The sequence below is a fragment of the Pseudanabaena sp. lw0831 genome, from assembly GCF_016584665.1.
GTDB lineage: Bacteria > Cyanobacteriota > Cyanobacteriia > Pseudanabaenales > Pseudanabaenaceae > Pseudanabaena.
In genome coordinates, this window is sequence record NZ_BBJB01000095.1 from 57,672 (window position 1) to 113,187 (window position 55,516).

Annotated in this window: 53 protein-coding genes, 1 tRNA gene, 3 pseudogenes and 1 other annotated feature (1 of these 58 running past the window's edge); of the genes and pseudogenes, 32 read left to right on the top strand and 25 right to left on the bottom strand. The window is 43.1% G+C overall.

Translation table 11 applies throughout. From position 1 onward, the window contains the following. The 12 genes and pseudogenes from APA_RS20160 to APA_RS20215 all read right to left on the bottom strand — a co-directional run. Positions 1-273: the start of a transglycosylase domain-containing protein gene (locus APA_RS20160; RefSeq protein ID WP_201324023.1), read on the bottom strand. Its footprint begins 1,659 nt before the window's first position; the window shows 273 of its 1,932 coding nt (coding positions 1-273); the start codon lies at positions 271-273; the stop codon falls past the left edge of the window. Between the two features lie 100 nt (positions 274-373). Continuing rightward, positions 374-646, bottom strand: a pseudogene (gene hisE, locus APA_RS20165) (phosphoribosyl-ATP diphosphatase); the annotation flags it as partial. Between the two features lie 148 nt (positions 647-794). Further along, positions 795-1,187, bottom strand: coding sequence for a 50S ribosomal protein L7/L12 (gene rplL, locus APA_RS20170; protein ID WP_201324025.1), 393 nt, complete (start codon positions 1,185-1,187; stop codon positions 795-797). Between the two features lie 76 nt (positions 1,188-1,263). After that, positions 1,264-1,791 carry a 50S ribosomal protein L10 gene (gene rplJ, locus APA_RS20175; RefSeq protein ID WP_201324026.1) on the bottom strand — a complete coding sequence of 176 codons (528 nt, stop codon included), beginning with the start codon at positions 1,789-1,791 and terminating at the stop codon, positions 1,264-1,266. 74 nt (positions 1,792-1,865) lie between these two features. Further along, positions 1,866-2,001 (bottom strand) — a sequence feature (ribosomal protein L10 leader region). 59 nt (positions 2,002-2,060) lie between these two features. Further along, positions 2,061-2,774 carry a 50S ribosomal protein L1 gene (rplA, locus tag APA_RS20180; protein WP_201324027.1) on the bottom strand — a complete coding sequence of 238 codons (714 nt, stop codon included), beginning with the start codon at positions 2,772-2,774 and terminating at the stop codon, positions 2,061-2,063. Positions 2,775-2,873: 99 nt separating this feature from the next. After that, positions 2,874-3,299, bottom strand: a complete 426-nt coding sequence (gene rplK / locus APA_RS20185; protein ID WP_142655430.1) for a 50S ribosomal protein L11 — start codon at positions 3,297-3,299, stop codon at positions 2,874-2,876. Between the two features lie 57 nt (positions 3,300-3,356). Continuing rightward, the gene (gene nusG / locus APA_RS20190; RefSeq protein ID WP_374101377.1) at positions 3,357-4,004 is read right to left on the bottom strand and encodes a transcription termination/antitermination protein NusG; all 648 of its coding nucleotides are present in this window, start codon (positions 4,002-4,004) and stop codon (positions 3,357-3,359) included. After that, entirely contained in the window at positions 4,001-4,252 is a 252-nt protein-coding gene (gene secE / locus APA_RS20195; protein WP_201324028.1) for a preprotein translocase subunit SecE, read from the bottom strand. Before secE ends, nusG begins: the two co-directional genes overlap by 4 nt. Before the next feature lie 77 nt (positions 4,253-4,329). Beyond that, a tRNA-Trp gene (locus APA_RS20200) sits at positions 4,330-4,402 on the bottom strand. Between the two features lie 100 nt (positions 4,403-4,502). Beyond that, positions 4,503-4,865 (bottom strand): 50S ribosomal protein L19, encoded by a 363-nt coding sequence (gene rplS / locus APA_RS20205; protein ID WP_094529846.1) that lies wholly within the window; start codon positions 4,863-4,865, stop codon positions 4,503-4,505. Positions 4,866-5,010: 145 nt separating this feature from the next. Next, complete coding sequence (locus tag APA_RS20210; RefSeq protein ID WP_201324029.1) at positions 5,011-5,865, bottom strand: tRNA (5-methylaminomethyl-2-thiouridine)(34)-methyltransferase MnmD; 855 nt, start codon at positions 5,863-5,865, stop codon at positions 5,011-5,013. Beyond that, a complete protein-coding gene (locus APA_RS20215) occupies positions 5,865-6,647 on the bottom strand; it encodes a rhodanese-related sulfurtransferase (protein ID WP_201324030.1) in 783 nt (260 codons plus the stop codon). The genes APA_RS20210 and APA_RS20215 overlap by 1 nt, the downstream gene beginning before the upstream one ends. A gap of 167 nt (positions 6,648-6,814) precedes the next feature. Here APA_RS20215 and APA_RS20220 point away from each other — a divergent pair, with 167 nt between their 5' ends. From APA_RS20220 to APA_RS20250, 7 genes and pseudogenes are all read left to right on the top strand, one after another. After that, positions 6,815-7,285 carry a hypothetical protein gene (locus APA_RS20220; RefSeq protein ID WP_201324031.1) on the top strand — a complete coding sequence of 157 codons (471 nt, stop codon included), beginning with the start codon at positions 6,815-6,817 and terminating at the stop codon, positions 7,283-7,285. 31 nt (positions 7,286-7,316) lie between these two features. Then, the gene (locus APA_RS20225) at positions 7,317-7,526 is read left to right on the top strand and encodes a type II toxin-antitoxin system HicB family antitoxin (RefSeq protein WP_201324032.1); all 210 of its coding nucleotides are present in this window, start codon (positions 7,317-7,319) and stop codon (positions 7,524-7,526) included. Positions 7,527-7,566: 40 nt separating this feature from the next. Continuing rightward, positions 7,567-7,800, top strand: a complete 234-nt coding sequence (locus tag APA_RS20230; RefSeq protein ID WP_201324033.1) for a type II toxin-antitoxin system HicA family toxin — start codon at positions 7,567-7,569, stop codon at positions 7,798-7,800. Beyond that, positions 7,797-10,160, top strand: coding sequence for a tetratricopeptide repeat protein (locus APA_RS20235; RefSeq protein ID WP_201324034.1), 2,364 nt, complete (start codon positions 7,797-7,799; stop codon positions 10,158-10,160). Before APA_RS20230 ends, APA_RS20235 begins: the two co-directional genes overlap by 4 nt. Before the next feature lie 85 nt (positions 10,161-10,245). Next, a pseudogene (locus APA_RS25880) lies at positions 10,246-10,416 on the top strand (tetratricopeptide repeat protein); the annotation flags it as partial. 84 nt (positions 10,417-10,500) lie between these two features. Then, positions 10,501-10,755, top strand: a complete 255-nt coding sequence (locus APA_RS20245; RefSeq protein ID WP_201324036.1) for a hypothetical protein — start codon at positions 10,501-10,503, stop codon at positions 10,753-10,755. 2 nt (positions 10,756-10,757) lie between these two features. Continuing rightward, positions 10,758-10,994: a hypothetical protein gene (locus APA_RS20250; protein WP_201324037.1), complete on the top strand. Its 237-nt coding sequence runs from the start codon at positions 10,758-10,760 to the stop codon at positions 10,992-10,994. A gap of 77 nt (positions 10,995-11,071) precedes the next feature. On the opposite strand, the gene APA_RS20255 is transcribed toward APA_RS20250, so the two are convergent. Further along, on the bottom strand, positions 11,072-12,415 hold the full coding sequence (locus APA_RS20255; RefSeq protein WP_201324038.1) for an SCP2 sterol-binding domain-containing protein: 1,344 nt from the start codon (positions 12,413-12,415) through the stop codon (positions 11,072-11,074). Positions 12,416-12,437: 22 nt separating this feature from the next. Continuing rightward, positions 12,438-13,268: an SDR family oxidoreductase gene (locus APA_RS20260; RefSeq protein WP_201324039.1), complete on the bottom strand. Its 831-nt coding sequence runs from the start codon at positions 13,266-13,268 to the stop codon at positions 12,438-12,440. Between the two features lie 108 nt (positions 13,269-13,376). Between APA_RS20260 and APA_RS20265 the strand changes: the two genes are divergently transcribed. Then, positions 13,377-13,922 carry a PadR family transcriptional regulator gene (locus tag APA_RS20265; protein WP_201324040.1) on the top strand — a complete coding sequence of 182 codons (546 nt, stop codon included), beginning with the start codon at positions 13,377-13,379 and terminating at the stop codon, positions 13,920-13,922. Positions 13,923-13,952: 30 nt separating this feature from the next. Here the strand turns inward: APA_RS20265 and APA_RS20270 are convergent, their stop codons facing one another. Beyond that, positions 13,953-14,504: a TetR/AcrR family transcriptional regulator gene (locus APA_RS20270; RefSeq protein ID WP_201324041.1), complete on the bottom strand. Its 552-nt coding sequence runs from the start codon at positions 14,502-14,504 to the stop codon at positions 13,953-13,955. A gap of 161 nt (positions 14,505-14,665) precedes the next feature. On the opposite strand from APA_RS20270, the gene APA_RS20275 reads away from it, so the two are divergent. Genes APA_RS20275 through APA_RS20295 form a run of 5 tightly spaced genes read left to right on the top strand, consistent with a single transcriptional unit; the run spans position 14,666 to position 17,533 of the window. Beyond that, complete coding sequence (locus tag APA_RS20275) at positions 14,666-15,268, top strand: glutathione S-transferase family protein (protein ID WP_201324042.1); 603 nt, start codon at positions 14,666-14,668, stop codon at positions 15,266-15,268. Positions 15,269-15,272: 4 nt separating this feature from the next. Then, positions 15,273-15,872 carry a pyridoxamine 5'-phosphate oxidase family protein gene (locus APA_RS20280; protein ID WP_201324043.1) on the top strand — a complete coding sequence of 200 codons (600 nt, stop codon included), beginning with the start codon at positions 15,273-15,275 and terminating at the stop codon, positions 15,870-15,872. Then, positions 15,869-16,522: a cupin domain-containing protein gene (locus tag APA_RS20285; protein ID WP_201324044.1), complete on the top strand. Its 654-nt coding sequence runs from the start codon at positions 15,869-15,871 to the stop codon at positions 16,520-16,522. The genes APA_RS20280 and APA_RS20285 overlap by 4 nt, the downstream gene beginning before the upstream one ends. A gap of 34 nt (positions 16,523-16,556) precedes the next feature. Beyond that, positions 16,557-17,087 carry a protein tyrosine phosphatase family protein gene (locus APA_RS20290; protein ID WP_201324045.1) on the top strand — a complete coding sequence of 177 codons (531 nt, stop codon included), beginning with the start codon at positions 16,557-16,559 and terminating at the stop codon, positions 17,085-17,087. 23 nt (positions 17,088-17,110) lie between these two features. Further along, positions 17,111-17,533 (top strand): nuclear transport factor 2 family protein, encoded by a 423-nt coding sequence (locus APA_RS20295; RefSeq protein WP_201324046.1) that lies wholly within the window; start codon positions 17,111-17,113, stop codon positions 17,531-17,533. 99 nt (positions 17,534-17,632) lie between these two features. Here the strand turns inward: APA_RS20295 and APA_RS20300 are convergent, their stop codons facing one another. Next, complete coding sequence (locus APA_RS20300; RefSeq protein WP_201324047.1) at positions 17,633-19,909, bottom strand: DUF1796 family putative cysteine peptidase; 2,277 nt, start codon at positions 19,907-19,909, stop codon at positions 17,633-17,635. A 401-nt stretch (positions 19,910-20,310) separates the two neighbouring features. On the opposite strand from APA_RS20300, the gene APA_RS20305 reads away from it, so the two are divergent. Then, positions 20,311-21,513: a phosphoglycerate kinase gene (locus APA_RS20305; RefSeq protein ID WP_201324048.1), complete on the top strand. Its 1,203-nt coding sequence runs from the start codon at positions 20,311-20,313 to the stop codon at positions 21,511-21,513. A gap of 42 nt (positions 21,514-21,555) precedes the next feature. On the opposite strand, the gene APA_RS20310 is transcribed toward APA_RS20305, so the two are convergent. Next, positions 21,556-22,362: a COP23 domain-containing protein gene (locus APA_RS20310; protein ID WP_201324049.1), complete on the bottom strand. Its 807-nt coding sequence runs from the start codon at positions 22,360-22,362 to the stop codon at positions 21,556-21,558. Positions 22,363-22,758: 396 nt separating this feature from the next. After that, positions 22,759-23,580, bottom strand: a complete 822-nt coding sequence (locus tag APA_RS20315) for a fumarylacetoacetate hydrolase family protein (protein ID WP_201324050.1) — start codon at positions 23,578-23,580, stop codon at positions 22,759-22,761. A 289-nt stretch (positions 23,581-23,869) separates the two neighbouring features. Here APA_RS20315 and APA_RS20320 point away from each other — a divergent pair, with 289 nt between their 5' ends. From APA_RS20320 to purD, 4 genes are all read left to right on the top strand, one after another. Then, on the top strand, positions 23,870-25,102 hold the full coding sequence (locus tag APA_RS20320) for a dicarboxylate/amino acid:cation symporter (RefSeq protein WP_201324051.1): 1,233 nt from the start codon (positions 23,870-23,872) through the stop codon (positions 25,100-25,102). Positions 25,103-25,226: 124 nt separating this feature from the next. Next, the gene (locus APA_RS20325) at positions 25,227-28,985 is read left to right on the top strand and encodes a PAS domain S-box protein (RefSeq protein WP_201324052.1); all 3,759 of its coding nucleotides are present in this window, start codon (positions 25,227-25,229) and stop codon (positions 28,983-28,985) included. 114 nt (positions 28,986-29,099) lie between these two features. Next, positions 29,100-29,717, top strand: coding sequence for a chromophore lyase CpcT/CpeT (locus APA_RS20330; protein ID WP_201324053.1), 618 nt, complete (start codon positions 29,100-29,102; stop codon positions 29,715-29,717). Positions 29,718-29,971: 254 nt separating this feature from the next. Then, positions 29,972-31,246, top strand: coding sequence for a phosphoribosylamine--glycine ligase (purD, locus tag APA_RS20335; RefSeq protein ID WP_201324054.1), 1,275 nt, complete (start codon positions 29,972-29,974; stop codon positions 31,244-31,246). A gap of 32 nt (positions 31,247-31,278) precedes the next feature. Here the strand turns inward: purD and APA_RS20340 are convergent, their stop codons facing one another. Next, entirely contained in the window at positions 31,279-31,812 is a 534-nt protein-coding gene (locus APA_RS20340; protein WP_201324055.1) for a hypothetical protein, read from the bottom strand. Between the two features lie 909 nt (positions 31,813-32,721). Between APA_RS20340 and APA_RS20345 the strand changes: the two genes are divergently transcribed. After that, entirely contained in the window at positions 32,722-33,087 is a 366-nt protein-coding gene (locus APA_RS20345; protein ID WP_201324056.1) for a Rieske 2Fe-2S domain-containing protein, read from the top strand. A gap of 53 nt (positions 33,088-33,140) precedes the next feature. Here APA_RS20345 and fabF read toward each other — a convergent pair whose 3' ends face one another. The 4 genes and pseudogenes from fabF to APA_RS20365 form a co-directional block, all read right to left on the bottom strand. Next, positions 33,141-34,394: a beta-ketoacyl-ACP synthase II gene (gene fabF, locus APA_RS20350; protein ID WP_201324057.1), complete on the bottom strand. Its 1,254-nt coding sequence runs from the start codon at positions 34,392-34,394 to the stop codon at positions 33,141-33,143. 84 nt (positions 34,395-34,478) lie between these two features. Beyond that, positions 34,479-34,715 (bottom strand): acyl carrier protein, encoded by a 237-nt coding sequence (gene acpP, locus APA_RS20355; protein WP_103668621.1) that lies wholly within the window; start codon positions 34,713-34,715, stop codon positions 34,479-34,481. A gap of 193 nt (positions 34,716-34,908) precedes the next feature. Further along, positions 34,909-35,769 (bottom strand): glutaminase, encoded by an 861-nt coding sequence (locus APA_RS20360; RefSeq protein ID WP_201324058.1) that lies wholly within the window; start codon positions 35,767-35,769, stop codon positions 34,909-34,911. A gap of 19 nt (positions 35,770-35,788) precedes the next feature. Continuing rightward, positions 35,789-36,370 (bottom strand): annotated as a pseudogene (locus APA_RS20365) (phycobiliprotein lyase). Between the two features lie 250 nt (positions 36,371-36,620). Between APA_RS20365 and APA_RS20370 the strand changes: the two are divergent. From APA_RS20370 to APA_RS20410, 9 genes are all read left to right on the top strand, one after another. Next, positions 36,621-37,409 (top strand): pentapeptide repeat-containing protein, encoded by a 789-nt coding sequence (locus tag APA_RS20370; RefSeq protein ID WP_201324059.1) that lies wholly within the window; start codon positions 36,621-36,623, stop codon positions 37,407-37,409. 133 nt (positions 37,410-37,542) lie between these two features. Beyond that, on the top strand, positions 37,543-39,156 hold the full coding sequence (locus APA_RS20375) for an iron uptake porin (protein WP_201324060.1): 1,614 nt from the start codon (positions 37,543-37,545) through the stop codon (positions 39,154-39,156). A gap of 168 nt (positions 39,157-39,324) precedes the next feature. Next, entirely contained in the window at positions 39,325-39,774 is a 450-nt protein-coding gene (locus tag APA_RS20380; protein WP_201324061.1) for a cupin domain-containing protein, read from the top strand. Positions 39,775-39,840: 66 nt separating this feature from the next. Beyond that, the gene (locus APA_RS20385; RefSeq protein ID WP_201324062.1) at positions 39,841-40,602 is read left to right on the top strand and encodes an SDR family NAD(P)-dependent oxidoreductase; all 762 of its coding nucleotides are present in this window, start codon (positions 39,841-39,843) and stop codon (positions 40,600-40,602) included. Between the two features lie 81 nt (positions 40,603-40,683). After that, positions 40,684-41,706 carry an AEC family transporter gene (locus APA_RS20390; protein ID WP_201324063.1) on the top strand — a complete coding sequence of 341 codons (1,023 nt, stop codon included), beginning with the start codon at positions 40,684-40,686 and terminating at the stop codon, positions 41,704-41,706. Positions 41,707-41,843: 137 nt separating this feature from the next. Continuing rightward, positions 41,844-42,782 carry a phosphoglycerate dehydrogenase gene (locus APA_RS20395; RefSeq protein ID WP_201324064.1) on the top strand — a complete coding sequence of 313 codons (939 nt, stop codon included), beginning with the start codon at positions 41,844-41,846 and terminating at the stop codon, positions 42,780-42,782. Positions 42,783-42,793: 11 nt separating this feature from the next. After that, positions 42,794-43,456 (top strand): HAD family hydrolase, encoded by a 663-nt coding sequence (locus APA_RS20400; RefSeq protein WP_201324065.1) that lies wholly within the window; start codon positions 42,794-42,796, stop codon positions 43,454-43,456. Between the two features lie 84 nt (positions 43,457-43,540). After that, complete coding sequence (locus APA_RS20405) at positions 43,541-44,950, top strand: ABC transporter substrate-binding protein (RefSeq protein WP_201324066.1); 1,410 nt, start codon at positions 43,541-43,543, stop codon at positions 44,948-44,950. Positions 44,951-45,023: 73 nt separating this feature from the next. After that, positions 45,024-48,005: an ATP-binding protein gene (locus tag APA_RS20410; protein WP_201324067.1), complete on the top strand. Its 2,982-nt coding sequence runs from the start codon at positions 45,024-45,026 to the stop codon at positions 48,003-48,005. Positions 48,006-48,110: 105 nt separating this feature from the next. Here the strand turns inward: APA_RS20410 and purH are convergent, their stop codons facing one another. Then, a complete protein-coding gene (purH, locus tag APA_RS20415) occupies positions 48,111-49,670 on the bottom strand; it encodes a bifunctional phosphoribosylaminoimidazolecarboxamide formyltransferase/IMP cyclohydrolase (RefSeq protein WP_201324068.1) in 1,560 nt (519 codons plus the stop codon). A gap of 129 nt (positions 49,671-49,799) precedes the next feature. Beyond that, positions 49,800-50,477 carry a glutathione S-transferase gene (locus tag APA_RS20420; RefSeq protein WP_201324069.1) on the bottom strand — a complete coding sequence of 226 codons (678 nt, stop codon included), beginning with the start codon at positions 50,475-50,477 and terminating at the stop codon, positions 49,800-49,802. Between the two features lie 183 nt (positions 50,478-50,660). On the opposite strand from APA_RS20420, the gene APA_RS20425 reads away from it, so the two are divergent. From APA_RS20425 to APA_RS20440, 4 genes are all read left to right on the top strand, one after another. Next, positions 50,661-51,923 carry a BMP family protein gene (locus APA_RS20425; protein ID WP_236579920.1) on the top strand — a complete coding sequence of 421 codons (1,263 nt, stop codon included), beginning with the start codon at positions 50,661-50,663 and terminating at the stop codon, positions 51,921-51,923. Positions 51,924-51,970: 47 nt separating this feature from the next. Next, entirely contained in the window at positions 51,971-53,473 is a 1,503-nt protein-coding gene (locus APA_RS20430) for an ABC transporter ATP-binding protein (RefSeq protein WP_201324070.1), read from the top strand. Continuing rightward, complete coding sequence (locus APA_RS20435) at positions 53,466-54,536, top strand: ABC transporter permease (RefSeq protein ID WP_236579923.1); 1,071 nt, start codon at positions 53,466-53,468, stop codon at positions 54,534-54,536. The genes APA_RS20430 and APA_RS20435 overlap by 8 nt, the downstream gene beginning before the upstream one ends. A gap of 314 nt (positions 54,537-54,850) precedes the next feature. Beyond that, on the top strand, positions 54,851-55,516 hold a 666-nt coding region (locus tag APA_RS20440; RefSeq protein WP_201324071.1), incomplete at its 3' end, for an ABC transporter permease.

Genomic DNA, 55,516 nt, shown 5'->3' on the forward strand with positions numbered 1-55,516 from the left:
GGTTACAACTTCGCGGTTGACATCACCATGCAAACGAGCAATTAAGCCACCGTTAATGTCATAGATATAGGTGGTTTCAACTGGTACATAGCCTTTGAGGACTCTCACGTCGGGCAGATCGCGAAAACTGAGTGCTAGACCGACCAGCCCACCAGCCACTGCTGCGCCGCCAATCATGATAATGCCCAGTAACGTGCCACCAACAGCTTTGAGAGTGCCTTTTAAAATACTGCCTGTCAGAGACCGAGAACGCTCTACACTATTCGATGCCACAGCAATCTACCCTTTGATCAATTCATAGGTAATCTTACTGCATTAATAAGTATTTCGTACCAAAAACTTGAAGGTCGCGCTTTGCACGACCTTCAAGTTTCTAGCGGCGCTGAGCCAGTTTGTCATAGACCAATTGCAGATCGACATGGTGATGCGCGATCGCAACTAATGTGTGATAGAACAAATCCGCCACTTCTGAGGCGATCGCGTCGGGATCATCATCTTTACAAGCCATCACAACTTCAGCAGACTCTTCGCCAATTTTTTTTAAAATATTATTGTCGCCACCAGCAAATAATTTGCAAGTATAAGAATTTTCTTGTGGGTGCTCTCGGCGATCGACAATCACCGCAAATAATTCTGAAAGGGGATCGTTCATAAAATAAAAATACTTATACAAAATAATTGTGAGACGCAAAGCGCCTCACAATCTTAATAATAAAGGCACGCCATGCGTGCCTTTATTGTTTTTGAATGTTCTGCCAAGCAGAACATTCAAGCAAGCTAAATGTTGCCAACAATTACTTGATGGAAACCTTACCACCAGCTTCTTCGATTTGCTTCTTAGCAGCTTCAGCATCAGCCTTAGCCATAGCTTCTTTGATTGTCTTAGGTGCAGACTCAACCATATCCTTAGCGTCTTTCAAGCCCAATCCTGTGATTTCGCGAACGATCTTCAGAATGGCAATCTTCTTGTCAGCAGGAACTTCATCAAGTACCAAGTCAAAAGCAGTCTTTTCTTCTTCTACTTCAGCAGCAGCACCACCACCACCAGGAGCAGCCATCATCATGCCACCAACAGGAGCCGCAGCCGAAACGCCGAAGGTTTCTTCGATCGCTTTCACCAATTCAGAAGCTTCAAGAAGGCTCAAAGACTTTAGTTCTTCAATAATGCTATCGATTTTTGCAGACATAATTTTTCTCTTTAGTTAATTAGATTAGGTTAGTAATTGGTGAACGGTAATTCGTAATTCGTAATTACCAATCCTTCTAAGCAGCTTCTTTCTCAGAAACAGCTTTGATAGCGCGTCCCAGAGATTGCGGAACCTCTTTGATGCCGATCGCGATCTTGGCGGTAACAGAATTGATAGCACCAGCAATTTGCGCGATCAGTACTTCCTTAGAAGGTAGATCCGCGATCGACTGCAAGTCTTTTGCAGTCAAAGCGCGACCTTCTAAGACACCGCCACGAAGTTCGGTTTTCTTAGATTCCTTTTGGAAAGCTTGATAAGCCTTAACAGCGCCACCGATGTCATCTTTGACAAACAGACAAGCCGAAGGACCAACCAGAAAGCCTTCGAGAGGCTTCCATTCTGGTACGCCAGAAATTGCTTGCTTGAGCAAAGTGTTTTTGGTAGTTCTGCACACCGTACCCGTAGGACGGAGTGAGCGACGGAGCTTGGTAATCTCGGCAACTGACAAAGTTGAGTAATCGATTACCATGACCATCTGAGTTCCTTCAAACTCTTTGGTCATTTCTCCGACTAAAAATTTCTTTTGGTCTAGGGTCTTACCCATATGGTTCTCACCTCCTTGTATTTGGAGCTAATCAAATGGCGTGATGCGCCATTTGATTAGCTATGTAGATCTTTAAAGCCATTAAAAAAGCCTCGTCTTTTCGCAGACCGAGGCTAAAAAAGTATTCTTTCAAGAATCTTTTTTTTAACACCTCGGCAGGGAATTAAGCTGTGAGCAACCTGCTGTCTATGGAGATATTCAGTTGTTGAAATTTCTTTCTAGGCTTATTAAAACAGTTAGACTCAAATAATGACTTTGAAAGGCTTTATTTACGCGTCTCCGAACTTGAGATCACGCAAAGCGGTGACATCAACTTCGATCGCAGGCCCCATAGTTGCAGATACATACAGCGATCTCCAGTATCTACCCTTTGCGCCAGAAGGACGATTGCGATCAATCGTTTCTTGCAAAGCTTTGAGGTTGATTAGCAAGTCTTCAGCAGGGAAGGCAGCCTTGCCAAATTGGATATGGACGATCCCTGTGCGATCAGCACGAAATTCTAGCTTACCAGCTTTGAATTCGTTGATTGCGCCACCTAAATCAGTAGTTACCGTACCACCTTTAGGTGAAGGCATCAATCCTCTTGGACCAAGCAATTTACCAAGCTTAGCCACTTGAGGCATCATGTCTGGTGTGGAAATCAGCAAATCAAAATCCATTCTTCCCTTGCTGATTTCATCGATTAGTTCCTCAGAACCAGCGATGTCTGCACCTGCGGCGGTTGCTTCCGCAACTTTTTCACCACGGGCAATAACTGCTACACGAATTGTTTGTCCCGTTCCTTTTGGTAAAGTTACCGTTGTCCGCAATTGTTGATCGGCGTACTTAGGATCGATACCCAGTCTTACATGTGCTTCTACCGACTCAGGAAACTTAGCAGTTGCGGTGACCTTAACTAGTTCTAATGCATCGATTGGTGCGTAAGGGCGCTCTTCAACTTTGCTGAGAGCTTCCTTAAGACGCTTTGAGATTTTCTTTGCCATGATTGCTCCTAAGGGGTGCGATCGGAAAAATTAATTCCCTTCCCCAACTAAAATTTTTATTTGAATTTTATAGATATTGAAAACCGACAAAATTAGAAACTAAGCGCTTATAGTAACGCCCATATTCTTTGCCGTGCCTTCAATAATCTTCATCGCTGCATCGATATCATTTGCATTGATATCAGGCATTTTTGTTTCAGCGATTTGACGAAGTTGATCTCTGGAGATAGAACCTACTTTTTTACGGTTAGGTTCTGCTGAGCCAGAGGTGATACCAGCCGCTTTTTGGATTAAAACTGATGCTGGTGGTGTTTTGAGAACGAAGGTAAAGCTTCGATCTTCATATACAGATATTTCTACAGGAATGACCATGCCTGCTTGATCGGCAGTACGGGCGTTATATTCCTTACAAAACATCATGATGTTGACACCATGCTGACCTAGTGCAGGACCAACTGGTGGAGTTGGGCTAGCCTTACCAGCATTAAGTGCCAACTTGATAATTGCTGTAACTTTCTTAGCCATTAATTTTAGCCGTTGATTTTAGCCGTTTAAAAAACTACAAACTTGCGTTTGAGTGAGTTAGTTTTGCTTTTGTACCTGAGTGAACTCTAGTTCAACAGGAGTGTCTCTACCAAAGATTGAAAGCAGGGCTTTAAGTTTGCTACGTTCTGGGCTAACTTCCACCACTTCACCTTCAAAGTCTTTGAAAGGTCCATTAAGCACTTTGATTTTGTCGCCTTGAGCCATGTTAATTTTGAGAACTGGCTCTTGTTCGACGGTGACACGGAAAATTCTTTCAACCTCTTTCTCGGTGAGAGGACGAGGTTTAACATGTCCTCGACCGCGACCGTAGTGACGTTTTTGTTCTGTGCCAACAAAGTTAATTACATGGGGAGTGCTTTTGACAGCAAGCCATGCATCATCATCAACTTCTAGCTGTCCGATTTCATTTCTGACAGTTTTGATCTGAATCAGAACATAACCAGGGAAAATCTTTTCCTCAGAGGTTGCTCGACTGCCATCCTTTCTCAGTTTGACGGTCGGTGTCTGTGGAATTTCAATTTGCTTGATCCTATCTTCCACATCAAGGGTCTTGATGCGTTGCTCTAGGCTCGACTTAACCTTTTTTTCGCAGCCCGAAGCAATTTGAACGGCATACCAGTTAAATAGTATGTCTTCATCTTCTTGGCTACTAGATGAGTGGTCGATATCCTCGGTAAACATTATTGAAACACCTGCAATGCGATCGCCTTAAACAAAGCATCAATTAGATAAACAAAGGTTGCGACTGCAACGATCATCAAAAGAACGGATGCAGACTCACTAATGAGTTGTTGGCGCGTAGGCCAAACGATCTTGCCGAATTCGGCTTTGGATTCTACAAAAAGTTTAGCGATCCCAGTTGGCTCAGATTTTGCATCTGATTCAGCTTTTGATACTTCTTTTGGTTGCTCTTTCAGGTCGTTTTTCGTCATAGCGGCAACTCTTGCGATTCCTTTGCAATCTTTGTAAATGCGATACGTTTAAGTGCAATTCTATAAAAATGGTGAAGCGCGCCCTGGAGGACTCGAACCTCCGACATCAGGTTTTGGAGACCTGCGTTCTACCAACTGAACTAAGGACGCACGTAATGAAAACACGATTTCGATACGCAACCAGTTATCTGTACTGTATCAATTGCTATAAAAAAATAGTATTTGATACATAGTATAACCATAGATGGGTCTATAGTGGGCGATCAAATCGTTGTTTAAGACGAGTTGCTTTACCAACTAGGTCACGTAAGTAGTAGAGCTTAGCACGACGGACTTTACCACGACGAATCACTTTGATGCTTTCAATTTGAGGAGAATGTAGCAAGAAGGCTCGCTCTACTCCAATCCCTTGAAATACACGACGGACGGTAATGACAGAGTTAATGCCAGAACCACGTCTCGCGATGATTACGCCTTCGTATGGCTGAGTACGTTCTTTGCCGCCCTCTTTAATCCTAACTCCAACCTTGACAGTATCTCCTACATAAATTGTCGGGAGATCTGTTTTGATATATTCCGCTTCAATTGAGCGGATGATTTCAGAAGCGTTCATGAGGAATGCCAAAAAAGTCGCGATCATCTATGTTAGAGCATTAATGATCTAATGTCTATAATTTTTGCAAAAAAGTTTAGATATAGCGATTCGCACTATATCTAAACTTTTTTGCGCTAAATAAAGGCGGCGCTTCGCGCCGCCTTTATTTTCTGGGTTTACGAAGGCTGGCGGTTGGGGGAAGTTGGCTGTTGTTTTGTTCGGCTTTGCGGGTGGCGATGATTTCTGAGGCTGTGCCTGTGAGTGTCCGATCGCGATAAGGAATCGCAGCACGAGTTTTTAAAAAAGCGGCTTCGTTCTCGGAAATTGGCGGTAATGATATGGGTGCAAAGGCGGCGATCGTGCTGGGGGACTTGCGTCCAATGGGAGCGATCGCACCGATTTGTAAACCTGCGCTGAGCATGGCGGCGCGGACGGCGGCAGATGAGGAGTAAGTGACGAGATAACCGTCGGGTTTGAGGCAGTTGGCTAAAAGTTGGATAAATTCAACCGTCCAGAGTTGGGGGCAGTGGGGTGGTGAGAAGGGATCAAGAAAGATTGCATCTGCCCATTTGCTTGGGACTTGGCTAATGGTTTGCCTTGCGTCACCTATTAGTAGTTGTAAAGATAAGTTTTCGGTGGTTACGGTTTGATTTGCGGCGGCGGTTTTTAGGATTTGGACGATCGCGGGTTGCCAGATACCTACTAGTCCTGAGGCGATCGCTTGTTGGGGGACTTCGAGGTTGTTTTCGAGAGCGATGATCTGGAGGTTGGCGGTGCGATTTTGTAATTCTGATACACAGGCGATCGCTGCGGCGGTGTTGTAGCCTAAGCCATAGCAAACATCAAGGATGTTGAGTTGAGTTTGGGTGCTGGCTTTTTCGGCAATTTTGGCGGGTATGACAAATTTAGCTTCGGCTTCGTGCTTTGCGCCATGAGAGCTATGGAATGTTTCTTGAAATGTTTCTGACCAAAAGGTGACAGATCCGTCATCGGTGGGACAAAGTGAAAGCTTATCCATTAAATTCGATCGATGCTGACGCGATCGTCAAAGACAAAACATTCACCTTCCCAAATACTTTCTTCTTTGGGAACTTCTTCGATATATTTAAGAATGCCTCCTTTGAGATGATATACCTCACTAAAGCCTTGAGAAAGCATATAGGCACTAGCCTTTTCACAACGAATTCCGCCTGTACAGAACATAGCAACCTTTTGATGCTTCTCTGGATTTAGTTGCTCCAGTACGTATTGAGGGAATTCGCCAAAGGTCTCAAGATTTGGATTAATAGCTCCTTTAAATGTGCCAAATTCTACTTCGTATATGTTGCGCGTATCTATCACAATTACATCAGGATCAGCAATCAATTCATTCCAATCTTTAGGCTCTACATAAGTCCCAACTCGATACCGAGGATCGATATCGGGAACTCCCAAAGTGACAATCTCTTTTTTTAGCTTTACCTTCATTTTTTGAAATGGAACTCCTTGGCAATAAGATTCCTTATGCTCTAAGTTCTGAAGACGCGGATCTTTTCGTAAATATCCTAATACAGCATCGATCGCATCACGACTACCTGCGATCGTGGAGTTGATTCCTTCCTTGGCAAGTAGGATCGTGCCTTTGAGTTGATGAGTGTCACAAAATTCTTTAAGTGGATTCCGTAATGATTCATAATCTGGCAATTCTGTAAAATGATAAAAAGCGGCGACAACACAAGGCTCCATCGCCTTTTGCTGATTGGCTTGAATTGCTTGATTAATTTGTGCTTGCAGACGGGTTACTTGTTTGATCCTAGTCATTGCCCAGAAATTTGCCAGAAATTTATTTAAAAGGCGATCGCGTTTTCTATAATTCCAATATAGCGCTTTGCGTTCTAGTTGTTCCAGTCGTAATTGGGTGAGATTTCGCTAAAACATTCCAAAATCCTTGCTATGATGGCTGGCATACAAGTTGTCGAAATACGGCTATGGCAGATCCTTTAACGTTGACGGCTGGGGCGATCGCAAATTTAGCTTTTCAGAAGTTTATTGAGTCGGGTGCTGGCGAATTAGCAAAGAAGTTCACCACGGAGGCGATCGCGAAGATGGATGAGTTGCGCCAAGCGATTTGGAATAAGTTGCGTGGTAAGTCGGTTAAGGTGGATGAGGCATTGGCAAAGGCTGAGCAGGGCGATCGCACTGCGATGGAAACCTTGATCAAAAATCTAGATGTGGCGATGGATGAGGATGATATTTTTGCGAAGCTATTGCAAAGATTGGCTCAAGAAGTCAAAGCAGGAGAAGTGGTACAGGTTGGGCTATATGGTGTTACGGCGAATCGGGTCGCGGCGGACATTGTGCAGGACGCTCAGGGCGATGGTAAGAAGACACAAGTTGGTGCTAGAGATATCAATGCGACTGGCGATGCTGTTTTTAAAATCAGGCAAAATATTGATTAGGCGCTTTAATTTTTAACAACTGTAGGTAATTATGAAGATGTTTACTGCTGTGATTGAAAGAGATGTGGACACAAGTCTGTATGTGGGCTATGTGCCTGGATTTGTTGGGGCGCATTCTCAAGGGGAGACGCTGGATGAGTTGCGTGAAAATTTGCGGGAAGTGATTGAAATGCTCTTGGAAGATCAGGTATTGCCCTCAAGGTCAGAGTTTGTTGGTACACAAATGATTGCGATCGCTTAAGCAAAAATCCCCGAAAAAGTCATAGATAAAAATCACAATCATGGGTAATATTCCCGTTTTAAAGCCTCAGGAAGTAGTGAGGTTGTTAGAAAATCTCGGATTTGTGGAAGTGAGACAAAGAGCCTCTCACAAGCAATTTCGTCATGATGATGGTCGCGGTACTACGGTTCCATGCCATAAGGGGCGGGATATTTCGCCGACTTTGTTGCGTCAGATTGCACGGGATATTGGATTGACTGTGGAACAACTTTTACGAGGCGATCGCGAGCAATGAGCGAAGTACAGCCAGAAATTACACAAATTGGAATGCAGAGGGTGACTGCGGAAACTATTACCGCCAATATTGACCAAAGCGTTAATAAAACCGTCATTCATGAAGCGCCAAAAGTAAATCCACCAATTCCAGATAATGTGCCGCCGAGTTCGGTAAACTTTGTCGGGCGCGAGAAAGAGCTTGAGGAAATTCATGCAAAGCTGCAAACAGGACAAGGGGTAAGTGTCTGTGCGGTGGAGGGGATGGGCGGACTGGGCAAAAGCGAACTGGCGTTGCAATATGCTTGGCGCTATCGAGAGAAATATGCGGCGCGGTATTGGTTGTCGTTGCGGGATGTGGGTTTGGCGCAGGTGGTGGTGACTTTGGCTAGTCGCACTTTACCTTTGCCTGAGGCGATGCAGTCAGAAAAACTAGAGGCGCAAGCGGCTTGGTATTGGCAAAACTGGATACCAACAGAGGGGAAGGTGTTGGTGATTTTGGATGATGTGACCGATCTGGCGAGTATTCCTAAGCAGGCTAGACCTTTGACGGATCGCTTTCAGATTTTGGTGACGACTCGCAAGCGTAAGTTGAGTTCGCAATTTGCCGAAATTCCTTTGGGGTTTCTTTCTGAAGCTGAGGCTTTGGAGTTGTTGGCGAAGTTATTAGGCAAATCACGGATTGATCGCGAAATGATCGCGGCGAAAGCAATTTGTGAATATTTGGGTTATTTGCCCTTGGGTGTGGAGTTGGCGGGGCGATATTTGCAACAAGATGAGGATCTGAGTCTGAGCAATTATCAACAACGATTAAAGATCACAGATGAGTCGTTGGATTTGCAAGAAGCAGAAGAGATTAATGCGGCGCGGGGAATGATCGCGGCGTTTGAGTTGAGTTGGCAGGAGTTGAGCGCGAGTACGGGGAAGGTGGCGATGTTGTTGGGGTTGTTTGCTCCTGAGGACATTGCTTGGAGTTTGGTGGAGGAGATTGCGGCGCAATTAAATATCAATGAAGGGGAACTGCGAGAGGGGAGAAAGCAGCTTAATAATTTGTATCTAATTAAGGCAGTTGATGAGGATCGGAGTCGGTTTGCAGTACATTCGTTGACCAGACAATTTTTGCAATGGAAACTCGCTCAAGAACCAGACACAAATCGCCTGTTTCGGGAGACTTTTGTCATGAGTTTGTTGAGCATAGCTAAAGAAATACCCGAATCGCCAACGCGAGATCTGATTGCAAAGGTATCTCCTGCTATTCCCCATTTAGATATGCTGAGCCGCGAAATGCGTGATGATATTCCCAAACCTGAAGAAGATTCTAATTTGTTATGGGTGTTTGCAGGAATTGCAAGATTTTATGTAGGACAAGCTCTCTATGTACTCGCTGAAGATCCTTGGCAAAGATGTTTAAAGATTACACAAGAATTGTTCGGTGATTGTCATCGATCTGTTGCGACTATACTAAATAATCTTGCAATGCTTTACTATTTTCAAGGAAAATATAAAGAAGCAGAACCACTTTTTCTTCAAGCGCTAGCTCTTATACAAGAACTTTTAGGAGAGATCCATCCCGACCTCGCATCCAGTCTAAACAATCTCTCAGAGTTGTACAAATCTCAAGGTAGATATGGAGAAGCAGAAACTTTGAGGTTACGATGCTTAGAAATTCAGATACAAACTCTTGGAGAAAAACATCCACAATTTTTATCGAGTTGGAACAACCTTGCAGCGCTTTACTATTTACAATGGAGATATGATGAAGCGGAGCCAATTTTTGTCAACGTGCTGGAAATAAGACGAGAAATATTAGGTGATCACCATCCTGATGTTGCACAAAGTTTGAACAATCTTGCAGGTTTATATGATTCACAAGAGAGATATAAAGAATCGGAATTACTCTATCAACAAGCACTGGCTTTGATGCGAAAACTTTTTGGGAATCGCCATCCTAATGTTGCAACCAGTCTGTATAATCTCGCTGAGTCGTATCGTTCGCAAGGGAAATATGAAGAAGCAGTTCTACTTCATCAACAATCACTAATTTTGAGTCAAAACCTTTTCGGAGAGTACCATCCTGATGTTGCAAGCAGTTTGAATAATCTCGCAAAGACATACTTTTCGCTAGGGAGATACGATGAAGCAGAGCCTCTTTATCAAAAAGCGTTGATTCTAAGAAAAGAACTATTAAGTGATAATCATCGCGATATTGCAGACAGCCTAACCCAACTTGCTGATTTATATCATTTACAAAGGAGATATAGAGAAGCAGAACCTCTATTAAAACAAGCTTTACAGATGTGGGAAAAAGTCTTAGGACTAGCGCACCCGATTACAATGACTGTTAGGGCAAATTATGTTAAATGCTTACAAGTACTATCATGAATCTAGAGAGCTAAACCGAATCCAGCGATCACACCAAATCTAAGAGGAAACTCTAGGTGGCGATCGCCATCCCGATGTCGCCACCAGTTTATTGAATCTAGCGGCGCTATACTACAACCCCCAGCGTTATCGCGAAGCCCTGCCATTAATTCAACTTGCTATCCAAATCTATCAGCAAAAACTTGGCAATAACCACCCCACAACCCAAGCCGCGCTTAGTTGGTTACAGCTAATCAAGGAAAAAGGAAAAGGGTAAAAGGAAAAAAAGTGGATTTTTTGAGTTTTGTTTGTTGATGCTATCTTTAAAACATAGGATTAGGCTAAAAATAGGAGAAAAAATATGACAATCAAAGAAAAACTAATCAAAGAAATCGAGCAATCCCCTGAAAGCTTTGCCACACAGCTACTTAGCTTCCTAAATCTTCTCCAATCCCAAACACAAATCACATTACCAGTCACCGAAATAAATCAAAATCCATTTAAATTTATTGATGGCTTTATGGTGCTTAAAAGCCAAAACCCTTTACCAGAAATTGATTGGGTATCTTTTGTCCGCGAAGAAAGAATTAACGCTCTCAACAAGTCCACGATCTAATTGTGAATAACCTCGAATCTTTTCATCCTGTCGATTTAGAAAGTAGCGATTATCTAGAAATCATCCGAAACGTAGCAAGATTAAACATTACAGGCGGTGGAATTTATGATGCCATTATTGCTCAATCTGCCCTGAAAGCAAATGTAGATATGCTACTGACCATGAACTCCAAACACTTCACCAGACTGGGAGAAAATATCGCCAGACTGGTTAGAAATCCGTCTGTTGAGAATAGTTAAAGGAGAACCTTCCAAATCTATCAGCAAAAACTTGGCAATGACCACCCCTGTGAAAAGGGTTGTAAAATTTCCTTGTTTTACGAAGGGAAACACTTCCCAAATGCTTGAAGTAATTTAATTGAACCGCTAACTCGAATTTTGCGCCGCAAGATCGCCCAAATAATATTTTGTTCCTTGCATAGAAACCCAATCCAAGTTTTGCTGTCCGCTGTAATCGCTATATCGGCTCTGCCAATATGCCCTGTTTGCACCTGCAATGTCTTATTTTGAATTGTTATTGTTGCATCACAAGACTCAGAACCTGTGAAGGTGAAGTGATAAATTGCATTCAATCCTGCTGACTGATTTCGTTGAAAAAGGAGCGGTAGCCCAAATAGAAAACCTGCGATCGAGACGGGACGAATACCACTGCTAACTGGCTTGACAGTTTTATGGGGAAAGCGTTTAGCTGTATAGGTTTCTGCATCCGAACCAGAGATGACATAAATAGTTTCAGTTTTGTCTTGCAATGGTTTCACTACCTCGCGCACAAACCCTTGGCGATCGCTCAAAAAAGGTGCAATCACATCTTCGCCAGCAGGACAAGCTGCCATACAGTAGGCTGCCTTATAGTTGGCTTTGAATGACAAACTTTGCCACATGGAGGCAGACTCAGCCGCACTATATTTTTCGCGATATTCACGAGCATTTTTACTGTCAGCGATCGTCTCCGCCCATTCCGTAAATCCGCCCATAAATTCACGGTAATTATGGGTGTAGCAGGCTGAGAAATTGAAATGTCCATCCATCCCGATCGCACCGACAGGGCAAGCTGCAACACAGAGTTTGCAATCAATGCAAGGATTGTAATCAATGGGATAATTGTATTCCGTGACCTCCGCTTCGATCAACACCGCTCCCAGCAATATAAAATTGCCAAATTTGGGATGGATGACATTCCGATGCAGACCCATATGTCCCAATCCAGCCGCGATCGCGACGGGTTTATAAGATACAGTCCAAACCTTCCCAGGGTAGCGATCCATTTCTTGCGGAAAGGCAACTGATGGATTTAAGGCGCGGATGCCGATTTTGGTCAATGTTTCCACGATTGACCGACCGACGCGATCGATATCTGCACCACTGGCATGAAATTCTGTATTTGCGATCGATCTTAGCGGCGCACGTACGTTCTCTTTGTGCATGCGACAGACAAAACTAATCAAGGTTTTTGTGCGGGGGAAGGCGGCGAGGATATCGGCATGTTGATCGGCGATCGCGGGTCGGCTAATTTCCACAAATCCCACATCATCAGCCCCAGCTTGCAAACATAGTTCTCTCAATGCATCTGCATTTAAGGGGATACTGGCGACAACGGGTGATTTTGCCACCGCTTGCTCACGCCACCATAGCACCGTAGGATGTTCCTCAAATTTTGTCATCACTGTCTCCAAGATAAGGACTTTATTGCTTAGTCATACTTTTCATCACACCACCCATAATCCTTACTCGCGCCCACCGAGGTAAAGGCACAAGGGAATAGGTTAGGAGTTTCGATAAAAATCCTGGCAGCACCATAGACTTGCGACCCAAGGCTGCCAAAGTTGCTTGAGCTACTTCAACTGGGCTGAGAGCCTGCCCCATTTTCATCCCTGCGCGATCGGCGAAACCGCTGTTGGTTGGTCCCGGAGCTGACGCAATCACATCAACACCCAATGGTGCAAGTTCGATATATAGAGCTTCAGCCAATGCGTGAACATATGCTTTGGTTGCTGCATAATGAGCGGCAAATGGCATCCCCTGAAAGCCGACAATCGAACTCATTAGCACCATTCCTCCCCGCCTTTGCTTGGCAAACCGCTGTCCAAAGTACCAACACAACCCCAAGAGCGATCGACAGTTCACGTTCAGCATCTCCATTTCTTGTTCCAGATTGGAATTGAGAAACGATCCCGATGTGCCAAAACCCGCCGCCGTCACTAGTAATCCGACATCCAGATCGTGAGTTGCGGCTGAGAGGGATTCTACTCCCGTCTCTATCGCCAAGTCCAGTCTCACCACGCGCACTTCAATCTTATGGCGATCGCGCAAATCCTCTGCCATCCGCTCCATCACTGCTTGGCTCCGAGCCACCAAAATGAGATTCAACCCCGCTTCTGCTAACCGTAGTGCGATCTCATAACCAATGCCAGAAGAAGCACCCGTGACTACAGCCCAAGAGCCATATCGAGTCTGTAGCCGCGATCGCAAATTCTTGCCTAGACGCAATCGCCGACTGAAATTGCCATGACCCATATTAAGCTCCAGCTTTTGTATTCAATTTTTTGAGTACAAGAATCAAGGTAAACTAACATCACGAAATCTGTCAAGCTTTTAGTCCTGAAATTTTAAAGACTTACCCCTATGGCGCTCAAGCACACGATCCTTGCTTTTTTATCCCGTCAGCCACTTAGTGGCTACGAGGTGGCTAAAGAATTTGCAGAAGGTTTTGGTGGTTGCTTTTGGAAAGCGAGTCAGCAACAGGTATATGCCGAACTTCCCAAGTTGGAGCAACAAGGAAGCGTCACCTATGAGGCAATTCCCCAGTCTGGACGCTTAGACAAAAAAATCTATTCCATTACAACACAGGGACAACAAGAACTCACTGATTGGTTAACCCAACCAACAGAACCCACTGCTATCCGTGAGGATCTAGGCGTAATGGGATTGGCTGGACATCTTGTGTCCAGTCAGGTGGTGATTAGAGAAATCGAACGTAGGCGCAAACTTCATGCCGAAATGGCGCAACATGTCAAAAAGCTGGATGAATATTTAGCTCAGAATTTGGAAGCACTTGAGTTGAAAGATCTCTATATGCACCTAATCATTCGTCGCGCAATTCGCTATCAAGAAGACTGGGTTGCATGGTGTGATGAATCACTTGAAGCGATCGCGCGGGCTGTGAAATGAGTATGGCGATCGCATTGCCGCAACTCTCTTTTAAATATCTCGACAGAGTTGCTGTGGTAACTGCTTGAGAACTCGCTGAAAAGCCGCAAAATCTTGCAACCCGTGGCACAAAATTAATGCTCCCTGAATCACGATCATCGCATCTTCGCCGCGCTCCTTTGCCAATTTCTCATCCAATCCTGCGGTGACGAGAACCTTTGCGATCGCCTCAATCCAATGCGAAAAAGCTCCGCTAATCTGGGCGTGAAACAAGTCATCACTCGCCTGCTCCATCACCAAAACTGCCCAGAGGCAAGAATTTTGTCCCTCATTAAAAAAATTGCTCACCTCCTCGCACATGGACTGAAATTTAGCGATCGGTGGCTCTGGGCGATTGAGGATTTCCAAAATGCTCGCCTCTAGCCAATTGTTGACATGAGTTAGAGCTGTCTCCGCCATTTCTGCCTTGCCCTTTGGAAAATGATGATAGAGACTAGCTTTCCCCAAGCCAGTCTCTTGCGAAATTTTGGAAAGGGTTACACCCTCATAACCAAACTGGCGAAACAGTTTGAGCAAAGTTGGCACATGGGTTTGTTTGGACATAGATTTCTTATATTTGGAGTGGTGGTGAGAAGCGCTACCACTCATCTTTTGGATTTAGCAATATTTACTATTGACACTATACCGAACGCACAGTACAGTATCAATATACCGAGCGAACGGTACAGTAAATTTAACTTTGATCCTCACAAAAAAACAAATCAATGATTAAGCTCCATGGTCACGAAATCTCTGGCAACAGCTACAAGGCACGTTTGATGCTTTCATTGCTCAATCTTGATTACGAATGGGTGAGAGTCGATTTGATGAAGGGCGAACATAAATCGCCCGAGTATTTGGCAATGAATCCTTTTGGACAAGTACCTTTGCTGGTCGATGGCGAAACTCAACTTGCTGATGCTCAGGCGATTTTGGTTTATTTAGCAAGAAAGTATGGCGGCGAACAATGGCTACCTATGGATGCATTACCAATGGCGCAAGTAGTTCGTTGGTTGTCAACTGCTGCGGGTGAAGTTCGTCAAGGGCCAGAGAATGCAAGACTTTTCTATTTATTTGGTGCAGGAACTAAGATCAATATCGATCGCGCCACTGAAAAGTCTCATTTCATTCTGAAGCAGCTTGATCAGCATTTGAGTGTCAGAAATTGGCTAGAGTGCGATCGCCCTACCATTGCCGATGTCGCCATCTATCCCTATATTTCACTAGCTAAGGATGGCAAGATCGAACTTGATGCTTACTCTCATGTTTTGAATTGGATGGAGCAATTTCAGAAGCTTTCAGGTTATGTTCCAATGTTAGGAGGTTAATTCTATGCCCAGACAATTTGGCACGATCGCCTTCACTCCCGCCGTGAAAGCAATGCAAGAAAAGATGGGCTCCCGTGAGAACTATGAACGCTTTGTCGCGAAAGGTGCTGACAATAATACCGTCACTCCCGACATCGCTCAGTTTATTGCGAGTATGGAAGGATTCTATCTGGGTACGGTTACTTCCAATGGCTATCCTTATATTCAGTTTCGTGGCGGTAAGGCAGGATTTTTAAAGGTTCTGGATGAGAAGACTTTAGGCTTTGCTGATTATCGCGGCAATGTGCAGTATATCTCTGTGGGCAACCTTTCGGAAAACGATAAAGCATTTCTGTTTTTAATGGATTATCGGAATCGCCGCCGTTTGAAAATCCTCGGTCGTGCAAGAATTGTGGAAAACGATCCTGCGATCCTAACTCAAGTCCAAGATCCTGACTATGCAGCCACCGTAGAACGGGCGATCGTTTTTGAAATCGAAGGTTGTGATTGGAACTGTCCGCAACATATTCCTGTGCGCTATTCGCAAGCTGAAGTAGATGCAATGCAAGCTAGAATTAGTGAGTTAGACCAACTTCTAGCCGAGGCTAAAAACTCAAAATTATGAAACTCCATGCAGATTTGAGTCAGCGCGTTGTCGTCGAAAGTGAAGCTCTTGATTGGGTGGATTCCCCCATGATTGGTGTCCAGCGCCGAATGCTCGAACGAGATGGCGAAGAAGTGGCTAGAGCAACATCAGTCGTGCGCTATGCTCCAAACAGTTATTTCTCAGCGCATACCCACGGCGGTGGCGAAGAGTTTTTGGTCTTAGAAGGCATTTTCTCCGATGAGCATGGCGACTATCCTGCGGGAACCTATATTCGTAATCCTGTTGGGTCAACGCATACGCCTTTTAGCGAAGAGGGTTGCACGATTTTAGTCAAGCTCTGGCAAATGCATCCTGATGACCAACAACGAGTAGCGATCGCCACGAAGCAAATGCCTTGGGCTAATGGCTTAGTCAAGGGCTTACAAGTAATGCCCCTGCATAGCTATGGAACTGAGAATGTCGCCTTAGTGAAATGGGATGCTGGTACGCAGTTCCAGCCTCATCGACATTTAGGCGGAGAGGAAATATTTGTCGTTGATGGAGTCTTTGAGGATGAGTTTGGTGCTTATCCCAAGGGTACTTGGTTGCGGAATCCTAGTGGCAGTCACCATAAACCTTTTAGCAAATTAGGCTGTCTGATTTATGTCAAAGTTGGGCATCTGAGCTAGTCTATTTTCTGTTTTTATCGTTGCTTTTAAAAATATGAAGACGCAAAGTATTTTTTCTAACATTGTTCTATATGGTCGCTCGACATGGCAGATAGTCCGATCGCGTCTTAGCCCCAAAAAAGGTATTGAAGATATCCTGAACTATCGATATATCTCGGACAAGCTAGCCACAAGTGGTCAACCAACTGTCGCAGAACTGGAATTAATTAGTCAGGCAGGATATAAGACTATTCTCAATTTAGCTCCGCCAACTGCATCTAATGCTTTGCCAGAGGAACAAGCGATCGCAACTAATTTGGGAATGGATTATATTAACATTCCCGTGGTTTGGGATAATCCCACTATGGCAGACTTTACCCAATTTTGCGATGTGATGGAAAAACACAGAAGTCGTTTGATTTTTGTCCATTGTGCAATGAATATGCGCGTATCTGCCTTTATCTATCTCTATCGTTACTTGAAGTTAGGAGTTCCTGCATCAGAAGCATATTCGGCTATGAAAACAGTCTGGGAACCCAATGCTACTTGGCAACAATTTATCGAAACAGCGATCGCTTCTAATTAACTATTACCTAAATCCTAAAAATCATGGAAACTAAACCACCCCTGCCTCCATTTACCCTAGAAACTGCCAAAGCTAAAATCCAAGCTGCGGAAAATGCATGGAATACTCGCGATCCAGATCGCGTGGCTCTTGCCTATACTGAAGATTCTGAATGGCGCAATCGCCATGAATTTGTGAATGGACGCGATGAGATTAGGGAATTTCTCAAACGCAAATGGGCGAAAGAACTAGACTATCGCTTGAGAAAAGAACTCTGGTGCTTTATGGACAATCGGATTGCCGTGCGATTTGAGTATGAATATCATGACGAAGCAGGTAATTGGTATCGCGCCTATGGTAATGAAAACTGGGAATTCGCTGAAAATGGCTTAATGATGCGGCGCTTTGCTAGCATTAACGATCTAGCTATTCAAGAAAGCGATCGCAAGTTTCGCTGGGAACGTTAAACACAAACAGTTGTCATTACAGAAAAACCGTAGGGAACAATTCATGAATTGTTCCCTACGTTTTTTCTGTAATGCCGCGCTGAGCGCGGCTTTTTTTGTTTAAGGATTAGGTGGACACCAAAATAGATTTTGACTAGATATGCCAAGAGATTCGAGAATCTCCTTCATGGTTTTAGTACATTCCATCCAATAGTCTTGGCTGTCATACATCCAGTCAGGGCTGAAGTGGAGATCGTAATGTAGTAGATTTGGGATATCTGCAAACTCATCAGATGTTTGTTTGGAAATAAGCAGCACTCGGAATGGCTTGCTCTTACATTTAATCGTTAGCTTCTCGATCAGGTCTAGCACGTAGTCGCGATTAGTTACGCCAGTACGCACAAATAATACTTCATCACAATGTTCGAGCGTGTATAAAAACCTCTTTGCTCTCGCTGAATAGCGAACACGCATTCTTTCATGAATTGGCTGCATATTATTTGTAGGATCGTCAGTATCTTCGACTTCATGCCCAAAGGATAGACCCGACCATTTAGAGTGATAGACGCGGTTCTCAGTAGCATTGTAATGGAGGTATTCAGGATTCCATAGATCTTTAAAATCATTGACCACCATATCAGCCACGTCACCGAGATTAGTGGAACGTGCTAGATCAAAGGGGAATGCTGGCCCATCATATTCCATTTTATATAGGAGCATTCTCGCAGCACAGCGATCGCCTAATGGCAAAATCGCAATACGGTTAACCTCTGACAATTTGCATTTATATTTGAGCAGCATTGTCGATTTTACTGGAGCTTTGACACGGCTCTCTAAGCCCTTCTCACCAATCATCATCGTCCGAAATGGAGCATCTGGATGGGCTGGATCGTGATAAACTCCTGCAGGCATGGCTGCTAGCGCCGCCCGAATTTCTTTCCACATCGGATGGATGTTATATTCTTCCTCAGATTCATTGATGATCCGAATCGTGCGATCGCTTTCCTTAAGAATCCCTAGATGACCATCATAGTAAAGGATTTCTGCATTTTGGGGAGCAAAAAACTTGAGGGCTGAGCAATATTGCAGATCGACCCCAATCGGAATTTCAACTGTGTTCTCAATTGATCCATTAAACCCAACTGAAAGCAATGGAACTGTGCCTAACTCATCATTTTTCGCAATATACGAAGTGCCAAATGTTAAGCCAGCTTTACGTTTTAGGGCTTCTTGCAATTCCTTCCAAGTGGGAGTGATATTGTAAGCATATTCGGAAGTGTTAATGATTCGTAAAGTCTGCGCTTCGGGGTTGGCAAATACTTGAAAGCCATATTTGTCGCCATAGATAGAAATTTCGGTACTGCTGCTGTTAGTCGATCTCAATTCTTTCGCTTGCGATCGGCGCTCACGATCAATCTGAAAAATATCGAGGTTGATTGCCTCAAACATCAGTTGATGACCTGCTGTATTTGGATGTGCTACATCCAGAGATATGTCAGATTTCCAGTTCCCATAACCATCATCCAACGCATCTAGCCAGTCGAGAATGTGAACGCCCCAACGTAACATCCGATGGTGGGTATCACGTAAAAGCCAGTTATGTTCTGGGTTGTAGTCTCCATGGGGGTATAGACCACCTATGACAGGAATTGCACCCAAATCTTGGGTCATTTTAATTAGTTGCTGTAGCCCGCTTTCATAACGACGTTGGACTGCACGGCGATCGTGGGGACGACAGTAGGCTAAACCTTCGTTCCCTAAAGATAGCGAAATAATTACCAGATCTGGTTTCTCAGGTACGACAACTGAAGCGAATCGCTCAATTGTGCTACTGACATTTGCACCTAATTGGGATCTGTTTACCAATTGATGACCAAATTTTTCCTTTAGGGTTTTTCCTAGTTGACTTGCCCAGCCTTTCAGCAACCAAGCACTACAACCCATAGCCACAGAACTGCCGATGACTAATACTTTGAGTCCATTTTGCGAATATGTTTCTGGTTTTGACTCTGGCTCTAAGTTGATCGCATTTTCTAAATATCCATAGGAGAATGAGTGGACATAACCAAATGCAATATCATCAACAATGATTGTCGAAGTTTTGGAACCAATATGTTCTAGTTCAATGGGAACCCATCTATTAGTATCTTTTTCACATTCCCATTGAGCTTTACCGTTAACATCAATTCGCACATACTTATATTCGATTTTATCCTCAGCATCAGGCAAAGTTAAAGGATCGATTTCCAGATCTAGCCACCAGATTGGGTAGCGATCGCCTGATGTACGCAAAGGCAAATATTTTTTGATGTCCCACGATCCAAATTGAGAAATCGAGCCGACGATACCAATCATTTCCCCATCTTGAGTGGGTGCTTTAACCTGAAATCGATACATAGATATTTCTTTTGTGGATAGGGACTGATTAGTTCTGCCAACTACAACGATTTTCGATCAAACTCGAACCAATAAATTTTTAAAAGTATTGCGATGCAATACTTTTAAAAATTTATTGTGGTTCGTTTGATCGAAAATCGCTGTAACAATCGTTAGCACTATTGGCGATCGCCTTAAACTTGAACTATTTTTGAAACTAGCATTAATTCGGACTTGAAGTCTGTTTTAGAAACTACAGCTAGTAATCGAAAAATATCGTTATTAACTACTTAGATAACCCTATAAATGATGAGAAGCGTAGTATCGGCTCTTATTTTTTTGGGTTTAAACTGGACGGAATTCGGTAAAATTATTAAGACATTGTAAAAAAGCAACTTTATATACTACGAGTATAAAAATTTATGGCAAAGAAGAGTCTTGCAAGTTTGACTGCTGCGGAATTAGCAGGTAAAAAAGTTTTAGTAAGAGTTGATTTTAACGTTCCTCAAGACGAAACTGGCAAAATCACCGACGATACCCGTATTCGTGCAGCATTACCGACCATTAAGTACCTCACCGAAGCTGGCGCTCGTGTAATCCTCACTAGTCACTTTGGTAGACCCAAGGGTGTCACCGAAAGCCTTCGCCTTAATCCAGTAGCAGTGCGTTTGTCTGAATTACTTGGTAAGCCTGTTGTCAAAACTGATGATTGCATCGGCGATGTCGTTGCTGCTCAAGTTAATGCTCTCAACAACGGTGATGTCGCTTTGTTGGAAAACGTGCGTTTTTATCCTGAAGAAGAAAAGAACGATCCTGAATTTGCCAAAAAATTAGCATCCTTGGCTGACATTTATGTAAATGATGCTTTTGGTACGGCTCACCGCGCCCATGCTTCAACTGAAGGCGTAACCAAGTTTATCAGCACTTCGGTTGCTGGTTTCTTGCTTGATAAAGAATTGCAATACCTAAGCGGTGCGATCGACAATCCTAAGCGTCCTCTGGCTGCGATAGTTGGTGGTTCTAAGGTTTCTAGCAAGATCGGCGTAATCGAAACCTTGCTCGATAAGGTCGATTATTTACTGCTCGGCGGCGGCATGATTTTCACCTTCTACAAGGCTCGTGGCTTGAGTGTTGGGAAGTCTCTCGTTGAAGAAGATAAGCTAGACTTGGCTCGCGCTCTTGAAAAGAAAGCCGCAGAACATGGCGTAAAGTTCTTACTACCAACTGATGTTGTTGTTGCTGATAACTTCAAGCCTGATGCTAATGCTCAAACCGTTAGCATTGATAATATTCCTGATGGTTGGATGGGCTTGGATATTGGTCCTGACTCCATCAAGGTATTCCAAGCTGCACTTGCCGAATGCAAATCTGCAATCTGGAATGGCCCCATGGGTGTTTTTGAGTTTGATAAGTTTGCAGTTGGTACTGAAGCGATCGCGCATACTCTTGCCGATCTCACAGCCACTGGCACAATTACGATCATCGGCGGCGGCGACTCTGTTGCTGCGGTTGAGAAAGTTGGTGTTGCTGACAAGATGAGCCACATCTCAACTGGTGGTGGTGCAAGTTTAGAATTGCTTGAAGGCAAAATCTTACCTGGCATTGCTGCTTTAAACGAAGCTTAATTTCCGTTAAAAAAAGAGGGGGCGCTAAGCGCCCCCTCTTTTTTAACGGAAATTATCAGGGTTTAGCCTTCTGCCGCCAGTAAAGGCACTATTGTTTAAGCTAGCGCCAGTACCACCGTCACTAGGATCGAGGAATGGCTTCAAGTACAAGTTGCCACTACGAACATTGGATACAGGACGGCTTGGAGATAATACCGAACCAAGTACACCGTTAATCCCTTTGAGATCGATACCTAAGCCAAGATCGCCAGTAATGTCATTTAAAGTGCGATCGCGTCCTCTGTAAGTATTAACCGCCGTAGTGGTTTGACCACTATCGGCAGTAGCGAGATTACCAAATACGCGATCGCGAGTGGCGATCGGATCTTGTCCATTGGGGACAGTCAAGACAATCCGACAAGCAGAATTTTTATCGGTAGTAGCACAGATCACGTTATATCCATTTTCAGTGCTGGTTCGCATTTCCACTAAACCATCGGGACGGTATGACTCCAACCGACGGCTAATTTCATTGCAACGTTTTTCAGGTGACCAACCATCGCCCATCGCACTGGGGGCAGCCCAAGGAAAATATTTTTGAGGTTGGCTCTTGGGTTGATAAACGACAATATATTGACCATCACGGGACTGGCAGCTAAAACGAGCCGTTTTGTTGTCAGTAGGATTAGCAGCTTTGTCGTTGGGGTTTTCGGACGGAAGAGTTGCAGGATTTGAGCTAGGGGTTGTCTCTACAGGGATAATCTGAGCGAAACTAGGCATCGCAACTAAGGGCAATGTTAGTGCGATCGCCGATAAGTAGCCAAGCTGCTTTTTTAAAAATTTTGGTAAATTTCGGGTTGAGTAATTCATAGGATTAGTGGGTGTGTGAGGATGAGTAAACAAATCAAAGCGTCCCCCCAGATATATTTTGTGACTCTTGCGTGGTTACGCCTATGACATTGAGCCTAATTTTAAACAAGTAGCTCAGCATAATTAAAAAACCAGAGCCAAAACCTGCACCGCCCGCAGCGAGGGCGGTACAGGTTTTGGGTTTTTATATTTAATTCTGCTGGGATACTTAATAGATCTTCCTACAGATTTATGACCTCAGTTTCACATCATATGTTCCCAATAAAAATTTTAAAGGCAACACTTCTTGCAGCGCCGCAATTTTTGATCAAGCAAACCAATAAACTTTTTGAAAGTGTTGCAAAGCAACACTTTCAAAAAGTTTATTGGTTTGGGTTTGAGCGCAAAGCGCTGTAACTATTCGTTAATTTCGCTTTCTTCAGGTTCGTCCTCAGTCGGTAAAGGCGATCGCAAGATTACAGTGTTATGCAATTTACCAATACCCTCGATTTCGATATAAATGCGATCGCCTTCTTGCATTTGTCCCACACCCTCAGGCGTACCCGTGAGAATAATATCTCCAGGCAGTAAAGTCATGATTTGGCTAATGTAGGAAACGATATAGTCTGGGGAAAACACCATCTCCTCAATTGAGGCTGACTGAAAAGGCTTTTTAGTATCATTTACAAAGGTTTGCAGCATCGCGGTAGGACTAATTTCGCGGACAATCCAAGGTCCCAAAGGACAAAAAGTGTCAAAGCCCTTACCTCTAGTCCATTGACTATCACTTCTTTGTAAATCTCTCGCGGTCACATCGTTAGCGATCGTATAGCCCCAAATAGCAGCGATCGCTTGTTGGGGTGTGGCATTAAAACAATTAGAACCAATCACCAAAGCTAACTCACCTTCATATTCCACACGTTTAGACTGTGGCGGCAAGGCTATTTTTGCTTCAGGAGCAATAATCGTAGTAGTTGGCTTTAAAAATATAATTGGCTCTTTTGGTACTTCTCCACCCATTTCGGCAGCATGTGCAGAATAGTTTTTACCCACAGCCACAATCTTGCTCGGCTCACAGGGAGCTAAAAGTTGATAGGTGTCTGGCGCAAGTACTTCACCATTTGGCTCTCCTCCCAGCCAAGGCGCTGTACTGAGTAGCTTTATAGATTGATTCAACTCTAACAGCCCGTAACAGACTTCCCCTTGGGAAGTTTTCACGCGAACATAGCGATCCGCCATAGCATCTTGTTTGTATCTAAATATTAAGAGAGGCAACCTAGCAGACTTGATTATATAGTAAGTACCTCGGCATAATTAAAAACCCAGAATCAAAATCTGTACCGCCCGCTGCGCGGGCGGTACAGATTTTGGGTTTTTATATTTAATTGGACCTAGCTACTTAATCATCATCATAAACACAGGAAGGAAAGGCGGTTCATTTTGGACTTTCTTTTTTATCTAGCTAAGTTAGTTTGATCTATATGGCTATAAGTTTTTTATGGCGGTTTTTACATTAGCAATTTGGAATATGAATCTATCTACTTTTATTCTCATTTCGCTTGCCCTTGGCGTTGCATTTGGAACTTTATTAAATACAACTTTTCCTGAGAATATTGAACTAATCAATCAAAGTTTTTTAGCTCCAGTTGGTGAATCTTTTTTAAGGCTGATTCAGTTTGTAGTCGTTCCTATTGTTTTTTCTTCGTTAATCATGGGGTTGACCCGAATTCAAGGGGCTGGACAAGTCGGCAGATATACAGTTAAGCTAATGACCAGTTACCTGATTACTAGTTCAATCGCTCTTTGTGTGGGTATGGGTACTGCCTATTTCTTACAACCTGGTAGTGGAGTATCAGGCTTCTCAATCTCAGAAAACATTAGCATTACTGAAGCGCCATCTTTAATATCTTGGCTAGTTAGCCTGATTCCTGTAAACCCATTAGAAGCTCTTAGCACTGGAAATCTATTACAAATCATTTTTTCAGCAGTTTTATTGGGAATAGGAGTACAACTTGCTAAAGAGAAAGCAAAACCCTTTGTGGAATTGATAGAAAGCATCTATCACATTAGCGAAAAAACTTTATCTATAATTTTGTATGTTGCGCCTTTGGGCGTATTTGCCCTAATGAGTTCTACAATCGCCACCCAAGGATTAGAACTAGTAGCAAAATTATTTCTCTATGTTTTGGGTTTAGTAATGGCTTCTTCGATCATGATTTGCTTGGATATGCTAGCTCTATTTATGCTCAAAGCCGATCCTGTGAGATTCTTGCGTAGTCTTTCAGAAGCGATCGCCTTGGCATTTGGTACAGCTAGTTCCAATGCAGCTTTGCCTGTAGTATTACAAAATATTCAAGAAAACTATGGTTTGCGAGAAGAAATTGCCAGTTTCGCAATTCCTCTAGGTACTGCGCTCAAACGTGATGGCGCTGCGATTTTACAAGGATTTAACGCTCTATTTGTCGCTCAAATTTATCAAGTTCCCTTAACTCCTTCTCTACTAACTGCGATCGCCGTTAGTAGTTTGCTGGTTTCATTTAGCACTCCTGGCGTGCCTGGCTCAGCGTTGATCACGATGGCAACTGTGCTATCAGCCTCAGGTTTGCCATTAGAAGCGATCGCCTTAGTCGCAGGCATTGATCGCTTAACCGATGGATTTAAAACTGTCGTTAATATTATTGGTAATAGTGTGAATGCGATTATTCTCAGCCATTGGGAAGCTGAACAAATACCTGAAGTAGAGCAAATACCTGCTGGATGAAGACAAAATTCTGCTACGGAAAATTTTATGTTTTAGAATCCGCACTGCGAATAACAAGACTGCGAATACAAAGTTCGATTGGACAACTATATTTCTGTATAATGATTATTTTAAAACCGTCTCAATGAGCATTTCTCGAAAGCGATCGCCATTCACAAATATTCCACTTAGCTCGGTGCTAATTGTCCCATTTGTGGCACTAATTGTGGGTACGGTAGGACTAGTTGGCTATCTGTCTTACCAGAGTGGTCAGCAATCGATCGAGAATTTGGCTAGCCAACTATTGAGGCAAACTTCTGAACGAGTCAGCGATCGTCTCAATAGTTATTTACAAATTTCACAGCAGGTTGTCGCCACTAATGATTTGGCGGTAAAGCAGGGGACACTCAATGTTGATGACCAAGAAAAATTAAGACAACAACTTTGGCAGCAGATGCTATTAAACCCATCACTGCCCACCAATATTTTTTCAAGCGAGGATGGGAATGGTATTGGCTATGTGCGAATTAGCTCTGAAGAATTGCGGAATCTTGCTGAAAAAGCTACTGGTAAAAATATTCCCCTTGGCTCTATTTTTTTTCACAAAATAATTCCCAATCAGCGCCGATACTATTCGATCGACTCCCAAGGCAAACCTCTTCAACTATTTTTACAATTCGATGATGACTTTCGCACTGTTAGTTGGTACAGGCAAGCTAAAGATATTGGTAAACAAGCATGGACACCAGTATCTTTAGCACGAGTTCTTCCATTATTACAGACGGTCGCAGTTGCACCTGTCTCTGATGTCACTGGAAAACTATATGGCTTTTTCTCTACCAACTATTTTCTGTCTGATATCAGTCTATTTCTCATGCAGTTAAAGTTCACTCCTACTGGACAAGTATTTATCATTGAGAGATCTGGAGATCTGGTAGCGACATCACTGGCAACGGAAGCTTCGGGGCTGAGACAAACCGACAAAAAATTTTCTCGAATCCTCTCTTCAGAAAGTCAAGATAACCTGACGCGGGAAGTATCTAAACAGCTCCGTCTGCAATTTGGTGATTTTAGTAGCCTCAAGAAATCGAGACAATTAAGTTTGACTATTGCGGGATACCGCCAATTTGTGCAGATTACTCCCTATCAAGATGAATACGGCTTAGATTGGCTTATTGTGACGGCGATCTCTGAATCTGACTTTATGTCGGAAATTCAGAAGAATGTTTATCGCACGGTTCTATTATGTGGATTATCTCTAGCAGGTTCCATTGGTATTGGCATTTGGATATCTCGACGCATTTCGCGATCGCTATCTCATCTCACTCAAGCTACCAAATCTTTCTCTGAAAATCGTCTGGAACAAACAATTCCAGATACGCACATTATTGACGTGCAAATTTTGAAAGAAGCTTTGCATCAAATGATGATCGATCTTCATGATGCAGATCAAATGCGCTTAAATCATGAAAGAGATTTAGAAAAACAGGTTGCCGAAAAAACTTCTGCATTAACAGAAGCACAACGCATCTCCCATGTGGGAAGCTGGGAGTTTGATGTGGCAACTGGGAAAAGCACTTGGTCAGCCGAACAGTTTCGTATCTTGGGATTTGATCCAAATGTACCATTACCGAGTTATACAAACTTTTTCGATATCCTGCCACCGAATGACCAAGCAAATTTTCGTAAAGTTGTAGAAGCAGCGATCTCACATGGTACACCTTACACAATAGAACATGGCATTATCCGTCCTGACGGTTCAATTTGCTACATCATTAGCCGAGGCGAGGCGGTCTGCGATGAAGAAGGGAGAGTGATTAAACTGATTGGCACGATTACAGATGTTAGCGATCGCAAACAAGCTGAAATTGCTCTACGACAAAGTGAATCTCGGTTTCAGCGGATCAATAATTCCAGCATGGTTGGTATTATCATGACAACTCCAACAGGCGAGATCAGCGAGGCAAATGATACATTCCTCCAAATGATCGGTTACGACCGTGTGGATCTACAAACTGGTAATCTACGATGGGATACAATCACTCCATCTGGCTACAGCGAGGTCGATGCGGCGGCTGTAGCCCATTTGCTTGCCTACGGATGGGTACAACCCTTTGAGAAAGATTATATTCGCAAAGATGGAAATCGGGTCACAGTCTTGGTTAGTGGCGCTCTGATTGAAGGAAGTACCAATCAAGTGATCTCTATCATTGTAGATATTAGCGATCGCAAACGATTAGAAACAGAGCTAACCCACAGTCGCGATTTAAGAGAATTAATCTTTAATGAGTCTACTGATGCACTGTTCTTAGTCGATAGTGAGACTTCACTCATAGTAGACTGCAATCAGCAAGCTATAAAACTATTTGAAGTTGACGATAAAAATGATCTACTTAACATTGAAGGGCGCACTCTCCACAAGCGACAGTTTTCTAGGCAAGAACTCGCTCAAATTGACCAAGAAGTTAACCAAAATGGCTTTTGTAGCTTAGAGGTAGAATATATCACTCGCAAAGGGCGTGAATTTTGGGGAGATCTTTCTCTAAAGAGAATTACTTTTGGAGAACAACGGTTTAGTCTGGCGCGGGTAGTGGATATCACCGTGCGTAAGCAGACAGAAATCATCCTAGCCAGAGCGAAAACAATAGCAGAAGAAGCCACTAGAGCGAAAAGTGCATTTTTGGCAAATATGAGTCATGAAATTCGCACGCCGATGAATGGTGTGATGGGAATGACGCAACTTCTAGAAACTACAAACCTTAATGAAGAACAAGCCGATTTCGTGAAAACAATTAAGGATAGTAGCGAATCTCTTTTAACAATTATCAACGATATTCTTGACCTCTCTAAAATCGAATCAGGCATATTAGAAATAGAAAAATGGGATTTCAAGTTAGAAGATGTTGTCAGTGGAGTCTCTCAACTACTAAATAGTCAAGCGATCGCAAAACAAATCGATCTCCAATATGCGATCTCGCCTGAGATCCCTATAGTAATTGGAGACTACGCCCGTTTGCGCCAGATCTTACTAAATCTAGTCGGTAATGCTATTAAATTTACCCAAAGTGGTCAAGTTTCCATTTCAGTTAGTGGAAAGCCTCTAGATGAGGAAGTGGAGGAGAAAGACTTTGATGCCAATGTTTTTCTGGAAGAAGAATTAAGGGTGAGAAAGAAATATCAACTAAAATTTGCGATCGCTGATACAGGTTTTGGCATCAAAGGCGATCGCATTGACAGACTGTTCCAACCCTTTACCCAAGCTGATGCCTCCATTAGTCGAAAATATGGTGGCACTGGATTAGGACTGGCGATCAGTAAACGACTAGTCGAGCTAATGAATGGCACAATCTGGGTAGAGAGCTTTGGGCAAGTTGGTGGCAATCCTCCCGCAGACTGGAAGCCCTTGCGCGATACCCAAGGTTCAACATTTTACTTTGAGATCGTGGTCTTAACTAGTCAAACGATCTATCAACCTTTGGGAGCAACCAATAAAAAATCTGCGATCGACAGACAATTTGCCGAAAAATTCCCTTTAAAAATCCTCTTAGTGGAAGACAATAAAGTTAATCAAATGGTTGCTAACTCGATACTCAAAAAACTTGGTTATCAGATCAATGATATTGCTAACGATGGATTAGAAGCCTTGCAGGCTTTGCAAAATAATACCTACGACCTAATCCTGATGGATTTACAAATGCCAAAAATGGATGGCATAACAACCACAAAGATTATTCGCACTGAATTAATGAGCCAAGTACCCATTGTTGCCATGACTGCCGATGTGATGACCGAAGTTCGCCAAGCTTGTTTCGACGTAGGTATGAATGATTACGTCAGTAAACCGATTAATATTGCTGAAATTATGCGTGTAATTTCAGCAACCTGTTCCCTTCCCAGTGAATAATTAGTGGTGCGCGGCTTCGCCGCACACCACTAATTATTCACTTTATAACGCCCATTCTTGCGGTGTGAAGGGAGGAGTAATTAACGATATATGAAAGTAAATATTGACCAACTCATGACTATACTTACAAACCCTAACGATGTTTATACCCTTGCTCAATGGCTAGCAGGCGATCATAGTAATTGGGAACAAGCGATCGATAATCCGCCATTTTTTGCCCATATTCGCGTTGGCATTCGTGCTTTACCCAATCCCATTACCGACGATGGTGTATGGCTATTTTTAGAGCAAGCCTACGACTATGAGCTAAATCATCCCTATCGCACCGCAGTTTTACACCTGATATTTCAAAACGATCGCATTGAAATGATCAACTATCGTCTCAAAAATGCGGAAACTTTCTTTGGTGCTAGCCGCGATCGAGATCGGCTTAAAGTACTGGATATCGATGCGATCGAACAGCTACAAGGTTGTACTCAATGGGTAGATCGCACTGATCCCCTAACATTTAAAGGTGCGGTCGAGTCAGGAAAAAAATGTTGCATCAATCGTAAAGGTGTCGATACCTATCTCGCGATTGAGTTTGAAGTTACGGAAAACACCTATAGCAGCCTTGATCGTGGCTATGACCTCGTAACCGATGAGAGGGTATGGGGTTCGATCGCAGGAGCCTTCCAATTTGTGAAAAAGACAAGCTTTAGCAACGAAATTACCATAGGAGCTACTCCTTAAGAGCTACTCCTCAGGTATAATTGATGCCTGAATGATTAATATTATTCGGACTTATGATCTTGCTTTAGCAGGACATAATTTCTTGAGAATCTGATCATTTGGAGTTTTCTCATTACGCTTTGTAAATGAGTAAAGTCCAAATAATTCTTTAAAAACCTCACTTAGTAAGGATTTCTAAGAATTATTTGGCTTAACTAGAGCGCAAAGCACTGTAGTTGAGAAAGCCAAACTAGTGTGAGTATTAAAGGTGTAATTTGAAAGTCCTCGTAGTTGGCAGTGGCGGTAGAGAACACGCCCTAGCTTGGAAACTTCTGCAATCTCCCAATATCGATCGCGTCTTTTGCATCCCAGGAAACGGCGGCACAGCAACCATGCAAAACTGTCAGAACGTTTCCCTCAGCATTGATGATTTTGAAGGGATTTTACGGTTTGCTCAAGTACAAGGTGTTGGTTTTACAATTGTTGGTCCCGAACTGCCGTTAGCACTTGGCATTGTTGATTATTTTCAAGCTGCTGAAGCGTTAATCTTTGGTCCAACCCAAGAGGGTGCACAGATCGAAGCTAGCAAGTCTTGGGCAAAGGCTCTTATGCAAGAAGCCAATATTCCCACTGCTGCCAGTGCCGCTTTCACAAGTCTCGAAGCCGCACAAGCCTATGTGCAAGAACAGGGTACACCGATCGTGATTAAAGCAGATGGGCTAGCTAGCGGCAAAGGAGTCACTGTAGCCATGACTCTGGAAGAAGCCACCGAAGCAATCGATCGCATTTTTGCAGGACAGTTCGGCTCCGCAGGCGAAACCGTAATAATCGAAGAGTTTATGACTGGACAAGAAGTCTCCGTACTCGCAGTCACCGATGGTAAAACCATCCGCCCCTTAAGCCCTGCTCAAGATCATAAGCGGCTCGGCGATGGTGATACTGGTCCCAATACAGGTGGCATGGGAGCCTATGCCCCCGCCCCGATCGCAACGCCTGAGTTGATGGCAAAAGTGCAGACCCAAGTTTTAGAGCCTGCGATCGCGGCTTTGAAAGCTAGAGGCATTGACTATCGTGGTTGTCTTTATGCGGGGTTAATGATTACGCCCGAAGGTGAACCCAAGGTTGTGGAGTTTAACTGCCGATTGGGCGATCCTGAAACCCAAGCTGTGTTGCCATTGCTCGACACCAATCTGGATGATTTGCTCATGGCTTGCATCGAGGGTAACCTAGCTAATTTTCCACCGCTTAAATGGAAAAAGCATTCGTCAGTATGTGTCGTCATGGCAGCAGGTGGCTATCCAGACAAGGTAGATACTGGGCAGTTTATTACAGGTATCGGTAAAGCCGAAGATTTGGGCGCATTTGTATTTCAGTCAGGAACGAAACTCAAAAACAATGCCTTAGTAACTAATGGTGGGCGAGTGCTTGGGGTTACGGCTTTGGGCGATGACATTCGGAATGCGATCGCTAATGTATACAGCGCCATTGAGTTTGTTGCTTACGATGGCATGTATTACCGCAAGGATATTGCGAGCAAAGCCGTCACTTAAACAAAAGCCCGCGCTATGCGCGGGCTTTTGTTTTAGTCAGCCATGCTGAGATTGACTGTAATCGTTAATTTCAACGAAGAGTCAGTATTTGAGTCGTGAATTTGCTGCCAATGGTGATTAATTGGGCGATCGCCAATAGGTTCAGTCAAAACCCTCGCTAACAACTGCAAAAGTTTAGAAGCCCCATTACTAATTTCTTGGCTAAATGACTCCGTAGCAACAGGCAAATTTACAGGTGATGGAATGGCTGAAATAATCTGAGAATTAATCGTCGATGGATAATTCCCGATATTATTGGAATTAGCATTAACAGATCGGTTGCAATAGCGGCGCAAAACTACTTGCAAATTATTTTTAGTTACGCGATCGCCAAAAGCTTCTGATAGTAATTGCCATAATTTATAGCCAACATCGCGAATATAAGCAGCATCATAGCCAGCTTTTTCAGCAATCTCTGAATAGGTTTTACCCTCCCAAGTCTGACGAAAAATAGCCTCTTGAATTGTACTGAGGCTCTTATTTCCCAAAACAGAATCCACGATATTGAGTGCGTCTTCAATAGTCATCTTTTTCCTCACAGTTCACTAATTATTTGTGTTTAGATAAGCTCTCTAAAAAACTAGCGAGTCAAAATGTTTTTAACAATACATTTATTCTAATTTTTGATTCTAAATCTTGATGTGAAGTGGGAACTTTCTAATTAAATCTCCATCTAATTAGGCAAACAAACCAATAGTTTGTATTCAACACATTCGCCAATACCTTTCCCGACCGATTTCCCAATTCAATGATTAGAATTTCTTGCTCAATTCACAATTGCTCAACACCCGTCCGATAGACTCGCCGAAAAGTTTTAGAGATTAATCCAAAAATCAATACAGATAACAACGTAGAAAATAAAATATTTTGTATGTTGTTGCTGTTGACACAGCTAAGTTAGCACAGTTTATTTAAACTAGTTATCTAAGGTAATTGTATAGATGTAAACCTCAAAAACATTTATTAGCAAGGTTTTCGGGGATTGTTATATTTTTTTTAATCTAATTCTAACTTGTTTTTAACGATAAAAATTATGATATTTGATGACATCAATCAAGGCATTAACAAACAAGTTCTTGGAACAGAAAAAGTCTGATCTTTTTTTCTAGCATTTTCTGACAAAAGTAAAACTTCTATTGTCGGCACTGACTCAATAATTAGTACTGTAGCAATGCTTGAGTTAGTGCCGACAAATCAAACCCCAAAAGAGTAATGGCGGCGCGAAGCGCCGCTATTACTCTTTTGGGGTTTAATCTCTAGCTGACAATAATTTCATGATCTAGCTGAGTAACTGCCAATCCACCAAAAGTAAGTGTTAGCGTTTTGCACCACCACTTACTTTTGGTGGTTGATTTTGTCACAATTCATCATGATTCAAGGACAAACAATGCTTGTGATATAGTTTTTTGTGTCTTAACCATCACTCCACAAAACCAATGACTAAAGTCAAAATTGCTTCCACTACCGATGTCATTTCTAATAAAGTTCTGAAAACCAAAGCCAATGGACAGTCTGTAATCGTTGCTAAAGTTGGTGATAAATATTGCGCGATCGCAAATAAATGTCCTCACTTTGGACTGCCTCTAGCCAAAGGCAAATTTGAAAATGGCACAATTACTTGTCCCTTTCATGGTTCCAAGTTTGAAATTTGTACTGGCAAGAATGTTGAATGGGTAGAATCCTTTGTTGGTATTCCTTTACCAGATGTTGCCAAAAAAATGATTGCCATGGGCAAAACTTCTACTGACGTGAAAAGCTTTGCAGTCACCCAAGAAGGCTCCGATCTATTTATCGACGCATAACAAAAAACTAAAAAGCTGCCGCGCTTCGCGCGGCAGCTTTTTTGGTGATCGGGCTATTGGTATTTTTTGAAGACTAACGTAACGTTATGACCGCCAAACCCAAAGGAGTTAGAGGTCGCCACATTAATTGTCATCGGACGGGACTTGTTAGGCACATAGTCAAGATCACAGTCAGGATCAGGATTTTCTAAGTTCATCGTTGGCGGCGCAATATTATTTTTTACAGCTAAAACTGTCGCCACAGCCTCAATGCCACCCGATCCGCCAAGTAAATGACCTGTCATCGACTTAGTAGAACTAACTGCAACCTTGTACGCATGATCGCCTAAAACTTTTTTGATAGCCTTAGTCTCAGTACTATCATTTGCTGAAGTACTTGTACCATGAGCGTTGATATAATCCACCATCTCAGGGGTAATATCGCCATCCTTAAGGGCAAGAGTCATCGCTCTCACTGCTCCTTCACCATTAGGAGAAGGCGAGGTCATATGGTAAGCATCACAGGTGCAGCCATAGCCTACGATTTCAGCATAGATTTTTGCTCCACGCGCTAGAGCATGTTCAAGATTTTCAATGATCAAGATACCTGCACCCTCACCCATCACAAAGCCGTCACGATCTTTATCAAATGGGCGAGAAGCATGGGCAGGATCATCATTACGACGAGACATGGCTCTTGCTGAGGCAAATCCTGCAAATCCGAGCGGTGTAATCGCCGCCTCAGTCCCACCACAGATCATCGCTTGAGCAAAACCACTTTGGACTAAACGAAATGCATCGCCGATCGCATTAGAGCCAGCCGCACAAGCAGTAACTGTGCAGGAGTTGGGACCCTGTGCGCCCGTATGAATTGCGGTCAAGCCAGCTGCCATATTGCCGATCATCATCGGAATCATAAATGGACTGCAACGACTTGGTCCTTTGGTGCGAATAATTTCATGCTGATCTTCGAGTACTTGCAAGCCACCAATTCCAGTACCTAGCAAAACCCCTATCTGAGGTGCATTAAGCGGCGTTATTTCCAGATTAGCATCGCGTAATGCTTGGATACTGGCGCTCACACCAAATTGAGCGAAGCGATCCATACGGCGCGCTTCTTTGGCTGGGACATAGGCAAGAGGATCAAAATCTTTTACTTCGCCGCCAACTCGACATTCATGGTCGGTTGTATCGAAGCGAGTAATTTCTGTAATTCCGTTTTTGCCATCGACTAGACCTTGCCAGTATTCTTCGACCGTGTTACCGATCGGTGTGATTGCACCTAGTCCAGTGACAACGACGCGAGAGAGGGGCTGAGGGTTTTGCATTTCGTTTGGAATCAGTATGTCAAAAATTTTAAGAACAGAAAAGCTTTGTTGCTGAGCAACAAAGCTTTTATCTAAAACAATTGCTTAAGCAGCTTGTTTACTGTCAATGTAATCAACGGCGTTCTGCACTGTGGCAATTTTTTCTGCGTCTTCGTCGGGGATTTCAACGCCGAATTTTTCTTCCAATGCCATAACTAATTCGACGGTATCGAGAGAGTCAGCGCCAAGGTCGTTCGCAAAGCTAGCCTCAGGCTTAACTTCGGCTTTATCAACGCCTAATTGGGATGCAACGATGTCTTGAACTTGCTCAAAGGTACTCATTTACTTATTCTCTGCTTACAACCAATAAAACTTTTTAGCGTTTTTAATTTTATCGGATAAAGGTAGCTGTATATACACGATCGCAAATAACTATCGAAAAATTCAATTTTTAATCAAATATTTCGGCTGACTTTCACTAAACGTAAACCCAAGATCTGTACCGCCCGCTACGCGGGCGGTACAGATCTTGGGTTTACGACCCTTCGCGCCCTAATCCTAAAACATAATTTTTAATTTTTCGGATTAAAAATAGTCCAGAGACTGAATTACCAGTCGCATCAAGCGCAGGACTATAACAAGCGATCGCAGCTTGATCAGGAATAATCGAGAGTAAAGCTCCGCTAATACTAGACTTTGAGGGAACTCCTATATTCTGAGCAAATTCTGTCGATGATTCATACATGCCGCATTTGGTCATAATCTCTAATACGATGGGAATATTAGAAGATCGCTGCGTATAGACCAATAAAGTGCCAATTTTTGCGAGATCTTGCACATTACCTCGCAAACAACAAATTTCTTCATAAACCGCAAGAGCTTTCCTAGGATTAGAAATTAGGCCTAGATTTTTAAGTTGATCGGCGATCGCTAAATTACGACGATTAGCAACCGATCTCACTGAAGCTAAAATTTCCAGATCGAGCGTCAAATTTGTGCCCGATCGCTGATTGAGCCAATTTTGTAATGTTCCACAAGATTCTAAGAGTGACGACAGGGCGATCGCGCCGCTGTTAATCATCGAATTTTTGGGTTTGCCTTTGGGAATAGCGTTAAATGGTTCCGATGTTGCTTGGCGATTGACCAATTGAAAAACCTGCTCAGCACCTTTTGTCTCTAGTAAATAAAGCAGCAAGAATGGCTTGATTACACTCATTAGCGGAAAAGTTAAGGCGGTATCACCTGCCATCAGATGATCGCCGTTAACTTTTTGGATGGCGATCGCGATCGCCTGTGGATCGGCTTGAGCTAGCAAGGGAATATAGTTTGGGAGGTTGCCCTTAGCTACTTCTTGACGCGCTGCGTTAAGCCATTGTTGAAGATCATTTTTAATCATAAAATCTCACAAACAGTTGTCAAAATAGCGCAAAGTGCTTTTTTGACAACTGTTTATTACGTTGCATCATCGCTTCTAAATCTACATCGCTTACACAGCGTCGCTCAGAACAATAGGTCATCAAATAAACACCATTATTCATGCGTACCGTACTTGCCCGCACTCGAAAATCATCAGTAATAAACCAACAACGTTCTTGCCCCTGATTATTGTCATATTCAGTATCAATAGTCAAAATGCCATCGTCACCAAACCAATAGCGGCTAACTACAGGGATTCTTTCGACATAGCCTTGATTTCGCAGTAATTTGCCCGATCGCCCTGTCGCATCATCTGGCACATCTACTAAAATTGCTGCGAGGTCAGGGTTTGGCTATGCACCACCCTCTTCATGAGCTTGCCAAATAAAGCTAGCTCCACAAGAGACGAGATCCAAATCAACGTCCTGCGACGCACTGATTTTTTGGACTCGATCATCCTCTTTTGCGACAACCTTGACATGGATCTTCGACTCCCCAGATTCGTCAGCGACGCTATCAAAATGATGTACGGTGCGGTGAATAAGCCAAACTCCTTCACTTTTTTGGAAGAAGTCCATCATCGTCATCGGCGGTACAAGCACTGGGGCAACTCCTTAAAAATAAAATCCAAGAATTTTTACAAGGCGTTGCAAAGCAACGCCTTGTAAAAATTATTCGTTATTGCTTACTTTAAAGAAAGTTAGCGTAAATTGCGATCGCAAAATCCAGATTTTTGCTTAAAACTGTGAAGAAGCTTACAAAGTCAGAGCCTATTAACTTTATGATCGCTTTTTCAGGGTTTTAATAAAAATTTTAATAATCTCAAAAGCTATGTCCAAACTTGCTCAAGAAGTTTTAGCAGCCATCAAATCAGGGCTTTCTTTAAATAAGAAAGATTTGTATCAGATCAATCTCAGTGGCTGTGACCTCCAAAAAGCCGACCTGCAAGAAGCAACTCTGATCCGCGCCAATCTATGTTTGGCAAATTTAAGCGAAGCTAATCTTAGTGGATCGGATCTCCGAAGCTCCGATCTTCGTAAAGCCATACTCAAAAGAACCAATCTCCAGGGAGCTTATCTGTATCGTGTGGATCTCAGTGGCGCAGATCTCAGTAAAGCAAATCTGACCGAGGTAAAGCTGCAAGGAGCAAGATATGACAGCGAAACTATTTTTCCTGAGAACTTCGCTTATAAATCCTCAGGTGCGATCGGGCCAAGCGCAAGTTTAAATGGTGCACCACTTAATACAGGTAATCTTAAAGATGCGGATTTGCAAAATGCAAATTTGATGGGTGCTTATCTTGGTGGCGCCGATCTGACTGGGGCAAATTTAGCTGGGGCTCGATTGGTTCAAGCTGATTTACGAAAGGCTATTTTGACAGGTGCTTATTTGCAAAAAACCCGATTGAATGGAGCAAATTTAGCGGGAGTTGATCTTCGTGCTGCCGATCTAACTGATGCCGATTTTGAGAGGTTTGAAAGTATTGCGGGGGCAGATTTCACCAATGTTCAGGGACTAACAGATGAGATGCGATCGCGGCTTCTCAGTCATCCTCAACAAGAATTAGAAACTCTCAATCAATTTACACTTAAGACTACATTAGCTAGCTTAAGCAAATAAAAAGTTGAGAGGTCGAATCGACCTCTCAACTTTTTATTTGCTTTCAAATATCAGCCAAATATTCCTTTGACATCCAAGGCTAACAAGTTTAACCTTATAAGTTAGGTGAAGTATTAAGAGGATAATCTTTTAGATGTTTAAGGTAAAAAGTTCTTCCGTCAGTGTCGTATGTCTGTCTTTTTTAACTTTGTCCCTGTCATCGAATCTGGCTCATGCAGAAACAACGACATCTTCAGTAAGTGTTGATCCTTATAAGGCTATACAACTAGCTCCTTTAAGTCCACAAGCACAAAATGTCACATCTGTCTCACAACTAAGTGACGTGAAACCAACCGACTGGGCTTTCACCGCTTTGCAATCTTTGGTTGAACGCTACGGCTGTATTGCAGGATATCCAGATAGTACCTATCGGGGCAAGCAAGCCACTAGCCGCTATGAATTTGCAGCAGGTTTGAATGCTTGCCTCGACAAAATCAATGAAATCATCTCCGCAGGATTAGCTGACAAAGTTAGTAAAGAAGATTTAGCAACCCTACAAAAGCTTCAAGAAGAATTTGCGGCTGAGCTTGCCACCTTGCGTGGTCGTGTTGATGCCCTTGATGCCAAAACTGCAAAACTAGAAGCACAGCAATTTTCAACTACAACAAAACTCACTGGAGAAGTGATCTTCTCAGCTACAGCAGGTAGTGGCGGTCCTACCAACGCCAGATCAAACGTTACTTTAGGCAATCGTACTCGCCTTGTACTCAATACAAGTTTCACAGGCAAAGATTTACTGAGAACCCGCTTAGAGGCGGGTAACAACTTTGGCAGTACAAGTGATACATCTAGCCTCGCAGCTTTACTTGGTACAAATACCGTAAGAATTGGACCAGGATCAGGTAATTCTTCAAGTGCAAATACCTTTAACTTGACACTTCTTGATTATAAATTTCCTATTTTTGATAACAAGGTAACTCTTTACGTTGCCCCTGTCAGCTTCCCTGATGAATTCTTTGCTGTCCTTTCGCCAGTAGCAAGCAATGGTCAAGGATCGATTTCTCGCTTTGGTCGTTTTGATCCCCTGATGCGGATTGCTGGCACATCTTCTCTATTTGCCTTTGACTGGAAGGTTTCCGATCAGTTCAAAATCCAAGCAGGTTATGGTTCATCCAACCCAGCTTCTGCTTCACCTGGCGGACAGGGTGGATTATTTGGCGGCTCAACTATTGCGCTAGTTCAGCTTCTATTCAAACCTGCCGAGAATCTAGATGCTTCCGTCACTTACACAAATACTTACCATCAGAGCAACTCTTTAGGTACGGGCTTAGTTAGCACTGAGTCGATTAGTGCCGCTGGAGTGACTTCTCTAAGAGCTAATTCAATTGCTGGTAACTTGGCTTGGAAAGTTACTCCGAAAATTACTTTTCACACTTGGGGGACTGTAATTTTTGCGGATTCAGTCAATAACTCAGCATCCACAACCTTTACCACTTGGATTACAGGCTTAACCTTCAACGATTTATTTAGTGAAGGTAGTATGGGAAGTGTTCTATTTGGACAACCAATTAATCGTTCATCAGCCAGCGGTTTAGCCACCTTGGGAACAGTTAACTCAACGCCCTATCATTTAGAACTGTTCTATCGCTATCGTCTCAGCAAGAATATCAGCATCACCCCTGGTGTTTTCTGGGTGTTTAACCCTGAAGGCGTGAGTTCTAATTCGACGGCAACAGTCGGTGTCATCCGTACAACGTTTTCGTTCTAATAAATTTAAAGGCACGCTAGGCGTGCCTTTAATATAGCAATCCCAATAATTTATTAGTGTGCTCCCCTTTAGGGAAGCACACTAATAAATTATTTAATCTCACAAATAAATAAGGATTACTATATTTATTGTGATAATTTGATTAAAACTTTGATGGAGTAATCAGCTATGACCACGATCGCAAACCAAGACCAAAATCTGGCTACGGTGATGAAAAATGATGGTGTTGCCAAAGCGAATACCCATGACAGCATTAACCGCATTTTTAATCGTCTAGAAGACATTAAAAAAGAGATGGGAGAACCATCTTGGTCAGTGCGTCTCATTTATACCGACATGATGAGCGCGGTGATGATCTGTCAAAAGCCTGGTGAAAGTAATCGTACTCACTATCATGCCAACGAAGATGAGTGGTGGGTGGTAATGGAAGGTGAACTGGAGTGGGATGTGGATGGGCATGGAGCTTACCGCGCCACTAAGGATGACATCATTTTTGTACCCCGCAAGGTAATCCATAATATTCGTGCTGTTGGTGATAAACCCTCAATCCGCTTGGCAATTGGTAAACCTGATGTAAATCATATTTTTGTGGAAGACCACGTTTTTGTTGCCACCTAGAAGAAATGAAGTGTCGAGCAGAGCGCGACACTTCATTTCTCAAAATTAAATTAGTTGATCAAGTTTATGACCAAACCCCATGAATTCCCCCATGACTTTAAGGGGAAAGTCGCAATTGTTACTGGGGCAAGTAGCGGCATCGGTCAGGCAGTGGCTGAGGCGATCGCGCTTTACGGAGCCAATACTGTGTTCATTTCACGTAGTGGCGCTGAGGCGATGGCTTCAGAACTAAATGCAACAGGTAAATCAGCATTGTCACTACCCTGTGATGTTTCTGATGAAGCTCAAGTCAAAGCTGCGATCGCCAAAGTTTTCCAAACATATGGACAGATTGACATTCTGATCAATAATGCTGCAATTAACCAAATTGCCAAAATCGAGGATATTTCCCTTGAGGATTGGAACAAAGTCATGTCAACAAATCTCACCAGTCAGTTTCTCTGTTGTAAACATGTAGTCCCGATCATGAAACAACAACGAAGTGGGAAAATCGTTAATGTCTCCTCGATCGCAGGACATTTTCGGAGTAAATTGTCAGGCATTCATTACGTTGCCTCCAAGGCAGGTTCGATCGGCTTTACGAGGCAACTTGCATACGAGCTAGCCCAATTTCAAATTAATGTCAATGCTATTTGTCCCAGCCAAACCTATACGCCAATGCTAGCAGCAACTTTACCGCCAGAAGCAGAACAAAAGTTAATCGATTCAATTCCTTTAGGTAGAATTGCCTCAATGGAAGAACAAGTGAATGTAATTCTATTTCTAGCTTCGCAACTATCTAGCTATATGACAGGTGCGATCGTTGATGTAAATGGGGGACAGGTATAAACCCAAAACTGGTGGGGCGGCAAAGCCGCCCCACTAATTCTCTAGAATGGCACTTTATTTATTTCCTATGGTTGAAATTTTATGTTCACTTTAGAAAACCCACTCGTCATGCTTTACGTGAGGCTAATTGGATGGACTCTCTTGGGATATGTGCTAGGAAGGCTCCTGCCCAAGATCTTCACTACTTATCTAGGTAAAGCTCTGCTGTTTGTGGGAGTTCCCATCAGCATTGTTTCTTTCCTGCGTCAAGCCGATCTGTCAGGATGGATTGTGATCGCTCCAGCAACTGCATGGATTGCCATTTTAGTGGGCGGAGGATTAGCTTGGATTTGGATCGATCTAGGCTTGAGTGATGAAAGATTTGGAAAGTTATCGAAAGGGATTACTGCTAGAGAAAAAAATCTTGAGACCAATCCAAGCATGAATGAAACCATAGAGCATGAAAGTTCTTGGTCAGGAGCTACTCAGGGTAGCTTTTTACTCGCGATGACTTTAGGCAATACTGCTTTTATGGGATATCCCGTCAGTCTTGCCCTGGTGGGTCCACAATATTTTGCTTGGTCGCTATTTTACGATCTGATTGGCTCAACGATCGCCGCCTATTCCGTAGGGATCGCTCTCGCTAGTCGTTTTGGTAGTGTCACGGGCAGTCAGAAAAAGCCAAATCCATTTGTGTCAATGGCTAAAACACCTGCTTTATGGAGCTTACCGATTGGAGTAGGAATGCGATTTGTGCCTCTGCCTACGGTGATTTCGGCTGGGATGAGTACGATCGCATGGACAACTGTAACTTTATCATTGGTAATGATTGGGATGCAGTTAAGTCAATTAAAAACCCTGCGTAATGTCAAAAAAGCTCTGACTTGTCTATCGATCAAGATGCTCCTTACTCCACTTGTCGTTGGTACGGGGCTTATGTTCTTTGGCGTGACTGGAGAACCTCGGATGGCAATGGTTTTACAAATGGCAATGCCGCCTGCTTTTTCGACTCTTGTAATTGCTCAAGCTTACAATCTGGATCGCGATTTAACAGTTACGACCTTAGCTTTTGGTGTAGTTCTTTTACTGTTCACGATACCAATTTGGTTATGGCTATTTTCTTAGAAGGCTTAAACCGAACAATATTCATTTTATCTAATCTTTGTATGAAAAATAGTCGAATATATCAGCCATAATTATGTAGACTTACTAAGAAATTTTTGTCAGAATTGATAAAGTCAACCTAAGGAAGCAATGAAAATATGCCCAAACTACTAATCAGTACTTCGTCTTTTGATGTAAAAAGCAATCAGGTATTACAGAGGCTCCAAGCGCAAGGCTTTGAAATTGTTCTAAATCCCTATGGTAGAAAGCTCAAAGAGCCAGAGGTTTTAGAGCTTCTAAGTAGTGATGTGGTTGGGATGATTGCTGGAGTTGAGCCTCTAACTCGAAATGTTTTAATCGAAACTAAGTCTCTAAAGGTAATTTCGCGATGTGGAATTGGAACCGATAGTGTTGATTTGGTAGCGGCTGAAGAATTGGGGATTCCAGTGCATATTACCCCTACCGCCCCTGTAATTGCTGTTGCCGAGTTGACAGTGAGCCTAATCCTTTCTTTGTTGAGGCGCACCTCAGAAGCCGATCGCATTTTGCGAGAAGGAAAGTGGAATCCTTTGATGGGTAGATTACTTGCCTCACAAGTAGTGGGATTGTTGGGATATGGAAGAGTTGGCAATCGGGTAGGACAGATTTTGAAAGCTTTTGGGGCAAAAAGAGTCGCCCATGACATTTTTCGTGATGATTCGCTATTCGCGGATACAGTTTGCATCTCATCTTTAGATGAATTTATCGCACGTTCAAATGTAATCACGCTCCATATTCCCTACAACAAAGACAATCATCATTTAGTTGATCGGGACTTTATCAATAAGATGCAAGCAGGTAGTATCTTAATCAATACTTCTAGAGGCGGGCTGGTTGATGAACAAGCTTTGTATGAGGCCCTGGTCTCTGGGCATTTGGCAGGTGCAGCCCTTGATGTGTTTGAAGAGGAGCCATATTCTGGTCAACTCTGCGCCTTGCCTCAAGTTATTTTGACTCCACATATGGGTTCCTACGCTAAGGAAGCTAGAATCCAGATGGAGCAGGAAGCTGCTCAAAATCTATTTGATAGCCTTGTAAATTTAGGCTTAGCCGAGTGAGCAAAATCACCATGACCGAAATCATTACTAAAGACATCCCTAAAAAATATGATGCGATCGTGTTTGATTTTGACGGAGTCCTAGTTGAGTCAGTGGATGTCAAAACTCAAGCTTTTGGGGCTTTGTATGCCGAATATGGCGATCGCATTGTGGAGCAGGTAAAAGCATATCATCTGCTCCATGGAGGGGTATCACGCTTTGACAAGTTTCGTTACTACCATGAAGTTTTGCTTAGCAAAGACTTGAGCAAAGAAGAAGAGGAGAGACTAGGCGATCGCTTTTCGCAATATGTTGAAGATGCAGTGGTAGATGCAGTTTATGTGTCAGGAGCCTATGAGCTATTAGAAAAAAATTATCAGTCCACGCCACTATTTGTGGCTTCAGGAACTCCCGATCAGGAGTTAAAACGCATTGTCTCACGGCGAAATATGGCACATTATTTTGTGTCTGTGCATGGTTCCCCTGCCAAAAAAGGGGATATTATCCAAGATATTTTGTCGAAATATGGGTTCCTGCCCGATCGCGTATTAATGGTTGGCGATGCGATCGCTGATTATGAAGGTGCGATCGCTGCGGGTGTAAAATTTGTAGGCAGGGTGATGCAATATCCTGAAACTTATCCTTTCCCAGCAGGAACAATAGTTCTGCCAGACTTAGTTGAACTTGTGATATAGGAGACAAGATGTGCGACGCTTGGCGATGTATACCTTGTCTCCTAAAGTTTCCAGTTTTGCCTTATTTCTTAATCTTAAAAATCTATGCGTCGTCGTCAGTTTAATCAGTTATCTCTATCTTTAGCAGGTTTGGGTTTGGCAGCCTGTAGTGATGCCACTGTCTTAAATTATCGGGCTCCCGAAAAAAATTCCAAGTTCCGAGTTTGGTGGATTCAAAGCTTCTATCCTGCGGAAACAGAGGCACTTTCGCAAATTGTTGCCGAGTGGGAAAAAAAGAATAATACTAAGGTGGAAATCACCTTCTATAATGATGGATCGATGAATCGTGATGCTGAAAATGCTCTTAATAACGGCAATCCTCCCGATATCTTATTTAGTAATACCGCTGAGTTTGCCCTCTATCCGAAATTAGCTTGGCAAAATAAATTAGTAGATGTTTCTGATGTTGTAGAACCTGTTAAAAATTTATTTAGCCCGATCGCCCTCAAAGCTGTCGCCTATAAAAACGGGCAAAATTCTAATCCTGCTTACTATGCCGTACCGATCGCCCAACTAGCTGCTGGGTTACATTATTGGCGGGATATGCTTGTAGATGTTGGACTGAGTGACACCAATATTCCTAAGGATTGGAATGGATTTTGGGCATTCTGGGAAACGGCTCAAGACCGCTCTACGAATAGAGGCAAAAAAGACATCTATGGGATCGGCTTGCCAATGTCTACCGAAGCTACAGATGTGATCTTCATGTTTGAGCAATTCCTCACAGCTTATGGAGTGCGGCTACTAGATGAGAATGGGCAACTAAAAGTTGAGAATCCCCAAAATCGTCAAGGTATTATCGCCGCATTGACAAAATATGCTGGCTTCTATCAAAGTAAACATGTTCCTCCTAATGCTTTGCAATGGACAGATGCTGACAACAATCAGGTGTTTCTCAGCCGCAATTCATTCATGACCGCAAACCCAGGATTGTCTATTCCAGCATCCCAGCAGTTCGATCAAGATGTCTACAATAAAAAATTAGTGACCACAGAATGGCCGCTTGCTCCAGATGGCAAGAATCTTAGTCATTTAGTAGCGGTAAAACAGGCGATTATATTTGCTACCCCTAACGTTAAAGAAACTAAGGATGATGTTGCTAAGGAACAAGCAAGGCAAGTTCTTGCTAAAAGTTTGTTGTCCCACATTATCCGACCCGATAATTTGCTCACCTATTTGAAAGGAGCAGGAGGAAGGTATTTCCCGACTATGCCAAAATTATTAGAAGATCCTTATTATAAGGATTCCAAAGACCCACATATTTTGGCAGCAACTAAGCAATTTCAGAATACGAGTTCTTTTTATACAGCCCAGAATCCTGCTTATTCAGAAGTGGGTGCTAATAAAATATGGGGACAAGCGATCAAGTCAGTAGCTTCAGGCAAAAATTCACCTGAACAAGCAGCCGATGCTGCGATCGCCCAAATCAAGGCTATTTTCACTCAGTGGAAATAGTAGTAGTATCGATGAGTAAAGTCATACTCATAGTGAAATCTCCGCATCGTTGTTAGTTAAGTGAGTATAGAAGATGATCAACCTATTTAAGAAACGCCTGCTGCTGCAACTTGTGGCATATTTTTCGGTTCTGTCGATTGTCACAGTTTTAGTAGTTGCTGTGAGTGCGAATACTCGCAGTCGTGACGCTCTTAGAAAATCGGTAATTGACCGATTAGCAGTTGCGACCTCACTAAAAGAAGCGCAGGTTAATCAATGGGTTGATAATCAACGCCGTGATGTAATTTTGATGACGCAGTTGCCAGATTTGATCGTTAATTCTGAAGTAACTTTTACGAAAGAGCGCGAATCTCCAGAATTTAAAGTTGCCGTTGACTCTCTGCAAAAGTTTATGGCAGATATATCAGCAGTAAAACCAAATATTCGACAGATTTCGATCCTTACCAATAACGGGATTACGATTGTTTCCACAGATAAACAAAAAGAAGGGAAATACCAACCACTCGGAAATACCACTACTTATTTTACGCGCGACCAATCACGGATCATTGTGCCAAATTTCTATATCTCGCCAATCTCTGGTAAGGCAGCGATGACTTTTGCGGCTCCGCTGACTAATAAAGCTGGCGATCGCATTGGGGTAATAGCGATTGATCTAGATCTCCAAGGGGTGGACGACATCATTCGCGAACGGACAGGACTAGGCACTAGCGGCGAAACCTACCTAGTGGGAAGATTAGCTACGAAGAATGTCCTGATTTCAGGAACTGGAGCCGACAAGCAGGAACTTGCCAAAGATATTAAAAGTGACGGTATTTCTGAGGCTGCTTTAGGAAAAGATGGGGAAGGGCTATATAAAAACTATAAAACTACACCTGTATTAGGAAGTTATATTTGGATTGATAACCTAAATCTGGCTTTACTTGCAGAAATATCACAGGCCGAAGCTTTTGAACCAGCCGATCGCCTTGCTCGTGATATTTTGCTGATTGGATTAAGCTCCGCAGGTATTTTATTAACTGCCGTTTACTTAATTGCGCGGCGGATTTCTCAACCAATTTTGGCGATCGCCGATGCGGCAAACCAAGTTGCTGGTGGTAATCTCGATTCGCAAGCACCCGTGTTAACTGATGATGAAATCGGGATTTTGGCGATCGCTTTTAATCAAATGACATCACAACTTAAAAATTCAGGAGAACAGTTAGCTGATTACAGTCGTACTCTGGAGCAGAAAGTCGAGCAGCGTACCAGTGAGATCAAGGCGATTATTGACAACATGGTCGATGGCTTGGTGGTCGTTAATAGCGATAATGAGATTACTCAGTTTAACCCAGCACTGGCAGGCATGATTGGCATCAGCAGTAAAGCGATCTCTATGGCTGCGAGTTATAAAGAAATATTTAAAGCTGAGGAAATCACGCATCTAGTTACAAGTACTAGAGAGAATCCAAAACAAGTTTTTAGCGAAGAGTTTGCCCTACCCGATCGCCGTACTGGCAAAGCAGTTGCAACTTCAATCTTTGGAGAAGCAAATATTTCAGAAGAGTCTCCCTTAGAAACAAATTATTTAGGTACTGTAATTCTGATTCGCGATATTACCGCTGAAAAAGAAGTGGATCGGATGAAGACAGACTTCATCTCAACCGTCTCTCATGAATTGCGAACGCCACTTACCTCTGTATTAGGCTTTGCGAAATTGATTCAGAAAAAGTTAGAAGAATCGATATTTCCACTTATCCAGACCGACGACAAAAAAGTTAATCGGAGTATACGCCAAGTCACTGAAAATATTGAGATTATCGTGTCTGAGGGGACACGCCTTACCAAACTAATTAACGAAGTCCTAGATGTTGCCAAAATAGAAGCTGGTAAAATGCAATGGAATATGGAGCCGTTGGCAATTACCGAAGTAATTGACCGAGCCTTTTCGGCAACTTCGGCGCTCTTTGAGCAGAAAGCATTAACACCAGTGAGAGAGATTGAAGCCGATTTGCCCAATGTCCTTGGTGATAAGGATCGCTTGATTCAAGTCGTAATCAACTTAATCTCTAACGCGGTGAAGTTTACAGATCGAGGATGTATCACTTGTCGGGTTAAACAAGATGATCAATCAATTATGGTCAGTGTCATCGATCAAGGGGTTGGTATTTCTGAATCCGATCAGCCCAAGGTATTTGAAAAGTTCAAGCAAGTTGGTGATACTTTGACCGATAAGCCTCAAGGCACAGGGCTAGGACTACCCATTTCCAAAGAAATCATCGCTTATCATGGTGGGAAGATTTGGGTGGAGAGTGAAATTGGTAAGGGTAGTACATTCTCATTTACACTTCCAATTAACATAGAAAATGAGATTCCTTCAATTAATTTTGACATTTTGATTGAGCAACTCAAGAAACGGTCGGTTTCAGAAAGTTCATCTCAACCTGATAACCAAAGCGTGATTGACACCACAAAAAACATTCTAGTCATTGACGATGATGCGAGTATTCGCAACCTGCTTAGACAAGAGTTGGAAGCTAAAGGATATACTGTTCGCGAAGCTGGAAATGGACAAGAAGCGATTGTCCAAGTTCGTGAAAGCCGTCCCGATCTAATCACCCTTGATATTGTTATGGATGGTATTAGTGGCTATGATGTAGCAGCGATTCTCAAATCAGATCCTGCGACCTTAGACATTCCCATTATTATTGTCTCTGTAATAGATGACAAAGCTAAAGGTCGCCATTTAGGTATTGATAGTTATGTGACTAAGCCCCTAGATATGGTGCTATTGCTGCGAGAAGTTGATATTCTTCTATCTAGTAAGGCTTCTACTGGTAAAAAGATTTTGGTAGTGGATGACAATTTTGGTTCTATCGATCTATTGATGGAAATGTTGCAAAATCAAGGCTTCTTACCTTCTAAAATAAATCCTCAAGATGATTTGCGGGCAAGTGCGATTGCTTCTCAGCCAGATGTGATCATCGCGAGTACAAAGCTAGCTGATCAAGTGCAATCTCTCCGTGCTGAGCAAGGTATGGAACATATTCGCTTTTTATTAATTGCCGACCAATAAAAAAGGGGCGCTATGCGCCCCTTTTTTATTTTGTATTTTGCAACTGTTGCGAAGCAACAGTTGCAAAATATCTATTGGTTTGGGTTTGAGCGCCAAGCGCTGAAGTTAATGCAAGAAATGGCGAACGCCTGTGAATACCATAATCAAGCCAAGTTCATCAGCGGCTTTGATCGAATCCGCATCACGCATACTTCCGCCTGGTTGCACGATCGCAATAATTCCTGCGGCAGCCGCAGTACGCACAGAATCATCAAACGGGAAAAATCCATCACTGGCAAGAAAGGCTCCTTGCACCTTCTCACCTGCTTGCTCGATCGCAATTTTGATTGAGCCAACACGATTCATTTGACCAGCGCCAATGCCGATTGTAGTGCAGTCTTTGGTAATGGCGATCGCATTGGATTTGACATGACGACTAATTTTCCACGCAAAAATTAGTTCCTGCAACTGTTCAGGTGTTGGCTGCTTTTCGGTTGCCACTTGCCATGTGTTCGGGTTCACCGCTTCATCATCAGACTTCTGAACTAACATCCCTCCAGAGATCGTTTTCACTGTCTCATGGGAACCATGCTTAAGATCGGATAGAACTAGCACCCGCAAGTTTTGCTTTTTACCTAGAATTGCTGCCACACTGGGGACACAGGCTGGAGCAACGACACATTCTAAAAATGTTTTATTTAAAAGCCGCGCTGTTTCTTCGTCAATCGGACGATTGAGGGCGACAATACCACCAAAAGCAGAAGTAGAATCTGCTTCAAAAGCTTTCTGATAAGCTTCAGCAATGGTCGGCGCGATCGCAACACCGCAAGGATTGTTGTGTTTGACGATCGCTGCACAGGGGAGATCGTCACTAAATTCAGCGATAATGCTCCGCGCTGCTTCGAGATCGAGCAAGTTATTGAAACTGAGTTCCTTCCCTTGCAATTGTTGCGCCGCTGACCAACCTTTGGGCGTAGCTCCAACTTGATACCATGTGGCGGGTTGGTGGGGATTTTCGCCATATCGTAAAGGTTTCGGATTATTACATAGCAAAGTATAGGAAGAAGAGAGCGTATTTGGTAACCCTAGCGCTGCTTTCTGTTCCTTTTCTAAATAATCTGCGATCGCTTTGTCGTAGGACTGTGTATGTTGAAAAGCAGCGATCGCTAGTTTTTTGCGAAATTCTAAAGTTGTTTCGCCATTATTCGCTTTTAGCTCATCCAGAAATTCTGGATATTGGCTAGGACTGGACAATACGGCGACATGATTATAATTCTTTGCCGAGGCGCGAATCAGCGTTGGTCCCCCAATATCGATATTCTCGATCGCATCTTCGAGGGTGACATTGGGCTTAGCGATCGTTTCTGCAAATGGATAGAGGTTAACCACCACAATCCGAATCGGTTGAATCTCGTTATCAGCTAGGTCTTGTTGATGTTCAGGTAGTTCAAGTCTTGCGAGGATACCGCCATGAATGCGCGGATGGAGGGTTTTCACTCGTCCACCTAAAATCTCAGGTGCGCCTGTATAGTCGGAAACCTTGGTAACTTCAAGCTCAGCCGCTTTGAGTGCCTTGGCAGTTCCACCACTACTAATTAGTTGAAAGTTATAGGTGGCAGATAATTCACGGGCAAGGTCGAGTAGTCCTGTTTTGTCAGAGACACTCAAAAGCGCAAGGGGTTTCATAAAAAGCTCCATATTCGTTATTAGGAGTATGGCAACACAAAGCGTTGTCATACTCCAATATCATTTTATCGCATTATTAAAACCAAAAATTGTTTGGGCGGGCGAAGCCCGCCCAAACAATTTTTGGTTTTAAGGAGTAATTACGATCGCTTCTTGATCGGATATCCATACTGGAAATTTTTGCATCACAAGCTCAAACATTACGCTAGTTTCATGCCACTTCAACCATTGTTGCAAATGCTCATAAGAACTTGATAGGAACCAATCCATATCTACATGGGCAAACTGTCTCACGAAAGGAAAAATCGCGATATCAGCGAAGGTTTGCCGATCGCTAATTAAAAAATTATGAGCTGCTTCAGTTCGCGATCGCTGCTGAAGTTGAAGTTCTAAAACTTGGAGAAATTCTTCCGCTTGCTGGCGATAATCTTCCTGCATTTTTTCAGGGAATCGGTTTGGGTACTTATAGCGATCTAGAGCACGTTTAAATTCTTGATCATTGGTATTGGTAAGCTGTTTTGCGATCGCTATAGATTGCTCGGGCAAGTCTCTCCAATTGAGTGGATCGTGCTGTTGAAGCGCCCAATTCATAATATCGAGGCTTTCTTCTAAAACAATAAAATCTTGACCAGTGAATATCTGCATCACTGGAGTCGTTCCCTTTGGCGAAATATCGAGCATCTCTTTGGGTTTGTTTTTTAAAGAAACTTCTCTCAGTTCATAGCTAACACCAGCATAAGCAAGAGCCATTCTTGCGCGAATTGCATAAGGACAACGCCTGAAAGAATAAAGAATAGGAAGATGCATATCAAACAAGAAAGAAGATTAGGTGATTTCTACAGAATAACTTACCAAGCAGTGGTATGTAGTAGGGTAGACAATGCCCTCCCTGCTAATTTCTGTAATCTGCAATACCTTTGTCTAATGGGCGATCGCCTTAAATACAATAGTAAAAAGCTATGAAATATTCAAATATAACTGCATTAATTCATGGGAATAATCACTAATAGGGTTTCTTCTATAGTTTCTATCAAGCACTTATGGGCTGCTGCGCTAGCGGGAATGCTTGCTGGAGCTTGTAACAGCACTCCAACAACTTCAACAACTTCAACAACTGCGGCAACTACGACTGCTCCAGATGCCAAAGAATTTAAAGCGGCGATGATTTTAGTTGGACCGAAAAATGATTCTGGTTGGAACCAAGGTCATTACGAAGCCTCAAAATATGTAATGGAAAAGCAATCTGGCATCCAGTTTGACTATGTAGACAAAGTCAACCCAGGCGATCGTCCAAACGTCAAAGCTTCTCAAGTGGCTGACGATCTCATCGCTAAGGGCGCAAAGCTAATAGTTTTCAATTCTGATGATTTTAAAGATGATGCTCTAGAAACTGCGAAAAAGCATCCTAATGTGTCCGTAATTCATGCAAGTGGCGACTATGCTTGGAAAGAAGGCAAAAATTTCAAAAACCAGAAAAATGTTAGCAACGTCATGCCACAAATTGAGTATGGTCGAATGATTTCTGGATGTGCGGCGGCACTCAATTCGGAAACGGGCAAAATCGGTTTTGTGGGGCCATTAATCAATGACGAAACACGCAGACTAGTATCAGCAAGTTATTTGGGAGCTAAGTATTGTTGGCAAACCTACCGCAAAAAGAATCCCGAAGATCTGAAGTTTAAGGTGGTATGGATTGGCTTCTGGTTCAATATTCCTGGGCAGACTCTTGACCCGACCAAGGTCTCTGATGATTTTTATAATAGTGGGTTTGACGTGGTGATGAGCGGTATTGATACGCCTGAAGTCGCGGTGCAAGGCAAGAAAGCGGCTGAAGCTGGCAAGAAAGTCAAATATCTCCACTATGGACTCAAAACTGGTTGTAATGTTGCCCCAGAAATTTGTATTGGCGTTCCCTATTACAATTGGGGACCTGCATATCTCGATCAAACCAAAAAGGCAAAGGATGGAAAATTTACTGGAGAATTTATTTCCGCAGCACCTAATTGGAAAGACTTGAATAATCCTGACACTTCAGGCGTGGGATTTGAGAAAGGCAAGGCTTTGACTCCAGAAGGCGATAAGTTCTTGACGGAATTTATTACTGGTTTAGGCGATGGCAAGATCAGTCTTTTTAAAGGACCTCTTAACTATCAAGATGGCACTCCTTTTCTGAAGGAAGGCGAAACTGCAACTCCACAGCAGATTTGGTACTTTACCAGCTTGTTGCAAGGTATTGAGGGCGCTAGTAAATAAATGTGTCAAGGTCGCGCTCAGCGCGACCTTGACGTTATGGGATAAACATGAAAGTTGAACTAAGCCATATTTATAAGTCTTTTGGGAATGTCAAGGCAAATCATGACATTTCCATGACGGTTGAGGCTGGAACTGTTTATGGCATCTTGGGCGAAAATGGCGCAGGGAAAAGCACCTTATCCAAAGTTCTGAGTGGATTTATTACTAAAGACTCTGGCAAGATTGTATTAGATGGAATAGAAGTCGATATTAAAACTCCTGCGGATGCGATTTGTGCAGGAATTGGGATGCTGCATCAAGATCCTTTAGACTTTCCTTCTCTGTCAGTACTTGATAATTTCATGGCAGGGAGAAGCACTTTAAACAAAAAGAGAGTTAAAACTAGCAGCAGTCGTGCTGATTTAATTAGAGAACTTCGGCAGCTATCCGCAACTTTTGGCTTTGACTTACCGCCTAACGATCGCCTAGCTAATCTGACTGTAGGAGAGCGTCAGCAGTTAGAAATATTGAGGCTTTTGTCACTTGGAGTCAAAACCTTAATCCTTGATGAGCCAACTACAGGTATTTCTGCATCCCAAAAAACCGCTCTATTTACGGCGGTCAAGCAATTGGCTGCGGATGGGAAATCGATCGTTTTTGTGTCGCATAAATTAGAAGATGTCGAAGAGCTGTGCGATCGCCTGATGGTAATGCGTCAGGGCAAGGTGATTGGAGAAGCTGAGGTCAAAGGTCGTAACTCTAATGAATTAGCAGCGTCGTTGGTGGATATGATGTTTGGTCGAGAGCTAGCTATACCTGCAAAGCATGAGATTAACATTCAGCAAACGGAACCCGCTTTAGTAATTCAGGATTTACAAATTGATGGCGATCGCTTAAGTTTGCAGATTGACAAATTAACGGTTAAATCGGGCGAGGTGATCGGGCTAGCTGGTCTAGAAGGCAATGGGCAGCAATTGCTTCTGCTAGCCTGTGCGGGTTTGCTGAAGCCAAACGCTGGCAAGATTCGCATTAGTGATGTGGATATGACTAATCGCGCTTATAGTAATTTCCTGAGGGCAGGAATTGGTTATTTGCCAGCCGATCGCTTGCAGGATGGTTTGATTCGAGGTTTATCGATCCATGAGCATTTCATGTTGCGCCAATCGCATTCAGGCTTTTTGATAAATTGGCGGGATACGCGCCAATTTGCAAATCAGGCGATCGAGACTTTTAATATTCGGGGTAAACCTTCTACTAAAGTGGAGAGATTATCGGGAGGAAATCAGCAACGCACCCAAATATCACTTTTGCCAGATCGCTTAAATCTATTATTAATGGAACAACCAACCAGAGGACTAGACATCGAATCAACCCTATGGATTTGGAAACAGATGATGGCACGTTGCGAAAAAGGGATGATGATTTTATTTATCTCTTCCGATCTCGATGAGATTCTGCAATATAGCGATCGCATTCTCGTATTTTGCGGCGGTAAAGTCTCTGAACCCATCGATGCGAAAACTCTAACAGTCGATAAACTAGGTCAAGCGATCGGAGGAAAGTTTGCATAGTCCCTTACAAAATTTCTTACATATTTTCCAAATCCTCAAAAAATTACCAAAAGTCACCTACTTTCGGATTGGTTCTTTCATTGTCGCGCTGTTGTTCATTGCGGCGGTGATCTTGCTATCTAGTGGCTCACCACCTCAAGTCGCGATGGGCATGTGGAACGGGGCTTTTGGTAGTAGCGATCGCTTTGCGAGAGTTATTTCTACTCTTTGTCCTTTATTACTTGCCTCCTGTGGATTGATTTTTACCTTTACCGCAGGTTTATATAACTTAGGTATCGAAGGTCAAATTACGGCAGGTGCGATCGCCTCGACATTATTGCTCAGACTCATTCCCGAAGGTTTTTCCCCTGCGATCGCGATTACGCTTGCCATATTATTTGGGTTTGTTGGCGGCGGCTTATGGGGCTTACTAACAGGGTTATTAAATATCTATGGCAAAGTCAGCGAGATTTTTGCTGGTTTGGGCATGAACTTCACCGCACAGGGATTAGCACTTTATCTAGTCTTTGGCCCGTGGAAGCGATCGGGGGTTGCCTCGATGAGTGGTACGGAGCCATTTAGTGATGCTCTATCGCTGCCTACTGTCGGTAATACTGACTTTAGCCCGATCGCTCTAGCGATCGCTATAGTTGCCTTGATTGTGACTGCGATCGTGATTAGAGCCACTTACTTTGGCTTAAAACTAAAGGCGGTGGGTAATAATCTACGAGCTGCCTATGTATTGGGAATTCCTGCGATCGCGCAAATGCTGAGCAGTTTTGTCATCTGTGGCGCATTAGCTGGTATTGCTGGCTCTTTGCAAGTAGTCGCCGTATTCCATCGTCTGATTCCCAATGTTTCCAGCAATTTAGGATTTTTAGCGTTGCTAGTAGTGATGCTGATTAATTACAATCCCTTTTTGGTTTTGCCGATCGCATTTCTATTTAGTTCTCTCAATGTTGGTAGTTTGGAATTACCGCTATCTCTAAGTTTAGATTCTTCACTTTCTGGGATTATTCAAGGAGCATTGCTGCTGTTCGCCATTCTTGGCGAAGGTTTAGCTAAGTTATCTAAAGAAGCATGATCTTCTAATAAAGAGATCCCCCTCAATCTCCCTTATAGAAGGGGGAAGAAGAAAATTTAATTCTCCCCCCTTCTTAAGCTACCGTGTACACACAAGTCATAAAACCCAGTCAAGTCAACAATTAATCGCCCCCTAGCCCCCAATTCTGGGGGAACAAGAAAATAAAATTCTTTCAAAGTCCCCCAGAATTGGGGGATTTAGGGGGCTTAGATAAATCGAAACGTAGACAGTTAGACTTGTGTGTACACGGTAGCTTCTTAAGGGGGGCTGGGGGGGATCTACACACTCAAACGTAGACAAAGAGACATCAATCCATGGACATCATCACAATTCTGGCTACCGCGATCGCAACTTCGACACCTTTGATTTTTGCCAGTATTGGCGAAACTATTACCGAACGGGCTGGCGTGATTAACCTATCTGCTGAAGGGACGATCTTAATGTCAGCGATGACAGGCTTTGCGGTAGCGAAGTTCTCGAATAGCTTGCTGTTAGGATTTGCGGCAGCGGCTCTTGTTGGCGCGGCGATCGCATTAGTCGTCGCAGTTGGCGCGATCACCTTAAAACAATCTCAAGTATCAATTGGCTTTGTATTGGCGTTGATGTGTAGTGATTTATCATCTTTTTTAGGCAATCCCGTTGTCAGAGTCGAGGGAATTACGGTTCCGAGTTTTAAAATCCCTATTTTAGAGAACATTCCTATTTTGGGGAAACTGCTATTTCAGAGCGACTTGTTAGTTTATAGCAGCTATATTTTAATTCTTGGTTCATGGTTCTATTTCTATCGCACTCAAGGCGGATTAATCTTACGGACTGTGGGCGAACAACCCGCCGCCGCCTTTGCCAGAGGAACTAATGTTATTAAAATGCGTTACATCTATACACTCCTCGGTGGGGCATTAATGGGGATCGCAGGAGCGGCTTTCTCGTTAGATTTTAAAGCGGGATGGAGTCATCGCCACACAGCAGGTTATGGCTGG

Coding starts and splice junctions, on each gene's coding strand:
- rplL (WP_201324025.1), bottom strand. CDS start 1,187: ATGTCTGCAAAAATCGATAGCATTATTGAAGAACTAAAGTCTTTGAGC.
- rplJ (WP_201324026.1), bottom strand. CDS start 1,791: ATGGGTAAGACCCTAGACCAAAAGAAATTTTTAGTCGGAGAAATGACC.
- rplA (WP_201324027.1), bottom strand. CDS start 2,774: ATGGCAAAGAAAATCTCAAAGCGTCTTAAGGAAGCTCTCAGCAAAGTT.
- rplK (WP_142655430.1), bottom strand. CDS start 3,299: ATGGCTAAGAAAGTTACAGCAATTATCAAGTTGGCACTTAATGCTGGT.
- secE (WP_201324028.1), bottom strand. CDS start 4,252: ATGACGAAAAACGACCTGAAAGAGCAACCAAAAGAAGTATCAAAAGCT.
- rplS (WP_094529846.1), bottom strand. CDS start 4,865: ATGAACGCTTCTGAAATCATCCGCTCAATTGAAGCGGAATATATCAAA.
- APA_RS20210 (WP_201324029.1), bottom strand. CDS start 5,865: ATGGATAAGCTTTCACTTTGTCCCACCGATGACGGATCTGTCACCTTT.
- APA_RS20215 (WP_201324030.1), bottom strand. CDS start 6,647: ATGACTAGGATCAAACAAGTAACCCGTCTGCAAGCACAAATTAATCAA.
- APA_RS20220 (WP_201324031.1), top strand. CDS start 6,815: ATGGCAGATCCTTTAACGTTGACGGCTGGGGCGATCGCAAATTTAGCT.
- APA_RS20225 (WP_201324032.1), top strand. CDS start 7,317: ATGAAGATGTTTACTGCTGTGATTGAAAGAGATGTGGACACAAGTCTG.
- APA_RS20230 (WP_201324033.1), top strand. CDS start 7,567: ATGGGTAATATTCCCGTTTTAAAGCCTCAGGAAGTAGTGAGGTTGTTA.
- APA_RS20235 (WP_201324034.1), top strand. CDS start 7,797: ATGAGCGAAGTACAGCCAGAAATTACACAAATTGGAATGCAGAGGGTG.
- APA_RS20245 (WP_201324036.1), top strand. CDS start 10,501: ATGACAATCAAAGAAAAACTAATCAAAGAAATCGAGCAATCCCCTGAA.
- APA_RS20255 (WP_201324038.1), bottom strand. CDS start 12,415: ATGACAAAATTTGAGGAACATCCTACGGTGCTATGGTGGCGTGAGCAA.
- APA_RS20260 (WP_201324039.1), bottom strand. CDS start 13,268: ATGGGTCATGGCAATTTCAGTCGGCGATTGCGTCTAGGCAAGAATTTG.
- APA_RS20265 (WP_201324040.1), top strand. CDS start 13,377: ATGGCGCTCAAGCACACGATCCTTGCTTTTTTATCCCGTCAGCCACTT.
- APA_RS20270 (WP_201324041.1), bottom strand. CDS start 14,504: ATGTCCAAACAAACCCATGTGCCAACTTTGCTCAAACTGTTTCGCCAG.
- APA_RS20275 (WP_201324042.1), top strand. CDS start 14,666: ATGATTAAGCTCCATGGTCACGAAATCTCTGGCAACAGCTACAAGGCA.
- APA_RS20280 (WP_201324043.1), top strand. CDS start 15,273: ATGCCCAGACAATTTGGCACGATCGCCTTCACTCCCGCCGTGAAAGCA.
- APA_RS20285 (WP_201324044.1), top strand. CDS start 15,869: ATGAAACTCCATGCAGATTTGAGTCAGCGCGTTGTCGTCGAAAGTGAA.
- APA_RS20290 (WP_201324045.1), top strand. CDS start 16,557: ATGAAGACGCAAAGTATTTTTTCTAACATTGTTCTATATGGTCGCTCG.
- APA_RS20295 (WP_201324046.1), top strand. CDS start 17,111: ATGGAAACTAAACCACCCCTGCCTCCATTTACCCTAGAAACTGCCAAA.
- APA_RS20300 (WP_201324047.1), bottom strand. CDS start 19,909: ATGTATCGATTTCAGGTTAAAGCACCCACTCAAGATGGGGAAATGATT.
- APA_RS20305 (WP_201324048.1), top strand. CDS start 20,311: ATGGCAAAGAAGAGTCTTGCAAGTTTGACTGCTGCGGAATTAGCAGGT.
- APA_RS20310 (WP_201324049.1), bottom strand. CDS start 22,362: ATGAATTACTCAACCCGAAATTTACCAAAATTTTTAAAAAAGCAGCTT.
- APA_RS20315 (WP_201324050.1), bottom strand. CDS start 23,580: ATGGCGGATCGCTATGTTCGCGTGAAAACTTCCCAAGGGGAAGTCTGT.
- APA_RS20320 (WP_201324051.1), top strand. CDS start 23,870: ATGAATCTATCTACTTTTATTCTCATTTCGCTTGCCCTTGGCGTTGCA.
- APA_RS20325 (WP_201324052.1), top strand. CDS start 25,227: ATGAGCATTTCTCGAAAGCGATCGCCATTCACAAATATTCCACTTAGC.
- APA_RS20330 (WP_201324053.1), top strand. CDS start 29,100: ATGACTATACTTACAAACCCTAACGATGTTTATACCCTTGCTCAATGG.
- APA_RS20340 (WP_201324055.1), bottom strand. CDS start 31,812: ATGACTATTGAAGACGCACTCAATATCGTGGATTCTGTTTTGGGAAAT.
- APA_RS20345 (WP_201324056.1), top strand. CDS start 32,722: ATGACTAAAGTCAAAATTGCTTCCACTACCGATGTCATTTCTAATAAA.
- fabF (WP_201324057.1), bottom strand. CDS start 34,394: ATGCAAAACCCTCAGCCCCTCTCTCGCGTCGTTGTCACTGGACTAGGT.
- acpP (WP_103668621.1), bottom strand. CDS start 34,715: ATGAGTACCTTTGAGCAAGTTCAAGACATCGTTGCATCCCAATTAGGC.
- APA_RS20360 (WP_201324058.1), bottom strand. CDS start 35,769: ATGATTAAAAATGATCTTCAACAATGGCTTAACGCAGCGCGTCAAGAA.
- APA_RS20370 (WP_201324059.1), top strand. CDS start 36,621: ATGTCCAAACTTGCTCAAGAAGTTTTAGCAGCCATCAAATCAGGGCTT.
- APA_RS20375 (WP_201324060.1), top strand. CDS start 37,543: ATGTTTAAGGTAAAAAGTTCTTCCGTCAGTGTCGTATGTCTGTCTTTT.
- APA_RS20380 (WP_201324061.1), top strand. CDS start 39,325: ATGACCACGATCGCAAACCAAGACCAAAATCTGGCTACGGTGATGAAA.
- APA_RS20385 (WP_201324062.1), top strand. CDS start 39,841: ATGACCAAACCCCATGAATTCCCCCATGACTTTAAGGGGAAAGTCGCA.
- APA_RS20390 (WP_201324063.1), top strand. CDS start 40,684: ATGTTCACTTTAGAAAACCCACTCGTCATGCTTTACGTGAGGCTAATT.
- APA_RS20395 (WP_201324064.1), top strand. CDS start 41,844: ATGCCCAAACTACTAATCAGTACTTCGTCTTTTGATGTAAAAAGCAAT.
- APA_RS20400 (WP_201324065.1), top strand. CDS start 42,794: ATGACCGAAATCATTACTAAAGACATCCCTAAAAAATATGATGCGATC.
- APA_RS20405 (WP_201324066.1), top strand. CDS start 43,541: ATGCGTCGTCGTCAGTTTAATCAGTTATCTCTATCTTTAGCAGGTTTG.
- APA_RS20410 (WP_201324067.1), top strand. CDS start 45,024: ATGATCAACCTATTTAAGAAACGCCTGCTGCTGCAACTTGTGGCATAT.
- purH (WP_201324068.1), bottom strand. CDS start 49,670: ATGAAACCCCTTGCGCTTTTGAGTGTCTCTGACAAAACAGGACTACTC.
- APA_RS20420 (WP_201324069.1), bottom strand. CDS start 50,477: ATGCATCTTCCTATTCTTTATTCTTTCAGGCGTTGTCCTTATGCAATT.
- APA_RS20425 (WP_236579920.1), top strand. CDS start 50,661: ATGGGAATAATCACTAATAGGGTTTCTTCTATAGTTTCTATCAAGCAC.
- APA_RS20430 (WP_201324070.1), top strand. CDS start 51,971: ATGAAAGTTGAACTAAGCCATATTTATAAGTCTTTTGGGAATGTCAAG.